This is a genomic window from Streptomyces sp. NPDC007084 (assembly GCF_040703595.1).
In the GTDB taxonomy this organism is placed as follows: domain Bacteria; phylum Actinomycetota; class Actinomycetes; order Streptomycetales; family Streptomycetaceae; genus Streptomyces.
Map to the genome: position 1 here is coordinate 1 of NZ_JBEYFY010000006.1, position 45,799 is coordinate 45,799.

The following is a 45,799-nucleotide window of genomic DNA, read 5'->3' on the forward strand; positions in this document are numbered from 1 at the left end:
GCCCGACGGTCGGCGCCCGGCGCCCGGCGGCTGACGCCCGACGCCCGACGGCTGACGGTCGGCGAGCGGCGGCCGACGGGCGGGCCCGCGCGAGACTGGGACGAGGACGCGACGGGACGCGACAGGACAGGACGGGTGATGGGGAACGTGCGGGACGTGCGGGACGTGCGAGAGGTGCGGGACGTGCGAGAGGTGCGGGACGGGGGCGGGGTGACGGTGGTGACCGGCGGCAGCCGGGGGATCGGCGCGGCGGTGTGCCGGCGGCTGGCGCGGGACGGGCACGACGTCGTCGTCGGCTACCGGTCCGGCGCGGCGGCGGCCGAGGAGGTGGCCGAGGCGGTCCGGGCGGCGGGGCGCCGCTGTCTGACGGTGGCGGTCGACACGTCGGACGCCGCCGCGGTCGACCGGCTCTTCGACGCGGCGGCGGCCGAACTCGGCCCGGTCACCGGCCTGGTGAACAACGCGGGGATCAGCGGCCCCAACGGCCGCCTCGCGGACGCGGACCCCGCCGGCATGCGGCAGGCCCTGGAGGTGAACGTCCTCGGCTATCTGCTCTGCGCCCGCCGCGCGGTACGGGAGATGACCGGGGCGGGCGGGGGAGCGATCGTCAACATCTCCTCGGCGGCGGCGACGCTGGGGAGCCCGGGCCAGTACGTCCATTACGCCGCCGCGAAGGCCGCGGTGGACGCGCTGACGGTCGGCCTGTCCAAGGAGGTCGCGGCCGACGGCATCCGCGTGAACTGCGTGGCCCCCGGCACGATCTGGACCGACTTCCACGAGAACCCCGACCGCCCGGCCCACGTCGCCCCGACCATCCCTCTCGGCCGCGCGGGCCACCCGGAGGAGATCGCCGGCGCGGTGTCCTGGCTCCTGTCACCGGACGCGTCGTATGCGACGGGGGCGGTGCTGAGGGTGGCGGGCGGGTTGTAGTCGGGGGTCGGGCCGAACGGAGGCTGAAGGTGGTGGTCAGGAGCTGGGAAGCAGCGCCAGTACGGTGGATTGGACGAGTTGGGCGGCGGTGAGGAGATTGGGGATGCCGCCGCAGCGTTCGACGAGGTTCTGGAGCATGTAGCGCAAGGTGCCGGGCTCGCGTTCGGGTTCATCGAGGCGCGGCGTGATCATGTCGAGATCGCGCAGAGCGGCGGCCGCGTCGGGGTACTGGCCGCGCAACCCTTCCAGGTGTCGTCGGAGGTCCTCGATACTCTCGCGGGCTTTGTCGACGGCTTCGTTGGTGATGTTGTTGGTCTGCGTGGCGTTCTGAGAAAACGCCGCGGCCTGGGCCGGCCCGGTCATGTGACCGGTGTTGATGATGCCCAAGTTGGGACCGTTGGGGACGGGGTCGGACGGGCGGCGGATGGGCATGGGCGCTCCTCGGGAGACTGGTAGATCAGTTCGTCATGGAGGGGTTGGCGGAGAACGGAGTGGCCGGCCCAACTTGCCGCCACCCTCAAGGCCCACATGAAGGAGTTCCCGCCCGTCGCCGTCACGCTGCCCTGGGCCAAGCCGGACGGCGAACCGAAGACCTTCCGCCTGCTCTTCGTCGATGAGAAGAGTCGGGCGTACAACCGCAGCGTCTTCAACATGGGTGTCTGGAAGCTCGCCCTGGCTGCCGCCGGCGTGATCCCTCCACGCGAGCGCGGCGCGCGCTACCTCCACGCGGCCCCGGAAGACGGCATGCACGCCCTCCGGCACGCCTGCGCCTCCGTACTCCTGGACGCGGGGGAGAGCATCAAGGCGCTCTCCGAATACCTCGGTCACTCGGACCCGGGCTTCACGCTGCGGACGTATACGCATCTGCTGCCGTCCAGCGAGACCCGCACTCGCAAGGCGATCGATGACGCCTTCACCGAGGCCAACGCTGAAGATCGAGGCAGCGCTTCCGATGGCCAGGACACATCCGTGCCTACGCCGAAACCAACGTGCCCGCGTTGCGCACTGGCCGCCTGACGGCCTCTTCCGGCACATTACGAGGGCGGGGCGGTGAGTGGGACGGCACGCATCGACTGGCCGCGTTCACCGCTCAGACTGCTGCCAGCACGCTCCCCCCTAGGGCAATCGTTCCGAGGAGGAAGCAGACCAGTCCTGTCCTGATCCACCGGTGCTTGGCTGCCACGATGTCGCTCGTGTTGCGGAGTGCGATCACCAGACCGGACATCTGCTCCTCGTCGGTGGTGCGCAGAGCGTCGGTGAGTACCCCGGAACCTGCGGCTCGACGGATGTCGAGGAAATACGTCAGGGGACTGCCGGTCTGCCACTGGCTTGCCCGGTAGCGGGGAGCTGTCGCGAACAGTAGAAAGCCCAGCGCAAGAGCCCAGGTCAGGCCACTGGCTACGCCCAAGGGCCGGCTGAAGCCCGTGGCCGGCATCCTGCTCCAGTACGTGCTCAGGACGACTCCGGCACACACTCCCAGCGCGCCGATGAGAACTGATGCTTTGGCGTCGGCACGACCGATTTCGGCTCGCACTTCGGCCAACAGGCGTTCCGCTGCGTGCACCCCCGACGAATCGGAAATGAGCCGTGGTGCGGGCTCGTGAGAGGAGGACGTCGTGCTCGTGACACCCGTCATCTTCGGTACTCCTGACATTGGTTCCGGAAGAAGACAGCCCTGCTGCCGTCAGATCACGGCAAGCTGGACCACAGCAGCGCACCGGCCCCCAACAGGCCGCCCCACAGCGCGCCGCGGTGACCGAGCCGGCCTACTGCCTCGCGAAGCGCCGACAGCACCGTGCTCACGCAGCGGTGCCCGGCGCTCGCGACGGCGCACACCGCGTCTCCGTAGATGTAGGCGAAGGGTGCGGCATGGCCGGAAACACGGCGCTGCGCCCGGGTCCAGCAGTATTCGGGCAACAGGAGTCCGACGACCATGACGTTCACCGCATACTCCATGCCAGTCTCCAGGTGAGTCAGTAGCGGCACGGCAGCCCACCGGAGCAGCACGTAGCAGGCGACGCCGACGATGAGAGCAGGCACGAGGGCCCGCTCGACGTCCGCAGGCGTGGTCACCCTCCGTCTCCGGACGTGTCCGGTCGCTCGTCCTGGTGGCTGGGCCCCGGCTCCAGCTGTTCCCGGTAGAGGGGGTGTTTGCGAGTCCGTCCTCGGCCAGCGTCGTTGAGTCGCTCCTTCACAGCCGCCAGAGCCGCCCGCGAGGCATCCTCCAACATGTGATCCTCAACTGCTCCGGAGTCGAGGACCCGCTCGATGACGCGAATCTGGTTGGCGCTGGCCTCGCGCTCGTCCTCGCGAATCGACTCGATCGCGAGCGGGATGTCCCCCGGGTTCTGTGCCAGGTGCGCGCCCCAGCGCTCGAACTCGCCCTGGGACAGCAGCCGGGCGTAGAAGGAACTGCTCTCCTCCATGACTTCCTGTTCGTTGTGGGTGCGCAGCCGGGTCAGTTCGTGCTCGCTCCGTGTCCGCTGTTTTGTGTAGTCGAGGGAACGCAGCGAGGACAGTTGGCCGATCGCCTCTTCGTCGAGGCTGAGCCGCACTTCGCATTGGATGTCTAGCCCCTTGTCGGCGGCCAAGGGTGCGGCAGCCAGCGCCTCCATCACCGCGATCTCGGCCGCGGCACTCTCCTCGATGGCGTAACGGCGACTTTCCCGGCGCATTTGGGTCAGCAGGCGGGGCTCCAGCACCGCGCGAACGTCACGGATCTGCTGCTCTACGATTTTGGCGGGGTCGACGACCCGCCAGGTCAGATCAGTCTCTGCGGAGAAGAATGCGGCATCGCCGTCGCTCGGGAGCCGGTGTTCCAGAGACATGTGCTGAATGCCCATGTCCACTTCGTACAACGTGCGGAAGTTGCTGGTCACCAGCTCTCCGCGGGTGGGCTGTTGGTGCGGGAGATACGTCTGGGGTCGTCCTCCGGACGTCAGGAATACCAGTGCGCGTTCCGCGTAGGTCGGTGGCCGGTTGCGTACGTATTCGAATCGGCCCAGGCTTCGTACTTGGCGTACGGGGTCATTGATGAGTGCCATGCGTTCTCCTGCTGTCTGGGCGCCGTACACGGGGCAGCGATTTGCGCGAGGGGCGGTGCGTTGGTTCCGGCCGGAATCGGGTGTGGCGGACGTGCCGTCACAGGGGACGGGGCAGTGCCGCAGGGCTGTCGGCGAGACCGGCACGAAGCCGGGCGGCGGTGGAGCCCCGGGCTCCGTTCGAGGTGTCGAGCCGACGCAGTAGGAAGTCCAACCGCTCCCAGTCGTTCTGGGTCTCGACCAGCAGAGGAAGCAGTCCGCCCAGCGCCGACTCGACGTCCGACGCAGTGTCGTATCGCTCCGTCTCCTCGAATTGCGCCGCGTTCGTGAACGCGCGGTGCTCTGACGCTTTTGCGGACGCACGCTCTGCGACCTGGACCCAGCGAGCCAGTTCGTCACGTGCCGCGTCGCGATGGGAACGGTTGGCCAGCAAGGCCCGCCACATCACGACGACGTACCGCCGGGCACGGGCATCGTGGTCTGCCAGCCACAGCAGCCTGGGCCATGCAGTTGCCGCAGTACTCGTAGCCGAGTGGCGCTTGCGTGCCCCCCGGAGAAATCCTGCTGCGGCCAGGTCGCGCAGGGGACCTCGGCTTCCGTGCCACTGCACGAGCCGCTCCAGGACGGCGACCGCTGCAGGTCCCTGAAGCAATGCCTCCAGGGCCTGCTCGAGCGCTGATTGGAGCGCGCTGTCCGGCGCCGGTCCGGTCGCGGCCATCCGTCCAATGTCCCGGAGCGCACTTGTCGCAGTGGCACCGCCCAGCAGGGCATAGGAGCGGGTTGCCGTCCATCTCCGTGCCAAGTTATGCCGCCTGCTCCAGTTGGAGAGCAGGCGCCTGACCGCAGTGTCCATACCATGTTCGGCGGCGGTGTACAGCGCCCATGCGGCGAGCTGCCGCTGCATTGGCCGCGACGAAGAACCCCACTGGCTGAGGAAGTTATCGAAGGCGTAACCGAAGTCCGCAGCCGCCAGCACCCCCGAGGCCACTGCGGCTCGCAGCCGTACGAAGACCCGTCGGTCCGTCACGAGAGTGTCAAGCCACGCCAGCAGAGGCTTTCTGACGGCTGGGTGGCTGGTCCAGACGTGACTCAGGACACTGCTCCAGAGGGATTCGTTCTGGAATGCGACGACCCGTTCGGGCAGGCGTCCCCATGCGGTGTCGGTCTCATCGTCGTATTCCCGGGCCCTGGCCAACGCCAATCGGTCCGCCGGGGATGAACCGAAGACGGGATATCCGGCGGCGCGATCGGGTTCCTCGACGGTGCGTAGCTGTATATAGAGGAGGTCTCCGAGTTCGGCCACCAACGGATATGGCAAGCCGTCGAATACAGCGAGCGAGATCAGAAACGCCTTGTCGCGCAGCGTTGCTCCGCGTAATTGGTCGCCTTCGCCGAACCACCTGCTGGTGATCTCCTCGGCCGATGTACGGCCGTACCCGGACAGCTCCTCGTCGTCGCAGCGGCCCGCTGCGTACTTCACGAGAAGCCGGGCGAAGCCTGCAGCCTCTGCGGGCGACGGGCCGACGCTCAAGTACCGTACGGTCGGCTCCAGTTCGAGCAGAAGCCGAGCCTTGTCGGCTGCCACGGCACCACCGGATGGCCCGTCTGCCGCCGAGTGCCGGATCGCGTGTAGCAGGTGCGCCCGCGCGATGTCAGCGGCCGGAGGGGGTTCCCAACCATCCGCCGTCACGTCCTCCATGGCGGTGCCGTGCGCTGCGACGACGACGAAGAGTCCGTCGTCCCCAAGCCGGCGACGGACGGCGTTCAGATGGACGTCCCGCAACGGACTGTCCTGGCTGGTGATCGGATCCACCACCACATGGGCCCCGCCGGGTTGGATGTGGTCGGCGAATTCGGCCGCCTCCGTACCTGGATCCAGCTCGATCACCTCACCGGCCTTCGGGCCGGCCTGCATGAGCATGCGCAGGGCCGCGGTCCTGCGGCCGGTGCCGGGCCGCCCGCGCAGAACGAGGACGCGCCGGACGGTGAGTTCCGAACACAGCTCGTCATACCGCCGATTCGGTGCGAACGTCTCGGCCAGGTAGTCGAGTTCGGCCGTCGGCAGGGGACCGACAGTGTGCAACCGGGGCATCGAATTCTCGCGCAGGTACACATCGACGCGCTTGTCGCCCGCGACGACATCGCCGGACACTCGGGTGTCTCCCATGACGTTGGCTCGCCCCGACCTCAGATGCGGCGCGAGAGCGAAGAGCTGCTCGATGGCCTCCCATGCCTCAGGGGCGGGGTCCTCGTCCGGTGGCGGTGCGCCCACGTCCGCGGTATCGGCGGGCCGCCCAGGATCTTTCTCCGCCTCGGGTCCGGTGCCGACGTCCTCGGGGTCTATTGGGGTTTCCACGTGCTGGTTCACTGTCCGGTTCCTTCCACGCCACGCTGTTGGGCCGACTTGGCGAGGCCGGTACCAACGTGCTTGTCACCCGCAATGGCGTCCCCGGCGATACTCGCGGTCCCGAAGAAGAAATTGCCGGTGCGCGTGTGCAGAGCCGGAACCCGAGCCGCGTCGGCCGAGCGCTCGGACTCGGATACCGTCGCGGTCGCCTCAGCGGGGACGGTCGACGCGATCGACTCAGCAGCGGGCTGTTCCGACCGGACGGTGCCCGTGTGCGGTCGCGAGCTGTCGTGGTACCAGCCCGTCAGAGTGGCGCCTTCTTTACTGTCGACGGTCAGTGGGTGGAAGTGCTCGGGCCGGACACCGGGATGCGCGTGACGCACCACGCCCTGATACACGGCGTCGGACACGCACAGGACACTCGGCTCTGACGTCGTGGCCAACTCCTTTCGCAGCCCTGGTGCGTCCAAGAGCCGGAAGGCGTGGACGAGGTCCGCGCCGACCGCACCGAACTCGTCCAGTGCCACCTCACCGGTGTGGACGACGATCCGCAGTCTGATCCGAGCGTCCTCGGCGGCCAGCCGGTTGGTGCTGACGAGTTGCTCAGGTGTCGCCGTCAGCAAGGCCCTGAGCAGCGCGGGCTTCGGCACGGCCGGATGGATGAGGACGAAGACGCCGTCGCCGCGGTCCTCGCTCCGATACTCGGTCGGCTCGATGGCAGCAGCCGACAGGGTCTCGTGGAGGACTGTGTACAACATGCGGTGAATGACGGCTTGTTCGCTGTCGCGTCGCCGTCCTGATCCCTCCATGTCCATGAGCAGGATCGTCTTGTTGCTGGGTTCCGCCATGCGTGTCTCCTCGGGTGTGCGCGACCGTCGCGTCAGGTCAAAAGCGAAAACGGGAGTGGGGAATCAACTACCGGCCCAACCGCTCTGCCTGGTCCGAACCGCTCCATGCCCAGACTTCAGCAGCGCGTCGTGTGCCGCGAGGACTGATGCCGCACGGTTGATGTGACGGATTACGCAGAACCGCCGATCCGGCGCAGCATTTCCGGCCTGACCACCACCAGGGCCTGACGGTGCGTGGTGATATATCCGCGCTCTCGTAGTTCGCGCAGAAGGCGGGTGACCGACTCGCGGGACGAACCCACGGCCCCGGCGAGCTCCTGCTGAGTGAGCGGCACCCTGACGAGAACCCCCTCCGGTACCGGTTCACCGTGGTGCCGGGCCAGCTCCAGCAGTAGGCGCGCCAGTCTCTCCTTGACACCGCAGGCTGCGAGTTCCAAGCGCTTGCGATCCGCGGCACGCATCCGGTCGGTGACCAGGGCCATGAGCTGACGCGTTGCGATCGGATGCTCGTCCAGGAATGCCCTGAAGCGGTCCGAGGAGATGACCACGGCTCTGATGGGCTCCAGCGTGGTCACCGAAGCGGACCGTGATGTGTCCTGCAACGCGGCGCTTTCGCCGATGACGTCCCCCGGTCCACGCAGAGCCAACAGCGCCTCGTGTCCGCCGGGGGAGCCGTCGGTCACCTTCAGCCAGCCCTCCAGGATCAGTAGGACGTGGGAGGACGGCTCTCCCTTCATGAGCACGACCGTACGGGCTGGATAGCGCAGTTCGGCTCCGGCTGCGATCAACGCCGCCGACTCCGCCTCCGGGAGCCGGGCGAGGTAAGGGACGCGGTCGTCGGTCAGAAGGGGTATGGCGGCCTCAGCCGAAGCGCGTAAGGCCCCCGGCTTCGCGCTTCTAGCGGCGCTGTCCACAGCAGTGTCCTTCCCACAATGGAACTCATTCGCCGCCAACGCCGCCCGTCGAGCGGGCACCCATGCAGTTCGCGGGAGCCTGCGGGATCGTCTGCGGCACGAGGTCCTCTCAAATGCCCGACGATTCTGGCGCATGCCTCTGACAATGGGCAATGTTGTATGAACAACGCGTCACTGGCAGCCCATAGAGGCACGCGCGGCACTGGCACGGGCGGAGCGCTAGCTGTGGGGGAACGGTCCGCGCAAGTCAGTGCCCTGGTCGCAACCCATGTGCGCTCAATGTGCCCTGGCCGCCTGACGGCCCCTCTGGGGACATGAAAAAGGCGAGGCCCGAAGACCCCGCCCGACTCTCACGAAACCCCAGCTCAAGGCCAGACCAGGCAATAAGCCTGATGCCCCGCCTCATGCAGCCGATGGCTGAAGTCCTGCCACTCGTGGAGCAGCTGGTACACGTTGAACGCGTCGCGTGGGCCGCCGCGGTCGGGGACCGTGGACCAGATGAAGGCCGCCGCGCCGACCGCCTCCTCGCCGATGCCGCGCAGCGGGTCCACCACCGTCATGGGGAGCTTGACCACGGCGTAGTCGGGGTGGAGCACGACCAGCTCCAGGGGCGGGACCTTGTGCAGCGGGACGCCCTCGATGCCGGTGAGGACCATCGCGGCCATCGTCTCCGGCTTGATCTTGGTGAACATGCCGTTCATGCCCAGCTCGTCGCCGCCGAGTTCCTCGGGGCGCATCGAGATCGGGACCCGGGCCGCCGTCGCGCCGTCCGGGGCGCCGAAGTATTTGTACGTCACCCCCACCCGGCCACCATTCCCGCTTCCCGCCCGCGACCGCTCCACCGAGCCGTCAGCCCGCTCGGCGTCGCCCTGCGGTCCCTGTGCCTGTCCTGCCCGTGTGCCGGCCGCTTCCTCCGCCTCGCGTCGGTGCCTTCCCCGCCGGGCACGCCGAGGACCGAGGTCATCGGTCCCCTCGCCCAGTCCGCCACCGCGATGCATATCTCCACCCGACTGCTTTTCTAAGGCGCGCGACCCCCGCCACGCAACCCGATCATCGTGACAGTGACCTCCCCCACGGCCGCACGCCGAAACGTACGCTGAAACACCTGTCCGCGGGATCTTCGCGGCCCCTGAACACCATGGTTCATGTGAGCTGTCCGTCCGTAGCCCCAGTTTCGCAGATGGCCGGGGCAAGGAGGCCGGTTGTCGTACCGGGCTCCGCGCCGCCCGTCCGCGATGGCCGGGATCACTCCTCTCCGGAGGCGTACGTCGGCCCGCCCCCCAGCGTTCACGCTCCGCCGTTCTTCCCCTCCCGGGCCCCGGGAGCCGCTGGCCTACCCTGAGGTAGTCACTAGCCCCCCGGAGTCGGAGACGTCGCAGGTCATGACCGAACTGCCTTATCCCTACGAAGCCCCAGCCTCGCAGTCGCTGTTCGACCGTGCGGCCGCCGTCACCCCAGGTGGCGTGAACTCGCCGGTGCGCGCCTTCCGGGCCGTGGGCGGTACGCCCCGGTTCATGGTGTCCGGCACCGGTCCGTACCTCACGGACGCCGATGGCCGTGAATACGTCGACCTGGTCTGCTCCTGGGGTCCGATGATCCTCGGACACTCCCACCCCGAGGTCATCGCCGCCGTCCAGGAGGCCGTCTCGCGCGGTACGTCCTTCGGCACGCCCGGTGAGGGAGAGGTCGCCCTCGCCGAGGAGATCGTCGCCCGCGTCGAGCCCGTCGAGCAGGTCCGGCTGGTCTCCAGCGGCACCGAGGCGACGATGTCGGCCATCCGGCTCGCGCGCGGGTTCACCCGGCGCGCCAAGGTGATCAAGTTCGCCGGCTGCTACCACGGCCACGTCGACTCGCTGCTGGCCGCCGCCGGCAGCGGTCTCGCCACCTTCGCCCTGCCGGACACCCCCGGGGTCACCGGCGCGCAGGCCGGCGACACCATCGTCCTGCCGTACAACGACCTCGAAGCCGTGCACGCCGCCTTCCACGCGCACCCCGGTGAGATCGCCTGTGTGATCACCGAGGCCTCGCCCGGCAACATGGGCGTCGTGCCGCCCGCGCCCGGCTTCAACCAGGGCCTGAAGGACGCCTGCGCGAAGAACGGCGCCCTGTACATCTCCGACGAGGTGATGACCGGCTTCCGCACCAGCAAGGCCGGCTGGTACGGGATCGACGGGGTGCGTCCCGACCTGATGACCTTCGGCAAGGTGATGGGCGGGGGCTTCCCGGCCGCCGCGTTCGGTGGCCGCGAGGACGTCATGGCGCACCTCGCGCCGGCCGGCCCGGTGTACCAGGCGGGCACCCTCTCCGGTAACCCCGTCGCCACCGCCGCCGGTCTCGCGCAGCTCCGGCTGCTCGACGACGCGGCGTACGCGAAGGTCGACGCTGTCTCGGAGCAAATCCGGACGCTGGTGACCGAGGCGCTCGCCAAGGAGGGCGTCACCCACCGGCTGCAGAGCGCCTCCAACATGTTCTCCGTGTTCTTCACGGGCCGTGAGGTGCGCGACTACGAGGGCGCGAAGGCGCAGGAGTCCTTCCGCTACACCGCGTTCTTCCACTCGATGCTGGCGCAGGGCGTGTACCTGCCGCCGTCGTCGTTCGAGTCGTGGTTCGTGTCGACGGCCCACGACGACCAGGCGGTTCAGCGGATCGCCGACGCCCTTCCGGCGGCGGCACGGGCAGCGGCGGAGGCCACGGCATGAGCGAGAGCGGGAGCATGAGCGAGAGCGGCGCCGACGACATCACCGTCGTCCACCTGATGCGGCACGGCGAGGTCGCCAACCCGGACGGCGTCCTCTACGGGCGGCTGGCCGGCTACCACCTGTCCGACCTGGGCCGGCGGATGGCCGACCGGGTCGCCGAGCACCTCGCCCCGCGCGATGTGACGTACGTCGTGGCCTCGCCGCTGGAGCGGGCGCAGGAGACCGCCACGCCGATCGCGAAGGCGCACGGTCTCGACCTGGCGACCGACGGGCGGCTCATCGAGGCGGAGAACGTCTTCCAGGGCAAGACCTTCGGGGTCGGCGACGGCGCGCTGCGGCGGCCGGAGAACTGGAAGCACCTGGTCAATCCGTTCAAGCCGTCCTGGGGCGAGCCGTACGTCGACCAGGTGGTGCGGATGATGGGCGCGCTGGACGCGGCCAAGGACGCCGCGCGCGGGCACGAGGCGGTGCTGGTGAGCCATCAGCTCCCGATCTGGATCGTGCGCAGCTACGTGGAGAAGCGGCGGCTGTGGCACGACCCGCGCAAGCGGCAGTGCACGCTGGCGTCCCTGACGACCTTCACCTACCGCGGCGACAAGATCGTGTCCGTGGGCTACAGCGAGCCCGCGCGCGATCTGGTGCCGGCGCATCTCCTCGCGGGCGCCAAGCCGGTGAAGGGCAAGGACAAGGCGTTCGGGGCCTGACGGACGTACACCCCCCGGACGCACCGCCCAACGGGCCCGCACCCCGCGGACGGTAACCCTCACGGACGTACACCGTCAGCCGTGTCATGAACCCGGCCTGTCCGGCCAAATGAGCGCATATTCGTAAAATCATATAAATCTGCGCGAGTTAAACGGAACCCACGACTTCATCGTGCCCTCTCATGGGGTGCCAGCTGAGAGCCAGCTGAGAGGGCGCGATGAAATGAGGACCGTATGCGGGACGTCAGCCGGAGGGGAATGATCGGTCTGGGGGCAGGTGCCGCGGCCGCGATGGGACTTGCCGCGTGCGGCACCACCCAGAAGGACACCGTGGGCCGGCCCGGCGGTTCCCCCACCGCCGGCAGTGCCCGGCCGGGCACTCCGAAGCGGACCGTGCGCCCCATCGGTGACGGTTCCACCGCCTACACGGGCAAGCAGCCGCACCAGCCCGCCCAGCCCGTGCCGCTGGAGCCCGGCCAGACCCCGCCGCAGTTCGTGGTCTTCTCCTGGGACGGCGCCGGCGAGGTCGGCACCGGTCTCTTCGAGCGCTTCCTGCGGCTCGCCAAGGAGAACGAGGCGCACATGACCTTCTTCCTCTCCGGGCTGTATCTGCTGCCCGAGTCGAAGAAGCGGCTGTACGACCCGCCGAACAACCCGCGGGGCGCCTCCGACATCGGCTACCTCAACGATGACCACGTCCGCTCCACCCTGAACCTGGTGCGGCAGGCCTGGCTCGACGGGCACGAGATCGGCACCCACTTCAACGGGCACTTCTGCTCCGGCTCCGGCTCGGTCGCCAACTGGACGCCCCAGCAGTGGCGCAGCGAGATCGCGCAGGCGAAGTCCTTCGTCACCGAGTGGCGCACCAACACGGGCTGGACCGATCTGCCCCCGCTGCCCTTCGACTACGAGAAGGAGCTGATCGGCGCCCGCACCCCGTGTCTGCTCGGCCAGAGCAACCTGCTGCCCACCGCCCGCGAGCTGGGCTGGCGCTACGACGCCTCCTCGCCCGGCGGTGTCCAGCGCTGGCCGCAGAAGAAGGAGGGGCTGTGGGACCTGCCGCTCCAGGCGATCCCGTTCCCCGGGCACCGCTTCGAGGTCCTGTCGATGGACTACAACATCCTCGCCAACCAGTCGATCGCCACCACCCGGGCGCCCTCGTACAACTACCCGGGCTGGCGCACCCAGGCGACCAACTCGTACATCGCGGGATTCAAGCGGGCATACGAGACGAACCGGGCGCCGTTCTTCGTCGGCAACCACTTCGAGGACTGGAACGGCGGCATCTACATGGACGCCGTCGAGAAGGCGTTCACGTACATCGCCCACGAGAAGAGCAAGGGCGCGGACGTACGGCTCGTCTCCTTCCGGCAGTTCGTGGACTGGCTGGACGTGCAGCGGCCCGAGGTGCTGGCCAAGCTCCAGTCGATGGACGTGGGCGAGCAGCCGGCCGGTGGCTGGAACTCCTACCTCCAGGGCAAGGCCGCCTGACAGGCCCTTCGGGGAACGCCGCCTGACACGCCCCTTCGGGGAACGCCGCCGGACACGCCCTTCGGGGAACGCCGCCTGATATGCGGATTTCCGCCCGCAAGGGGGGTGCGGAAGATCCCCGAAACGGGCATGCGAAACTTTTCACATGAGTGCCGCCTGCCGCGCAGACCAGCGCCCGATCCGCACCCGTGGCCGTGCCGCCCTGCTGACCGCCGGGGCCGCCGTCGCCGCGCTCCTTCTGACCGCGTGCGGGTCGGGCGGCACCAAGGGCGGCGCCGGCGGCAGCGGCTTCGTCGCCGGCAAGGACGGCATCTCCACGGTGGCCAAGGCCGACCGGGTCGCCATCCCCGACCTCTCCGGCCCGACCGTCGACGGCAAGCACCTCGACGTCGCGGACTTCAAGGGCAAGGTCGTCGTCCTGAACGTGTGGGGCTCCTGGTGCCCGCCGTGCCGCGCCGAGGCGCCCAACTTCGTCAAGGTCGCCAAGGAGACCGCGAGCCAGGGCGTGCAGTTCGTCGGCATCAACACCCGTGACCCCGGCACCGCCAAGGCGAGGGCCTTCGAGAAGGACAAGGGCGTCACCTACCCGAGCCTGTACGACCCGACCGGCAAGCTGATGCTCCGCTTCGAGAAGGGCACGCTCAACCCGCAGACCATCCCGTCGACGCTCGTCATCGACCGGGACGGGAAGATCGCCGCCCGGACGCTCCAGGCGCTCAGCGCGGACAAGCTGCACGAGATGCTCGACCCCGTCGTCGCGGAGAAGTGACGGCGTGTCCCTTCTCCACTCCTCCACGCAGCTCGCCGCCTCGACCGACATGAACACCACGGTCTACAGCGGCGCCCTGCTGCTCGCCCTGCCGATCGCGGTCCTCGGCGGGCTCATCTCCTTCTTCTCCCCGTGCGTCCTGCCGCTCGTGCCCGGCTATCTGGCCTACGTCACCGGCGTCAGCGGCACGGACCTCGCGGACGCCCGGCGGGGGCGGATGGTCGGCGGCGCGAGCCTGTTCGTCCTCGGCTTCACCGTCGTGTTCGTGTCGGGCGGGGCGCTGTTCGGCTTCTTCGGGTCGACGCTGTTCGAGTACCAGGACACGCTCTCCAAGGTGCTCGGCGTACTCATGATCCTCATGGGCGTCTTCTTCATGGGGATGATGCCCTGGCTGACGCAGCGCGAGTTCCGCTTCCACAAGCGGCCGGTGACGGGCCTGATCGGGGCACCGGTACTGGGCGCGCTGTTCGGCATCGGCTGGACGCCCTGCATCGGCCCGACCCTCGCCTCCGTGCTGGTCCTCTCCTCGAACGAGGCGAGCGCCGGCCGAGGGGCCATACTGACCGTCGCGTACTGCCTCGGTCTCGGCGTGCCCTTCGTCCTCGCCGCCGTCGCCTTCCGCAAGGCGCTCGGCGCGTTCGGCTGGGTCAAGCGCCACTACGTCTGGGTCATGCGGATCGGCGGCACGATGATGATCGTGACCGGCGTGCTCCTGCTCACAGGAGCCTGGGACAGCCTGGTGCAGCAGATGCAGACGTGGTCCAGCGGCTTCACGGTAGGGATCTGATCCATGAGCACGACCGACACCGGCAACACGTCCGAGTCCGCCGCCACCCCGGAGGACGACCACGCGCCGGACCCGGTGACCCCCAAGCGGCACATCGGGGTGAGCGCCGACGGCGAACTCGGCGAGGCGGGCTCCCAGCTCTCCACCGCGCCCGTCGAGACGGCGATGCCCGGCTCATTCGGCGGCGCCCGGAAGCCCGGCGTCGCGGGCTGGATCGGCTGGACCGGCCGTGAGGTGACCGGCTGGGTCCGCTGGTTCTGGCGGCAGCTCACCTCGATGCGGGTCGCGCTGATCCTGCTCTTCCTGCTGTCGCTCGGCGCCATCCCCGGCTCGCTGATCCCGCAGTCCGGCACCGACGCGGCGAAGGTCGAGGCGTTCAAGGACGCGCACAGCGTGCTCGGCTCGGTCTACGAGCGGCTCGGCCTGTTCCACGTGTACAGCTCGGTGTGGTTCTCCGCGATCTACATCCTGCTGTTCGTCTCGCTCATCGGCTGCATCGTGCCCCGCACCTGGCAGTTCGTCGGCCAGCTCCGCGGCCGTCCGCCGGGCGCCCCCAAGCGGCTGACCCGGCTGCCCGCCTACGCGACCTGGCGCACCGACGCCGCCCCCGAGGAGGTCCGCGAGGCCGCGCTCGCGGTGCTCAGGCGCAAGCGGTTCCGGGCGCACGTCGAGAAGGACGCCGTCGCCGCGGAGAAGGGCTATCTGCGCGAGACCGGCAACCTGCTCTTCCACATCGCGCTGATCGTGATGCTCGTCGCCTTCGCCTGGGGCCAGCTCTTCAAGTCCGAGGGCAACAAGCTGATCGTCGAGGGCGACGGCTTCTCCAACACGCTGCTGTCCTACGACGACTTCAAGTCCGGCAACCTCTTCAGCACCGACGACCTGACCCCGTTCAGCTTCGACCTGAAGAAGTTCACCGGCACCTACGAGCGGACCGGGCCCAACAAGGGCACCCCTCGTACGTACCAGGCGGCCGTGGACTACAGCGTCGGCGCGTACGGCAAGGAGAAGCACACCGTCGTCAAGGTCAACGAGCCGCTGGTGATCGGCGACTCGAAGGTCTACCTCACCGCTCACGGCTACGCGCCCACTGTCACCGTCCGGGACGGAAAGGGCAAGGTCGTCCTGCACGACTCCGTGCCGCTGCTGCCGCTCGACTCGAACGTCACCTCGCAGGGCGCCATCAAGGTCATGGACGGCTACAGGAACGCGAAGGGCGAGCGCGAGCAGCTCGGCTTCTCCGCCTTCTTCGTGCCGACCTTCGCCGGTGCGGGCAAGGGCGACATGTTCTCCCAGTTCCCGGCACTGGACTACCCGGTGCTCGCGCTGAGCGGCTACCACGGCAGCCTGGGCGTCGACGCGGGTCTGCCGCAGAACGTGTACCAGCTCGACACCGCCAACATGAAGCAGTTCAAGGACGCCAAGGGCGACATCCTCAAGAAGCGGCTGCGGCCCGGCGAGACGATGACCCTGCCGAACGGCGCCGGGTCGATCACCTTCGACAAGGACATCAAGGAGTGGGCGAACTTCCAGGTCACCCAGCAGCCCGGCAGTGACTGGGCGCTGGCCGGGGCGTTCGCCGCGATCCTGGGCCTGGCCGGCTCCCTGTTCATCCAGCGCCGCCGCGTCTGGGTGCGGGCCACCACCGGCGCCGACGGGGCCACCGTCGTCGAGATGGCCGGGCTCGGCCGCAGCGAGTCCGCGAAGCTTCCCGAGGAACTCGGCGACCTGGCCGCGCTCGTCCACGCGCAGGCGCCCACCAAGTCCGACGATGACGCGGCACCCGCCGACGCCGACACCCCCGTATCCGCCGCCGAAGGGGCAAAGAAGCTGTGACGCTCGCCACCGTCCACGACCTCGCCACCGTCCACGACCTGGGCGCCGTGACCGACCTGGCCACCGCGACCAACGAACACCTCGCCAACGTCAGCAACACGCTGATCTACTCCGCGATGGCCGTCTACACGCTGGCGTTCTTCGCGTACATCGCCGAGTGGCTCTTCGGCAGCCGCAGCAAGGTCGCCCGCACCGCGAACGCGCTCACCGCGAGCGGCGAGCGGGCGGCCGGCCCCGCGGTCACCGCGCGGACGGCGGGCGGCACCGCCGTCCTGGACCGGCCCAAGGTCGTCACCCGCTCCGCGGCCGGCGCGCGGGACGTGCCCGACGGTCCCGGCGCGCACGGCGGCGACGAGCAGGGCGACCTCTACGGCCGGATCGCCGTCTCCCTCACCGTCCTCGCCTGGGCCGTCGAGGCGGCCGGGGTGGTCGCCCGCGCCCTGTCGGTGCGGCGGGCGCCGTGGGGCAACATGTACGAGTTCAACATCACCTTCTCCACCGTGGCCGTCGCGGTGTTCCTGGTGCTGCTCGCGCTGCGCAAGAACGTGCGCTGGCTCGGCCTCCCGCTGGTCACCACGGTCCTGCTCGACCTCGGTCTCGCGGTCACCGTCCTGTACACGGCGAGCGACCAGCTCGTGCCCGCGCTGCACTCGTACTGGCTGTACATCCACGTGTCGACCGCGATCCTGTGCGGCGCCGTCTTCTACGTGGGCGCCGTCGGCACGCTGCTCTACCTGTTCAAGGACAGCTACGAGAACAAGCTCGCGAGCGGCGGACAGCCCGGCCGGTTCGCCACCTCCGTCATGGAGCGGCTGCCCGCCTCGTCCTCGCTGGACAAGTTCTCCTACCGGGTGAACGCGGCCGTCTTCCCGCTGTGGACGTTCACTATCATCGCGGGCGCGATCTGGGCGGGCGACGCCTGGGGCCGCTACTGGGGCTGGGACCCCAAGGAGACCTGGGCGTTCATCACCTGGGTCGCGTACGCCTGCTATCTGCACGCGCGGGCCACGGCCGGCTGGAAGGGCCGCAAGGCCGCCTACATCGCCCTGATCGCCTTCGGCTGCTGGCTGTTCAACTACTACGGCGTCAACATCTTCGTCAGCGGCAAGCACTCCTACGCGGGCGTCTGACCCGCCCGTCTGACCCGCCCCGGCGTCCACGGAACGGCCCCGGTGACCCAGGTCACCGGGGCCGTTCGGCCGTTCGGTTGTTGGGTCGTTGGGTCGCTCGGCCGTTGGGTCGTTCGGCCGTTCACGTGGCCGGGTCCTGCGGCGGCAGTGCGACGAGCAGGGCCCGCGAGGACGGTGAGACGCCGGGCCGCCAGACCGTCTCGCGCGCGGTGTCGGGGAGGGCGAGGCGGCCCGCGTTGCGCAGCGCGGGGTGGGCGTGGCCGCGGAGCGCGGCGAAGAACACGGCCTGGTCGGCGATGCCGTCGGCGCGGTCGCGCAGCACCGGTTCGAGCAGGCCGAGCCCGGCCGGTTCCTGGACGTTGTCGATGAGCAGCAGCGGGCGGCCCCGCCGGTGCGAGCGCTGCACGACCCCGGCGTAGGCGTCGTCGAGGTCGGCGAGCAGGGCCCGGACGAGATGGCGCTCGGCGTGCCGGCGCGAGTCGCCGCCCGCGCGGAAGTGGCGGGAGAGCAAGGTCAGCGCGCGTTTGGGGCTGCCGCCCGCGTCCGGGTAGTCCCGGTACCAGGTGGCGGCCCGGCGCAGCCGGCGGTGGGCCGGGCCGACGCCCTCCGCGAACGCCTCGAGGGTGGCCTCGATGATCGGTTCGACCACGGGTCCCGTGCGGCTCATCGAGGCGACGAGCTTGGCGACCACCCGGCCCATCGCCCGTCCGGCGAACCCCGACAGCCACGAGTCGGTCTCGTTCAGCAGCAGGATCCTTTCCGCCTCCTGCCGGATGCGCGGTACGTCCCGGTCGCTCCAGCCGCCCGCCGCCACCGCGAGGAGCCCGGAGGACAGGCGCGGGAACGCGATCCGGCCGGCGCCCTTCACCGGCTCGGCGAGCTGTTCGGCGGCCGTGGTGAGCGCCTGCCCGACCGGGGACCAGGAATCCGCGGGCCGTTCGGCGGGCGGGGCCGCGAACTGCCCGTCCTCGCCGTCGACCAGGGCGACCGGGGTGTGCCACCGGTAGGCCTCGCGCAGTTCGCGCAGCACGGCGGACTTGCCGAGTCCCCGGCCGCCGGTGAACACCACGAAGGGCGGTACGCCGGCGTGTTCGTACGGTGTGGCGTACGCCTCGTGGGGGCGCAGCCCGATCAGCCGTGGCGCGAGTCCGGGCGGATCGGTGTCGAACAGCGCCCCCGTGCCGTGCAGCCCTGTGTGCACCGCATCTCCCCCTGGTCCGCGGTCCGGTCCGATGTGCTGCTGTGAGGTGTATCAACAACCGGCCACACAGGGGGTGTTGCTTCGGGATAGGGCACTTGGTGAGCGTTCGGTTCCGGAAACGGCCGGACTGTCAGCGGACAGTGATCGAATCGAGCTTCTCCCGCAGATAGACGTGCGAGTCGACGGGCTCGTACGCGACCCGGCCCACCGGCGCGGGCACCGACTCGACCAGCGTGCCCGGCGTGCACTCGCCGAAGTAGACCAGCGAGATCAGCTCCTCGGCGGGCGCGTCGGCGGGCGGCGGCAGCACCCGGTGCCGCCCCGAACGCCACCGGTCGCCGGTCCAACGGGCCATCAGATCACCGATGTTGACGGTGAACGCCGCCGGGTCGAAGGGCGCGTCCTCCCAGCCGCCCTCGTCGGTGAACACCTGGAGCCCGCCCTTGCCGGCCTGCCGGTCCAGGATGGTGACCGTGCCGAAGTCGGTGTGCGGGCCGATCCGGAACTGGCCCGGCTCCGGCACGCCGACCACATCCGTCCCCGGATACCAGTTGATGTTGAAGCCGTACGTCGGGTGGTCCATGTGCCGGGTGAAGAAGTCCGGTTCCAGGCCGAGCGCCGCGCCGAGCAGTTCCAGCAGGTGGTTCTCCAGCTCGCCCATCCGCGCGAGGTACTCCTCGCACAGCGCCCGCAGTCCGGGGACCTCGGCGGGCCAGACGTTCGGCGCGTACCACTCGGCGTTCGTCTCCGGGTCCGCGAACGGCTCCGGCGTCGCGAAGGTCAGCGACTCCTTGAGGTCCGGCGGGGTCGCGGTGCCCTCCGCGTACCCGTTGGCCTCGGCACCGGGACCGAGCCAGCCGCGCCCGCCGACCGCGGTGGCGTAGGGCCGCTTCGCCGCGGCGGGCAGCGTGAAGAAGGCGCGGGCCGCCGCCCTGATCCGGGCCCGCAGGGCGGGGTCCACCCCGTGCCCGGTGACGAGCAGGAACCCGGCGGTACGCAGCGCCCGGTCGACGGTCCGGGCGACCTCGGCCCGGGCCTGCGGGTCACCGCCGAGCCAGGGGCGCAGGTCGACGGTCGGGATGCGGGGGGTGGTCGGGGCGGGACCTGGGGTGGGTCCCGGGGTCGGACGCGGACGCGGACGGGGGCCGGGACCCGGGGTCGGTCCTGCGGCTGAACGCGGACGGGGGCCGGCACCCGAGGCCGGTCCCGGGGTCGCACTTGGGGCCGGACTCGGGGCCGGTCCCGGAGTGGGGGCGGTGTCCGGGTCGGGGGTGGTGTCCCTGTCGTGAGCCGCGCTCGGTACGGGCGCCGTGTCCGGGGGCGGGGGCGGGGGTGTGGGGTCACTCACCGATGTCCTCGTTCCACAGGTCGGGGTGGTTCTTGACGAAGTCGCGCATCAGGGCGGTGCATTCGGGGTCGTCGAGCAGCACGACCCGCACACCGTGCTCGGCGAGCCAGTCGTGGCCGCCGTGGAAGGTGGCCGCCTCCCCGATGACGACCCGGGAGATCCCGAACTGCCGGACCAGACCGCTGCAGTACCAGCACGGCGAGAGGGTCGTCACCATGGTCGTCCCGCGATACGTCCGCTGCCGCCCGGCATCGCGGAACGCGGCCGTCTCGGCATGCGTCGAGGGGTCACCGTCCTGGACCCTGCGGTTGCGTCCCCGCCCGAGCAGCGTGCCGTCCGCCCCGTACAACGCCGCCCCGATCGGAATCCCACCCTCCGCAAGCCCACCCCGAGCCTCCGCCACGGCAACCGCGAGCCACGCCCGGGCCTGCACCTGATCGATACGCTCCATGGGTCCACTGTGGGGCGGACGGGGGGCGGGGGCAACGGGCGCGGGCCCCGTCTGGCGTAAGCCGCCGGCCTTCGGCCGGTGGTTACCGGCGTGAGCTGGCCGATGCCGAAGCTCCCCCAGTAGGTCAGCCCTGGTTCAGGGCACGGCGGGCCGCGTTGATGACATTGTGGGCGGCGGCCCCGTACACGGCCGACTCGTTGAGAGTGCGCCAGACCTTCGCGTACAAGGCGACGTTGTCCGCGTCGTCCAGCCACAGTTCGGCGTGCCAGTCCTCGGCGACCACCAGGCGGTCGTCGAGGACCCAGAAGCCGTTGGCGGGCACGATCTTGACGGAGGCCGTGAACGGTATGACGCCGAGCTCCACGGTGTCCATACCGAGCACCCCTTCAAGGCGGTCGAGCTGGGCGGCCAGCACCGAGGGCGGAGAAATCAGCGACCGCAACGCGGCTTCCCACATCAGCACGTGCACCTTGCGGCCGGGCCGGTACAGCCACTCCTGCCGCCGCACCCGGGAGCGTACGGCGGTCTCGATGTCGCTGGTGACACCCAGCAGTTCGGCGTATCGGCCGATGACGTGGCGCGCGTACTCGGAGGTCTGCAACAGGCCAGGGATCACCGACTCTTCCCAGATCCAGATGTCCGAGGTGCGGTCGATCTCCGCTGTCAGGCTCTCGTGCAGCGGCTTGAAGCCGTTCGCAAGCGCTCGACGCCATGATCTGATGTGCGATTCGAACCCCGCCAGCCGGCCGGCGAGTTCGGGGTACACGTCCGGCTGGTCGGTCGCGTCGGCCCACGCCCTCAGGTCCTCGGGCGTCGCCGTCTGCCTGCCGTTCTCCAGCTTGCTGACCTTGGAGCCTGGCCAGCCAAGCCGCTGGGCAAGCTGCCGACCGGTGAGCCGACCACCTGGGCAGGTGAACCGGAGTTCGCGTAGTCGCGCCCCCAGGGCCACCCTGGCTTGCTGGTAGTCGGTGCTCACCGGTCACGCGTCATTCAGCCGGGGCGAACTGGTCGAACGGCACGGCGTGGTGCATCGCCGCGTCACGCACCGTGGCGTACCGCAGGACCGCGGCCGGTTCGGTGATCAACTCGACGCCCGTGATGTCGTCGGCGTCATCGAAGTGCAGCAGGGCGATCAGGCGCGAGTCGAAGATCCAGAAATCCTCGGCGGGCAGGCCGTCCGCGTCCTCGCGCCACAGATAGCGGATGTCCTCGCCGACCGCCGCGTTGTGCCGGGCGTAGTCGAGCAGGAACCGCTGCTCGTCGGTCATCGGGCGGTCGGCGACCCGCACCCGGCCCACGCGCTTGCCGGCCTCGGTCTGAGCCTTGATGTTCACGAACCACGACTCGTTGGGGTCGCAGGGCGCGGAGCCGGTGGCCAAGAACTCCTGAAAGTCGGGGTCCTCACGGTCTGACGCGTAACCGCGTCGCGTCTCCAGTCGCCAGGCGGTGTGCTGGAAGGTCTCGAACAGACGGCGGAGGGCGGCCCGGTCGACGATCTCGGGCACTCGCTCCAACTCCTTCGGTCCCCAGTTCACGAGCAGTTCGCGGGGCACGGCCACCGCTGCCTCGCCCGCCCCGAAGTGCCGTAGCTGCGCGAGGTCTTCCGGGTCGGTGACAGGTGCGCCTTGAACGATGATCTCTCCGGTGTCCTCGTCCGTGTGCAGGGCGGGGCAGCCGTCGACCTTGCTGTCCGTGCCGGTGAAGCGGAGCTGACGAGCCATGGACGCTCTCCCTTCCGGGGGTCTTGATCCCTCAGCATGGCCGGGCTCCCGCCCCGGTTCCACGGGGTCGAGCGGGGCCTGTGAGAAAACGTCAGCAATCGCGGGCGGTCGGCGAGCAAATACGAGAAAACAGCGTACCGTCAGTCAACTCCCGGCTTCTAGCGTCCCGTTCATGGCGACGAAAGAACGCGATTCGGCGAGAGGCGGTACGCGATGAACGAGTCGGAGGGCACGCTGGTCGTCGATACCGAGACGAACAAACTCGGCTACGTCATGGGCCACGTCGGTCCGGGCGTGCAGCTCAGGCCGGTGACGGGCGGACGCGAGTGGGACGCCGACCCCGCTCACATCCGCCGGGCGACCGATGAGGAACGCCGGAAAGCCATGCGGGACCGTACCCGCGCGCTGAACTCGGCCAGCAGTGGCCGGGTGTTGTGATGCCCGCTCCGGACACGTCGACCATGTCGGCCGAATGCGCGCTCGCGCAGCATCCGGAATACCGGGACCTCCACGGAGAGTGCCGTCAGACCAAGGACGTGCCCCTTCCTCACGGGGGCGGGATTCTGCTGGTGCGTCGCTGCACCTGCTCCCACCACTACTGCAACCCCGCGTAGGCCGTCGTGGCGGAAGGGCCCTCCGCCGGGGTGTGACGGGGGAGCGGGACGGAGGAGGCGGCCCGTTGGTTGTGGTGGTGGCGGGCGTACTGGCGGGACAGGGCGTGGAAGGCATCCTTCGGCTCCCAGTGGACGCCGGCGGCCGGGTCGCCGGGGTGTTTCTCGATCGTCTTCACGATGCTGTAGCTCGCCATGTCCAGGTCGTGGCGCGGGTCGTGGCGGCGGTGCGGGGCGTCCCGGGTGACGAAGGTGTACGCCATTGCCGCGTACAGTCCCGCCGCCTCGAACGCGGCCAGCACGTCCGTCAGATACGCGGCCTGCGCGCGCTCGCTGCGGACGAGGCCGGCCTTGATCTCCGGCGGGTCCTTCGTGTAGTCGACGACGTCCCAGCCCATGCCGCCCTGCTCCGGAGCACCCCGGAACGTGCAGCAGCCGAACTCCATGACGGCGACCGGCTTCCCGAACCGCCGGTACTGGGCGAGGTCGCGGAGATAGTCCGAGGGGCGCCGGAAGTACGCGTAGTAGTCGATGCCCACGAGGTCGAAGAGGTCCCAGTCGACGTCCTCGTCCTGCGCGGCGGCGTACGTCAGCGGCCCCCGGAACACGGAGCGGGCCGTCCGCGCCGCCTTCGCGGTGAACCGGCGCAGCCGGCGCGCCATGACGACGGGGTCGAAGTTCCCCTTGAGCAGGTTCTCCACCCGCTCCTGGATGTTCGCGCCGGGCACGATGCCGGGGACGTACAGCACGAACTCGCAGCCGACGCTCAGATGTACCCCGGCGCCCTGCCGGCGCAGCCGCTCGGCGGCACGGCCGGTCTCCGCGAGATGGCCCAGGATGTCCCGTTCCGGCACGTCACCGAGGGTCGGTTCGAGCCAGACGTTCAGCCCGCGCTCCGCCGCCTCCGTCGCGGTCGCGGTGAGCCGTTCGACGCCGTCACCGGTCACCTTGACGGAGTCGGCGTGCAGGTCGCGGGCGACGGCGCGCAGGTCCGTCCGCATGGCCCGCCGGTTCCACCCCGTCGCCGGGGTTTCCCCGTCCCCGACCTCGTACACCACCCCGCGGTGCGTGAGCCCACCCCGGCCGGGCCGCCCCGGAGCCCGCTCGGTGGGTGCCGCTGCGGGTGCCCGGTCCGCCGGCGCGGCCCCGGCCCGTCCCGCCGCCCCGAGGGGCAGCGCCGCCGCGCCCCCGACGGCCCCGGCCAGCCCCAGAAACCGTGCCCGGCTGATCCCCGGTGTTCCCCGCATCTCCGGTGTCCCCTGCATCCCGTGCCTCCCGGCTCCGCGCCCGTCTGCTTCGTCCTCCCTCAGTCTGGAAACCGGCGGCCCGCCCCCGCGTCGGCCGATGGTCTACGGGGGCGCGCCGAAGGGATGAGGATGCCCGGCTCACGGCTCCTCCGGACGCCGGGCCAGGATGAAGCCCTGCGCTGTCCGTTCCAGGCCGTACGGCGTCATCTCGGCCTCGCGGACCAGGCGTACCGCCTCGATGAGCCCCGCCTCCGTGAGGAGTTCCGCGACGCGGTCGGGCCGGAAGCTGTACACGTCCATGTCCACCTCGTGGCCGTACGCGTGCTCCAGCCGCCGGACCGGTTCGTCGCCCGCCTTGAAGCCGATGAGCAGATGTCCGCCGGGCGCGAGGACGCGGCGGAACTCCGCGAACAGCGGGGCCAGTTCGTCGGCCGGGGTGTGCACGGTGGAATACCAGACGAGGGCGCCCGCGAGCCGTCCGTCGGCGAGGTCGAGGTCCGCCATGGTGCCCACCGAGAACCCCAGTTGGGGGTACGCGGCCCGGGCGACCTCGATCATCCCGGGCGACAGGTCGATCCCGAACGCGTCGAGCCCGAGCTTCTTCAGATGGATGGTCATCCGCCCGGGGCCGCACCCGAGATCCCCGACCGGGCCGCCCCCGCCGGCCCGCACCCGCTGGGCGAACTCGGCGAGCAGCGCGGTCTCCAGCGGCTGGGCGACATCCCCGCTGAACAACGCGGCGTAGTCGGCGGCGACGGTGTCGTACGAGGCACGGGTGGCGGGCAGTCGTGTGGTCATGGCCGCGGAGCGTAGACCGCACCACTGACATCCCGGCCGGAACCGGATCACCGGTACTCGCCCGACCCCCGGTCCCCGGCGCCCGTATCCGCCCCCCGGCCCCCGGCCCCCCGGTCCCCGGCGCCCGTATCGGCGCCCGACCCCCGACCCCCGCCCCCCGCCCCCTGGCCCCCGTATCGGCCCCGCCGATACCCCCATCGGCAGAACGCCCCAGCAGCCCGTGGCCCCGCCCCGCCCCCGCTCCTACCGTCGGGGCATGACCTCCACCACCTCCGTCGGCGCCGCCGAGAACAAGGGTGCCGCGCAGCTCACCGCCGCCATGGCGCTCTCCGGCACCCTCGGTGTCTTCGTCGTCGAGTCCGGGGCCTCGCCGCTGAACGTCGTGTTCTTCCGGGTCGTGTTCGGCGCCCTCGCCCTCGGCGGCTACATCCTGGCCCGCGGCTACTTCCGCGGCCACGGCCTCACCCCGCGCACCCTCGGACTCGCCGCGCTCGGCGGGGTGTTCATCGTCCTCAACTGGGTGCTGCTCTTCCAGTCGTACGAGAACACCTCGATCTCCGTGGCGACCGTCGTCTACCACACGCAGCCCTTCTACGTGGTGCTGCTGGGCGCCCTGCTCTTCCGGGAGCGGGTCACCGCCGCCAAGGCCGGCTGGATCGGCCTCGCCTTCGCCGGTCTGGTCCTCGTCTCGGGCATCTCCCCGGCCGACCTCGCGCACGGCGGCGCCTACCTCACCGGCGTCGGCCAGGCGCTCCTCGCCGCGCTGCTCTACGGGCTCGCCACCCTGGTCACCAAGCGGATCACCGGCGTACGGCCGCACCTGATCGCGCTCGTCCAGGTCCTCGTCGGCATCCCGCTGCTGCTGCCGTTCGCCGACCTCGGCGCGATGCGCGGGACCGGCGCGGACTGGCTCTGGCCGGCCGGGCTCGGGGTGATCCACACCGGGCTGATGTACGTCCTCATGTACGCGGCGTACGCCAAGCTCCCCACCGCGAAGATCGCCGTGCTCGCCTTCGTCTACCCGGCCGTCGCGATGCTCATGGACTGGGCGGTCTACGGCCACCACATCGGGCTCGTCCAGGCCCTCGGCGTCCCGCTGATCGTGACGGCAAGCCTGAAGGTCACGCTGCCCCGGACCGGCCGGACTCCTCGGACACCAGCTGCCGCGCCCGCTCCACGAACAGCCGCGCATGCGCCGGAAGCCGCTTCCCGGCCCGCCACGCCAACTGCGTGCGAAGCGTGAACGGCGGCTCCCAGCCCAGTCGTTGGAGGGAGCCCCGCTTCAGCTCGGCCGCGACCGTCACCTCGGGAAGCAGCGCGATCCCGAGGCCGGCCGCCGCGGCCTGCTTGGTCGCCTCGATCGTGCCGAACTCGGTGAAGACGATGGAACCGCTTTGCGGCAGGCAGGAGTTGAGGGCGCGTTCGAACAAGTCCCGGTAGGCGCAGCCCGGTTCGGTGGCGAGCAGCGACTCGGCGGCCAGGTCGGCCGTGGTGAGGTCCGCGCCGGTGAGCCGATGGCCGGGGGCGGCGACCAGGGCCAGCGGCTCCACCGCGAGCACCGCGACCTCGAGACCGGGGTGCTCGGTCTCCTCCTCCATCAGGAAGCCGACGTCGTACAAGCCCTCCCGCAGCGCCCGGCGGGTCTCGTCGCCGATGGTCGTGCGCAGCGAGAGCCGGACCCCGGGGTGGCGGTGGTGGAAGAGTTCGAGGAGCGGCAGCAGCCGGTAGGAGGTGAGCGACTCCATCGTGCCGACGGTGAGCGTGCCGGACGGCTCCCCGGCGCCGACGACGGCGGCCCGCGCCTCCTCGGTCAGCTCGATGATCTGCCGGGCGTAGGGCAGCAGCCGCTCGCCCGCCTCGGTCAGCCGGATCCGCGAGCCCAGCCGGTCGAACAGCTCGGTGCCGAGCGAGGACTCAAGGGCGCGGATCTGGCTGGTCACACTGGACTGCGCGTATGCCAGCTCGGCCGCGGCCCGGGTGAAACTCAGTACGGTCGCGACCTTCTCGAAGGTCACCAGCAGACGCAGTTCCATGACCCAACTCTCACGCCTCTTCGCCGGCCCCGCCCGGGTCGACGGCTCCCCGCCCGGGTCGACGGCTCCCCGCCCGGCTCCACGGCTCCCCGCCCGGCTCCAGGACTCCCCTCCGGATCTACGACTCCTCGTCGGACCCGCTCCGCTCCTCGCGCCTCTTCAGTTCCTCCTCGCGGCGGCGCAGGTCGGCCTCCCAGTCCTTCAGGAGCGTCTCGTCCGTACGGCCCCCGGCCTCGCCCTTCTCGCCCTTCTCGGCCTTCTCCGCCTTGAGGGACTTCAGGAACTCGGGATTGTCGTCCGGCGCGACGAACCGCGCCCGCTGCCCTCCGGCCGGAGCGGCGCCCTGCGCGATCCGGCGGTTGCGGCCCGCGACCAGCCAGGCGACCGGGCCGACCAGCACCTCGCCGAAGAGCAGGATGATGATCACCCACACCACCTTGGGGAGGCCCTTGACCTCCTCCTCCGGGGTGTTCAGGCAGTCGATGAAGGCGTAGATCCACAGCGCCAGCACCAGCAGAAACGGCAGATACCTGAGCATGGCGGAACGGTCCCCCAGTGTGCGGTGGCGGGGCGGCACGGGGCCCCGGTGACGGGCACAGGTTAGCGGGTGGCCGATACTGGGACCCATGGCTTACGACGATCTTCGCTCCCTGCTCAGGGCGCTGGAGCGCGAGGGAGACCTCAAGCGCATCAAGGCCGAGGTGGATCCGTACCTGGAGGTCGGGGAGATCGTCGACCGGGTGCAGAAGGCGGGCGGGCCCGCGCTCCTCTTCGAGAACGTGCGCGGCTCGGCGATGCCGCTCGCGATGAACGTCTTCGGCACCGACCGCCGCCTGCTCAAGGCCCTCGGCCTGAAGTCGTACGCCGACATCTCCGACAAGATCGGCGGACTGCTGCGGCCCGAGCTGCCGCAGGGCTTCATCGGGATGCGGGAGGCCTTCGGCAAGCTCGGCGCGATGGCGCACGTACCGCCGAAGAAGGTCAAGGACGCGCCGGTGCAGGAGGTCGTGCTGCGCGGTGACGACGTCGACCTCGACACGCTGCCCGCGCTGTTCACCTGGCCCGACGACGGCGGCTCCTTCTTCAACCTGGGCCTCACCCACACCAAGGACCCCGAGTCCGGTATCCGCAACCTCGGTCTGTACCGGCTCCAGCGGCACGACAAGCGCACCATCGGCATGCACTGGCAGATCCACAAGGACAGCCGCAACCACTACCAGGTGGCGGCCAGGCGCGGCGAGAAGCTGCCCGTCGCGATCGCCTTCGGCTGCCCGCCCGCCGTGACCTACGCCTCCACCGCGCCGCTGCCCGGCGACATCGACGAGTACCTGTTCGCCGGGTTCGTCCAGGGCAAGCGGATCGAGATGGTCGACTGCAAGACCGTGCCGCTCCAGGTCCCGGCGAACGCCGAGGTGGTCCTCGAAGGCTGGCTGGAGCCGGGCGAGATGCTGCCCGAGGGCCCCTTCGGCGACCACACCGGGTTCTACACCCCGCAGGAGCCGTTCCCGGCGCTGACCATCGACTGCGTGACGACGCGCAGGCGCCCGCTGCTCCAGTCGATCGTGGTGGGCCGGCCCCCGACGGAGGACGGTCCGCTCGGCCGGGCGACGGAGCGTTTCTTCCTGCCGCTGCTCAAGATCATCGTGCCGGACATCGTGGACTACCACCTGCCGGAGGCGGGCGGTTTCCACAACTGCGCGATCGTCTCGATCGACAAGAAGTACCCGAAGCACGCCCAGAAGGTGATGCACGCCGTCTGGGGGGCACACATGATGTCCCTGACGAAACTCATCGTGGTCGTCGACGCCGACTGTGACGTCCACGACCTGCACGAGGTCGCCTGGCGCGCGCTCGGCAACACGGACTACGGGCGCGACCTCACCGTCGTGGAGGGGCCGGTCGACCACCTAGACCACGCCTCCTACCAGCAGTTCTGGGGCGGCAAGGCGGGTATCGACGCGACGAGGAAGTGGCCCGAGGAGGGCTACACCCGGGACGGCGGCTGGCCCGAGATGGTGCTGTCCGACCCGGAAACGGCGGAACGGGTGACCAAGCGGTGGAAGGAATACGGACTGTGACAGGCACCTTCATGATGGTGTGCGGCGGCGCGGAGGCGGACTTCCCCCGCCACCGCGGGGGCGAACCGGAGTACGGGCTGTGAGTTCGGCTTCCGCGGCGATCCCGCAGCCGGGACGCACCAAGGCGTTCCTGCGGCTCGTCATGATCGAGCACTCGGTGTTCGCCCTGCCCTTCGCCTACATCGCCGCGCTGACCGCGATGTTCGAGTGGGACGAGAACATCCACTGGGGGCGGCTGCTCCTGGTCACCGTGGCGATGGTCGGCCTGCGCACCTTCGCGATGGCCGCGAACCGGATCATCGACCGCGAGATCGACGCCCGCAACCCGCGCACGGCCCACCGTGAACTGGTCACCGGCGCGATGAGCGTCAAACACGCCTGGACGGGCGCGTTCGTCGCCCTCGTCTTCTTCCTCGGCGCCGCCGCCCTGCTCAACCCGCTCTGCCTGGCGCTCGCACCCATCGCGGTCATCCCGATGGTCGTCTACCCCTACGGCAAGCGGTTCACGAACTTCCCGCAGGTCATCCTCGGTCTCGCCCAGGCCATGGGCCCGATCGGCGCCTGGATCGCCGTCACCGGAAGCTGGTCCTGGGACGCCGTGATCCTCGGCCTCGCGGTCGGCGTGTGGATCGGCGGCTTCGACCTGATCTACGCCTGCCAGGACGTCGAGACCGACCGGGAGATCGGCGTGATGTCGGTGCCGGCGCGGTTCGGCATCCCGGCCGCGATCCGCGGCGCGCGCGTCTGCCACGCGGTGACGACGGGCCTGTTCGTCTGGTACGCGCTGGCCACCGGAGCGGGCGCGTTCTTCTGGCTGGGCCTGGTCATCGTCGCGGCGGCGTTTCTCTACGAGCACTCCATCGTGAAGCCGCACGACCTGTCCCGGCTGAACCGGGCCTTCTTCCAGGTCAACGGATTCATCGGCATCGCCCTGTTCGTGTGTGCCCTGCTGGATCTGCTGGTGCGCGGCCTCACGGTCTGAATCCGGGCAGTGGCCGGATAGGCTCGACATCATGAAGCCAGGACAGACGCAGCGCCGGCCTTGGATCGTGGGGGTGTCCGGGGCGTCCGGCACGCCGTACGCGGCGGCGGTGCTGCGTTCGCTGCTGGAAGCGGGGGAGAGCGTCGACCTGGTCGTCAGCCGGGCCTCGCGGCTCACGCTGCTGGACGAGACGGGTCTGCCGTTCCGTGACGCGCACTGGCGGGACGACCTCGGGGCGTGGCTGGCGCGGGGCGCGGACGGCAAGCCCGGCACCTTCACCGCCTTCGAGCAGCACCTCGACGCGGTACGGCACTGGAGCGCCGGCGACCTCGCGGCCGGGCCCTCGTCGGGCTCGTACCCGGTCAAGGGCATGCTGATCGTGCCGGCGTCCACGGCCTGTGTGGCCGGGGTGGCCCTCGGCCTCTCCAAGGACCTGCTCCAGCGGGCCGCGAGCGTCACGCTCAAGGAGCGGCGCCCGCTGGTGGTCGCCGTGCGGGAGACCCCGCTGAACGGGCAGACCCTGCGGCACCTGGTCGCCCTCGACGACGCGGGCGCCAGTGTGGTGCCGGCCTCCCCGGCGTTCTACGCGGGCGCCACGCACATCCAGGACCTGGTGGACTTCGTCGCCGGGCGGGTCCTCGACGCGGCGGGCGTCGACCACGGCCTGTACCGCCGGTGGGAGGGCGAACTCGGCGGCGGCTCGCGGGGCGACACGACCTGACGCCCGGGACCTGACGCCCGGGACCGGACCCCTCGCCGGAACCGTTCCGAGGAACCTCGGAACTTCGAATCCTCGACCTCGAATCTCGGCCTCGAATCCTCGGATTCTCGGAACCCCTTCAGAACCCTTCAGAACCCTTCGGAACCTCTCAGACCTCCTCATTTCCTCAGACCTTTTCAGTGGAAGGCTTCGATCGCATGGACGCGGTGGACAGGCAGCTCATCCAGGCCCTGAGAGAGAACGGCCGGGCCTCCTACGCGGAGCTGGGGCGTCTCGTCGGCCTGTCGGGACCCAGCGTCACCGACCGCATCAACCGGCTGGAGGCGGCCGGCGTCATCACCGGGTACCGCGCGACGGTCGACTCGGCCTCGCTCGGCCTCGGCGTCACCGCGCTGATCGGCATCTCGCTCTCCGACGCGGCCGACCACGAGGACGTCGCCCACCGGCTGCGCGACCTCGGGGAGATCGAGGACTGCTGGTTCATCGCGGGCGACGACTCGTTCATGCTCAAGGTGCGCTCCAGCGACGTCGACGGGCTGGAGAAGACCATCCGGCGGCTGTCGGGCACCAAGGGCGTCTCCCGGACCCGTACCACGATCGTGCTGTCCACGAAGTGGGAGAACCGGGTCGGGGAGCTTCCCGAGGAGGAGTGACGCGGGTCGGTCCGCGAAGCCCCCGGCGGGGCCGGGCCCGCGGGAGGCGGGGGAGTACGGTTGGCAGCGTTCGTCACAGGGAGAGGTACACGCATGGATGTCGGGCTCAAGCGCGAGCTGGAGGACAAGGTCCGGGCCGGTGAGCGGCTGACCCGTGAGGACGGCATCGCGCTCTACGAGTCGGACGACCTGGCCTGGCTCGGCGGCCTCGCGCACGAGGTGCGCACCAGGAAGAACGGCGACGTCGTCCACTTCAACGTCAACCGTCACCTGAACATGACGAACGTGTGCACCGCGTCCTGCGCGTACTGCTCGTTCCAGCGCAAGCCGGGCGAGAAGGACGCGTACACGATGCGCATCGAGGAGGCCGTGAAGCTCGCCACCGCGATGCGCGGCGAGAACCTCACCGAGCTGCACATCGTCAACGGCCTGCACCCGAACCTGCCGTGGCGCTACTACCCGCGCTCCCTGAGCGAGCTGAAGAAGGCCCTCCCGGAGGTCTCCCTGAAGGCCTTCACGGCCACGGAGATCCACCACTTCGAGACGATCTCGGGGCTGTCCGCCTCGGAGATCCTCGACGAGCTGATCGACGCCGGTCTGGAGTCGCTGACCGGCGGCGGCGCGGAGATCTTCGACTGGGAGGTCCGTCAGCACATCGTGGACCACCGCACCCACTGGGAGGACTGGTCGCGCATCCACCGGCTCGCGCACGAGAAGGGTCTCAAGACCCCGTGCACGATGCTGTACGGGCACATCGAGGAGCCCCGGCACCGGGTCGACCACGTGCTGCGGCTGCGGGAACTCCAGGACGAGACCGGCGGTTTCCAGGTCTTCATCCCGCTGCGCTACCAGCACGACTTCGTGGACATGAAGGACGGCAAGGTCCGCAACCGGCTCCAGGCGCGCACCCAGATGGCGACCGGCGCCGAGGCCCTGAAGACCTTCGCGGTCTCCCGGCTGCTGTTCGACAACGTCCCGCACGTGAAGGTCTTCTGGGTCATGCACGGCGTGCAGACCGCCCAGCTCGCCCTTCAGCACGGCGCGGACGACATGGACGGCTCGGTCGTCGAGTACAAGATCACGCATGACGCGGACAACTACGGGACGCCGAACAAGCTGACCCGCGAGGACCTTCTCGACCTGATCCGCGACGCCGGTTTCCGGCCCGTCGAGCGGAACACCCGCTACGAGATCATCCGTGAGTACGACGGCCCGGACCCGGAGCGCCGCGAGTCGCCGCAGCCCATGCGGGTCTGACGTGACGCTGCGCTTCGAACTGGACCCGGCGGTCACCCCCGCCCTGCGGGACGGGGTGGTCGCCCTCTGGGCGGACGTCTCGAACGCGGGCGGCTCCGTCGGCTTCGTGCCGCCGGTGACCGCCGGGGACGTCCGCCCGGAACTCGTGAAGCACCTCGTCGCCATGGCCGAGGGCCGCACCCGGCTGCTGGTCGGCCGGGACGCGGCCGACGAGGTCGCAGCGACCGCCTTCCTCACCCACAACACCCACCGGCTGATGAGGCACTGGGTGTGGCTCTACACCGTGATGGTCCACCCCCGGTACCAGGGCAGGGGCTACGGCCGTGACCTGCTCGCCGCCGCTGAGGAGGCCGCAGGTTCGCTCGACGGCGTCGAGGCGATCCGGCTCACCTGCCGGGGCGGCGAGGGCCTGGAGCGGTTCTACGCCTCCTGCGGCTACAAGGAGGTCGGCCGGGTGCCCGGCGCGATCCGGGTGGCGCCCGGCGAGGACCGCGACGACATCACCATGCTGCTCTCCCTCGGCCTGCGCGACTGAGCCCGGCCGGGGCGCGTGGGCGGCGGCCCCGGCCGTGCGCCGGGGCCCGGACCGAGGCCCCCCTGCAAGATCGACGTCCTGGCGTGCTTCACTGGACGGTGTTCTTTGGGAACGTTCGGAACGGAAGAGTGGATTGAGATGTTCCGCTACACACTGATGCGCCTCGGTATCTTCGCGGGCTGCCTCGTGGTCGTCTGGGGCCTCGTCTACTCGGGCATCGCCCCGCGCGGCCTCGGCGACTCCAACTACATGTGGGTCGTTCTGCTCGCCCTGGTGATCTCCGCGCCGATCAGTTTCGTCGTCCTGCGCGGCGAGCGCGACCGTGCCTCGGCCCAGGTCGTCGCCCGCGTGGACCGAGCCCGCGCCAACCTGGAGCGCAACCGCAGCCAGGAGGACGCGGCCGTGGACGAGTCCTCCCACGGGGCCGGCACCCAGACTTCCTGACCCCCGCCCCGCCGCCCGCCCGGCATCGCCGCGTGCCCGGCCGGGTGCGCGGCGGATCGTACGCTTGCCCGCATGGGTGCTGTGAAGAGCAAGCGGATGCCGCGCGCGGTACGCGAACAGCAGATGCTGGACGCGGCCGTACGGACCTTCGGGCAGCGCGGCTACCGGGCCGCCTCGATGGACGAGATCGCCGAACTGGCGGGCGTGTCCAAGCCGTTGGTGTATCTGTACCTGAACTCCAAGGAAGACCTGTTCACCGCGTGCATCCGGCGTGAGGCCAAGGCGCTCGCCGCCGCCGTGCGCGCCGGGGTCCGGCAGGGGCTGCCCGCCGACCGGCAACTCTGGGAAGGCCTCGGGGCGTTCTTCACGCACACCGCCGAGAACCCGGACGGCTGGGCGGTGCTGCACCTCCAGGCCCGTACGCACGGCGAGCCCTTCGCCGCCGAGGTGGCGGCGCTGCGCGAGGAACTGGTCCGGTTCGTCACGGAGTTGATCGCCGACGCGGCCCGGGAGGCGCACCGCGACCCGTCGCTGCCCGAGCGGGAGGTCGCCGGGCTGGCGGAGGCGCTGGTCGGCGCGGCGGAGTCGCTCGCGGCATGGGCGAACGTCACCCCGGGCGTCTCGGCGCGGGAGGCCGCCACCACGCTGATGAACTTCGCGTGGGCGGGCCTCGGCGACCTGATGACCGACCGGCCGTGGGTGCCGCCGCGGACGGTCGGGTAGTCCTGGCGGAGCCGGTCGTGGGGGAGGAGGTCCGGGAGGTGCCGGCCGTGGGGGTGCTGGTTGTGGAGGAGCAGGTCCGGGAGGTGCCGGTCCGGGAGGTGCTGGTCCGGGAGGTGCTGGTCCTGGGGGAGCCGGCCGTGGGGGTGCCGGTCGTGGAACTGCCGGCCCGGGATGTGCCGGTCCTGGGGAGGGCGTGGGCCGGTGCCGGATGCCGGTTCTCCTGGGTCCGCTCAGGCCGGGGTGTGGTGGCCGCCGATGGTCAGCTCGACCTCGTCACCGGCGGGGGTGAACTCCTTGATCCGCCAGGCGCGGGCGTCGATGAGCGTGCCGGCGCCGGTCGTGTAGGCCGGGACGGCGAGGACCGGGCCCGCCGGACCGGCGGTGCGCAGCTCGGCCTCGGTGACCACGTCGTCGGAGAAGCGCAGCGCCAGGTCGGCCGGCGCCGGGCCGGCGGCGAAGGCTCCGGGGTCGGGAAGCCCCTGGATGCGGCAGCGGGCGCCGGGGAACAGGTGGGTGTGGCCGCACACGGCCGGGTAGGCGGCGGCGTCGGCCGGTCCGTTCGAGGGCTGGGGCATGACGGGCTCCGGGGTCGGCGAGGGGTCGCGTCGGGCGCCCGGGCAGTCTGACGGCCGCGCGTGCTGGCCGGGGAGTGTCACCGCCGTACGGCCCGCCCTGTCACCCGGTCGGCGCCGCCGGGTCCGGCTCACCGCTCGCGTCCCTGGTGTCCTGCGGCGCGCGGGGCAGCGGGCGTACGTCGCCGGAGACGTGGACGCGGTCGCCGGTGCGCAGCTCGAAGTCGAGGCCCCGGGCGGCGTACGTCACCGTCCCCGGCAGCAGCACCGGCGCCCGGAAATCGGCCCGCACCGCCACCGCGCGCTGCGGGCCGTACTCGGCGAGGCAGCGGGCGACGGTCCACATGCCGTGGGCGATGGCGCGCGGGAAGCCGAACAGGCGGGCCGTCAGCGGGTGCAGATGGATCGGGTTGCGGTCGCCGGAGACGGCCCCGTAGCGGCGGCCGACGTCCCCGGCGAGCCGCCAGTCGGCGAGCGCGGGCAGGCCGGCGGGCCCCCGGTCCGGCACGGCTCCCGCCCCCTCCTCCCGCGAGCCGGCCGCCGCCCCCGGGCTTCCCGGAGTCCCCGTGCGCGCCCGGTGCCGGGCCAGATAGGTGCTCCGCGACTCCCATACGAGCCCGCCGTCGGCCCGCGCCTCGGTCAGTACCGTCGCCTCGGTGCCCCGCCGGTGCGGTGCAAGTCCCTCGACCCGTACCGCGAGTTCGTACTCGGCGGTCGCGGCCGGTTCCCCGTACTGGGTGATCCCGATCGAGGTGTGCACCAGCCCGAGCAGCGGCAGCGGGAAGTCCCGCCCGGCCATGAGACGCATCGCGAGCGGGAAGCCGAGCACGTGCGGATAGGTGACCGGCAGGACGTCCGGCCCGGTCGCGAACCCGCACACCCGCTCGTAGGCGGCGAGCCGGCCGAGGTCGACGCGCACACCGGACAGCACGAGCCGGGTGCCCGGGACGGGGGCGTCGGGTCGGGCCCGCTTGAACGGGGAGAGCAGCGCGCCGCGCAGCAGCAGCGGGGTGAGAGCGGGCGGCGCGGCAAGGGTCCGGGTCGCGGCGGACTCGGGCTCGGGCTGGGGCTGGGGCTGGGGCTGGGGCTGGGGCTCGGGACGGTCGGAGGGCTGCGTGCGCATCGGAGTCTCCGGGGAGGTGGGAGGTGAGGTGCGGCTGCTGGGCGGGGGAGGGGGTGCTACGGGGGTTGGGCGGACGGCGATGGGCGTCGCGGGCGGGCGGGGGAGGGGGTTCTCCGGGGCGGGGCGGGTGGTGCCGGCGCTTGCGGGGCGGATGGGGAGGGGGTTCTCCGGGGCGGGGCGGGTGGTGCCGGCGCTTGCGGGGCGGATGGGGAGGGGGTTCTTCGGAGCGGGTCCGGCGGCGCGGGTCCTCGCGGGGGCGGGACGGCGGGGCCTCGTGCGGCCTACGTGACGACGGCACCTCGTGCGGCGGCTCACGGGACGACGGCACCTCGTGCGGCGGCTCACGGGACGACGGCACCTCGTGCGGCGGCTCACGGGACGACGAGGCCTCGTGGGACCAACCGGACGACGGGGCCTCGCGGGGCTCACGGGGCGACGAGCCCTCGTGGAGCCCACGGGACGACGAGGACTCGCGCGCGACCGGGGCCGTGGACCCGTACACCCGTACACCCCCTAGGCCCCCAACAGGCTCTGGCCGCAGACCCGGACGACCTGGCCGTTGACGGCTCCGGAGGCGGGGTGGGCGAGCCAGGCGGTCGTCTCGGCGACGTCGGCGGGCAGGCCGCCCTGGCCGAGGGAGTTCATCCGGCGGCCCGCCTCCCGGATGAACAGCGGCACGGCGGCCGTCATCTTCGTCTCGATGAATCCGGGAGCCACGGCGTTCACGGTGACCCCGTGCCCGGACGCGGCGCGCGGGGCCAGCGCGCGGACCAGTCCGGCGACGCCCGCCTTGCTCGCGGCGTAGTTCGTCTGGCCCGCGTTCCCCGCGATCCCGGCGATGGACGCGGTCGCCACGATCCGGCCGCCGGTGCGCAGACCGCCCGCCGCGAGCAGGGCGTCGGTGGTGCGCAGCACGCTGGCGAGGTTCACGTCCAGCACCGAACTCCAGCGCTGTGCGGCCATGTTGGCGAGCCGGCGGTCGCGGGTGATCCCGGCGTTGTGGACGAGGATGTCCAGCCCGTCGGACGGGAGGGCTTCGAGGATCCGCGCTCCCGCGTCGGGGGAGGTGATGTCGAGGGCGAGCGCCGTACCACCCAACCGGCCTGCCACGGCGTCGAGTTCGGCCGCCGCGCCCGGCACGTCCAGGCACAGCACCCGGGCGCCGTCCCGTGCGAGCGTGGCGGCCACCGCCTCGCCGATACCGCGCGCCGCGCCGGTGACGAGCGCGGTGCGCCCGGCGAGGGGGAGCGCCCAGTCGGCGGGCGCGGTCACCTCGGCGCCGCCGCCGATCTCGATGACCTGGCCGCTCACATAGGCGGACTTGGGGGAGAGGAGGAAGCGCAGCGTCGACTCGGCGGCGCCCGCGTCGGCCAGCCGCAGCAGGGTCACTGTGCGCCCGCGCCCGATCTCCTTGCCGAGCGAGCGCGTGAAGCCCTCCAACGCCTGCTGGGCGGCGGCCTGGTGGTGGTCGGCGGGGTCGAGCGGCGCGCCGAGCACGATCACCCGGCCGCTGTCGGCGACCGACCGTACGACAGGGTGCAGGGCGGCGTGCACCTCGGCGAGGGTGTCGACGCCGGTGACACCGGTCGCGTCGAGGACGACGGCGACCGGCCGCTCGCTGTCCACCCCGACCGTGAGCCCCGCCCCGCCGAGCACCTCGGCGAGCCCGCCGGGCCCCTCCAGCGCGGACTTCCCGGCCGTGAGGTGCAGCAACTCCCCGTCGAGCGAAGGCTGTTCGGCCGACCAGCGGCGCAGCGCCACCGGCTGAGGCAGCCCGAGCCGGCGCGTGAGAAACCGGCCGGGACCGGTAGCGGCGAAGCCCACATAGCGATCGGCCATTGTCCAACTCCCCCTACGGACGTAAATTTACTCCCGAGTAAGGTTACCCGGGGTAAGCCTATGCCAGAGCGAGGGGACAGGTCGAGATGAGCCGTCAGGAACTCGGGAAGGCGGGAGCCGCGCACGGCCTCGGGCTCGCGCGGACGCGCCCCGTCGCCGTCGTCGGCGGAACCCGCATCCCCTTCGCGCGGTCCGACGGGCCCTACGCCACCGCCTCCAACCAGGAGATGCTGACCGCCGCCGTGGACGGGCTGGCCGAGCGGTACGGGCTCGAAGAGCCGGGTGCGGTGGGCGAGTTGGTGGCCGGGGCGGTCCTCAAGCACAGCCGGGACTTCAACCTCGCCCGCGAGACCGTCCTCGGCTCGAAGCTCGACGCCCGCACTCCCGCCTACGACATCCAGCAGGCCTGCGGTACCGGCCTCCAGGCCGTCATCGCCGCCGCCAACAAGATCACCCTCGGGCAGACCGAGTCGGCGGTCGCGGGCGGCGCCGACACGGCCAGCGACGCCCCCCTCGGCGTGAACGACACCCTGCGCCGCATCCTCCTCGAAGCCCGCCGTGCGAAGTCGCCCGGCGCCCGCCTCAAGGCCCTCGCCCGGGTCCGCCCCGCGCACCTCGTGCCGGACATCCCGCGCAACGCCGAGCCCCGCACCGGCCTGTCGATGGGCGAGCACGCGGCCGTGACCGCCCGCGCCTGGGGTGTGTCCCGCGAGGAACAGGACCACCTCGCCGCCACCAGCCATCAGCGGCTCGCGGCGGCCTACGAGCGCGGGCTGCTGGACGACCTCGTCGTCCCCTTCCGCGGCCTCGACCGGGACCAGAACCTCCGCCCCGGCTCGACGGCCGCTCAACTCGCCGCACTCAAGCCGGTGTTCGGCCTCGACTCCCCCGAACCGACGATGACGGCGGGCAATTCGACCCCGCTGACGGACGGTGCCGCCGTGGTGCTGCTCGCGAGCGACGCGTGGGCCGAGGCGCGCGGGCTGCCGGTCCTGGCCCACCTCACGGCGTACGAGACATCCGCCGTCGACTTCGTCCAGGGCGATGTGGCCGGCGGCGAGGACGGACTCCTGATGGCGCCCGCGTACGCCGTCCCGCGCATGCTGGAGCGGACCGGACTCGCCCTGTCCGACTTCGACTTCGTGGAGATCCACGAGGCGTTCGCCTCCCAGGTGCTCGCCACCCTCGCCGCCTGGGAGAAGCGCGGCCTGGGCACGGTGGACCGCGCCCGGCTGAACGCGGCGGGCTCCTCGCTGGCCACCGGCCACCCCTTCGCCGCGACCGGCGCCCGCATCGTGGCGACCCTGGCGAAGCTCCTCGCGGAGCGGGGCACCCCGGGCCGCGGGCTGATCTCCGTCTGCGCCGCCGGCGGCCAGGGCGTGACGGCGATCCTGGAGCGCGGGTGAACGCCCGGCCCCCGCGCCGCCCCACACCCTCACCGCTACCGCCGGTAACCCGCACTCCGCCCGCCGTGGAACCCCACAAGCCCCACACGCGGGCGTCGTAGGCTCCCCGGTCTCGCCGGATTCGCCCGGCCTGAACTCGCCCCGCCCCAGGCCCGTATGAGGTCGCGCGGCCCGCGTTCCACGAGGCCGCGCGGCCCGCGTCCACGAGGTCGCGCGCCCGCGTTCCTCCGAGCCGGTCCGCACCCGCACCCGCGTACGCCCTCGAACCCGCGCCGTCCCCGTACCCGCCCTGAACCCGCGTCGTCCCCGCATACGTCCTCGAACCCGCGCCCGTCCCCGTACAACCCCTCGCACCCGCCCCCCCGTACAACCGCCCCCCGTACAACCCCTCCGCACCCGTCCCCGTGCCTGCCCCGTACCCGCCCCGGCCGCCCGGCCGACAAGGAGCCGCCTTGTGACCAGCACGTACGCCCACGATGCCGCGCCCCCGCCGCGCGAGCCCGAGATCAGGCGGCTGGACGGGGTGGTGCGCGAGGTCGCGATGGAGCCGCTCGTGGGGCGGGTGACGCACGGCTCCCTCGCCGACATCCCCTTCGACAACGCGGCGGCGGCACCGGACGAACCGGTCCTCAGCCGCAAGGCGCCCGGCGGCGACCGCTGGAGCGACGTGACCGCCGCCGAGTACGCCGGGCAGGTCCTCGCCGTCGCCAAGGGCCTGATCGCCGAGGGCCTGATGCCGGGCGACCGGATCGCCATCATGGCCCGCACCACCTACGAGTGGACGCTCCTCGACTTCGCCGCCTGGGCCGCCGGGCTCGTCACCGTCCCCGTCTACCCGACCTCGTCCGTCTTCCAGACCCGCTGGATCCTCCAGGACTCCGGGGCCGTCGCCATCGCCGTCGAGTCCGTGGCGCAGGCCGCCTCCCTCGGCCCCGAGCGCGAGCGCATCCCGGACCTGCGGCACATGTGGGTCTTCGAGAAGGGCCACGTGGAGCGGCTCGCGGAACTCGGCCGAGGCGTCCCCGACCAGGAAGTCGCCGTCAGGAGAGGGGTGTTGGGTCCCGACACGCTCGCCACCCTCATCTACACCTCGGGCACCACCGGCCGCCCCAAGGGCTGCGCCCTGACCCACGGCAACTTCTTCGCCGAGGTCGACAACGCGATCGAACTGCTCTACCCGATCTTCAAGGCCCGCACCCAGGACCCCGCCTCCACGCTCCTCTTCCTCCCCCTCTCGCACGTCTTCGGCCGCATGGTCGCCGTCGCCTGTCTGCGCGCCCGGGTGAAACTCGGACACGCCCCGAGCCTCCAGACCGACGAACTCCTCGCCGATCTCGCCTCGTTCAGGCCGACCTTCCTGCTGGCCATCCCGTACGTCCTGGAGAAGGTCTTCAACACCGGCCGCGCCACCGCCGAACGGATGGGCCGCGCCTCGTCCTTCGACCGCGCGGCGCGCATCGCCCGCGCGTACGGCGAGGCGGTCGAGGCCCGGCAGCACGGCACCGGACCCGGCCCGGGCCGGGGACTGCGCACCGCCCGCGCCCTGTACGACCCCCTCGTCTACCGCCGCATCCGCAACGCGCTGGGCGGCAGGGTCCGTTACGCCATCTGCGGCGGCTCCCCGCTCGGCCGCCGGCTCGCCGCCTTCTACGCGGGCGCCGGCATCGAGATCTTCGAGGGGTACGGCCTGACCGAGACGACCGCCGCCGCCACGGTCACGCCCCCGGTCAAACCCCGGCTGGGCACGGTCGGTTGGCCGCTGCCCGGCACGCGGGTGCGGATAGCCGCCGATGGCGAGGTGCTGCTGAGCGGCGAACAGGTCTTCCGCGGCTACTGGGACCCGCACGCGGGCACCGTCGTCGACGCGGCCCCGGACGGCTGGTTCGCGACCGGCGACCTCGGCGAACTGGACGACGGCGGCTACCTCAGCATCACCGGCCGCAAGAAGGAGATCCTGATCACCGCGGGCGGCAAGAACGTGGCCCCGGCGCCGCTGGAGGACTGGCTCCGCTCGCACCCGCTGATCGCCCAGTGCATGGTGGTCGGCGACCGGCGCCCCTTCGTCTCCGCGCTGATCACCCTCGACCCCGAGGGCATCACGCACTGGCGCCAGATGAACGGCAAGCACGGGGTTCCGCCGGAGCTGATCATGGACGACCCGGAGCTGCTCGCGATCCTCCAGCGCGCGGTGGACGAGGCGAACAAGCTGGTCTCCCGCCCCGAGTCCATCCGCCGCTTCCGGGTCCTCCCCGGCGACTTCACCGAGGCGGCCGGCCACCTCACCCCGTCGATGAAACTGCGGCGCGCGGCGATCGCCCGCGACTACGCCCGGGAGATCGAGGAGCTGTACGCCGGGTAGCGGTGACGGCGGCGGCAGCGGCGGCGGCAGTGGTGGTCGCGGTGGTGGCGGTGGCGGTGGCGGTCGCGGTGTCTGAGGCCGGACGGGGGGGGGAGGGGGGCGGCAGGACGGCGCGGCCGGAGACAGGCAGGAGCCCCGTGCCGGGTGGCACGGGGCTCCTTGGGTGCTGCTATCCGTTCCGGATCAAAGCTTTGGCTCATGGAGCCGCAGGCTTAGAGCGGAGTGACGTTCTCCGCCTGCGGGCCCTTCGGACCCTGCGTGACGTCGAAGGAAACCGACTGGTTCTCTTCGAGCGAACGGAAGCCGTTCGCGTTGATCGCGGAGTAGTGGACGAAGACGTCCGGGCCGCCGCCTTCCTGGGCGATGAAACCAAAGCCCTTTTCGGCGTTGAACCACTTCACGGTTCCGGTAGCCATAAGCCCTCCTTGGGCCCAAAGGGTTGCCCTGCTCCAGAACCTGCGATTGTGTAAACAACTGCATACGTCTGAAAACGACGAGAGCCCGCGGTCACATGCTCCGCAGGCTCTGTACTGCAAGGGAAACCAAACTGCAACTTGCGGGCGAGCCTAGCACGCGGGCAGCCGAAAGCAATAGAGGCAAAGATCACGCCACCGAGAAGTTTCGCCCGGACGGGCGAGCGGTCTGACGTGCGTTGACTTCGGGGTGTCACAAGGGTTGACGCCAGGGAGCCGGAGGGTTTCCGCCATCCGCGGCCCACCCTGGAGCCTGCACCGTATCCCATGGGGGCTAGCCTCGCGATGTGGACAATTCTCGCACCCGGCCGCGCGTCGGCCACATCCAGTTCCTGAACTGCCTGCCCCTCTACTGGGGGCTCGCGAGAACGGGCACGCTCCTCGACTTCGAGCTGACCAAGGACACCCCGGAGAAGCTCAGCGAGCAGCTGGTGCGGGGTGATCTCGACATCGGGCCCATCACGCTCGTCGAGTTCCTCAAGCACGCCGACGAGCTGGTGGCCTTCCCGGACATCGCGGTCGGCTGCGACGGCCCCGTGATGTCCTGCGTGATCGTCTCGCAGGTCCCGCTCGAACAGCTGGACGGCTCCCGCGTCGCCCTCGGCTCGACCTCTCGTACGTCCGTTCGGCTTGCGCAGTTGCTGCTCGCCGAGAAGGTCGGCGTCCGGCCCTCGTACTACACCTGCCCGCCCGATCTGAGCCTGATGATGCAGGAGGCCGACGCCGCCGTCCTCATCGGGGACGCGGCGCTGCGGGCCAACCTGCTCGACGGGCCGAAGTACGGGCTCCAGGTGCACGACCTCGGCACCCTGTGGAAGGAGTGGACGGGCCTGCCGTTCGTCTTCGCCGTCTGGGCCGCCCGGCGCGACTACCTGGAGCGCGAACCGCTCGTCACCCGCAAGGTGCACGAGGCGTTCCTCGCCTCCCGGGACCTCTCGCTGGACGAGGTCGCCAAGGTCGCCGAGCAGGCGGCCCGCTGGGAGGCCTTCGACGAGACGGTCCTGGAGCAGTACTTCACGACGCTCGACTTCCGTTTCGGCGGCCCCCAGCTCGCCGCCGTCCAGGAGTTCGCCCGCCGCGTCGGCCCGACCACGGGCTTTCCGGCGGACGTGAACGTGCGGCTTCTCCAGCCCTGAGACACCCCCGCCCGGGGGGTTCCGGGGCCGCACGGCACTACGCTGCTGGGCAAGGTGTACGGGGGAGGGGTGATCCGTGGGTGCCATGCAGCCACTCGGCGTCGACGAACCCACTGTCGTGGGGCCCTACCGGCTGCTCGGCCGGCTGGGTTCCGGCGGCATGGGCCGTGTGTACCTGGGCCGCAGCGCGGGCGGGCGGACGGTCGCGGTCAAGATCGTGCACCCGCACTTCGCGCTGGACGAGGAGTTCCGGGCCCGTTTCCGCCGCGAGGTCGAGGCGGCCCGGCGGGTGGGCGGCGCGTGGACGGCGCCCGTTCTCGACGCGGACCCCGAGGCGCCGGTGCCCTGGGTCGCCACCGGCTACGCGGCCGGCCCCTCGCTGACGGCGGCCGTCGCCGACGGCGGCCCGCTCCCGGCCCACTCCGTACGCGCCCTCGGCGCCGGACTCGCCGAGGCCCTCACGGCCGTGCACTCCCTGGGCCTCGTCCACCGCGACGTGAAGCCGTCCAACGTGCTGCTGACCCTCGACGGCCCCCTGCTGATCGACTTCGGGATCGCCCGGGCCACCGACGGCACCGCCTCTCTGACCTCGACCGGCGTCTCGGTCGGCTCGCCCGGCTACATGTCCCCCGAGCAGATCCTCGGCAAGGGCGTCACCGGCGCCGCCGACATCTTCTCCCTGGGCGCCGTCCTCGCCTACGCGGCCACCGGACAACCGCCCTTCCCCGGCGACTCCTCCGCCTCCCTCCTCTACATGGTCGTCCACGAGGAGCCCCGACTCGACGCCGTGGACGCCGAGTTGCGCGACCTGGTGGCCGCCTGCCTCGCCAAGTCGCCCACGGACCGGCCCACTCCGGCCGAGATCGCCGCCCGCCTGGCACCGGAGGGCGCGGCCCGGCTGGTCACGGCCGGCTGGCTGCCGGGCGCGCTGGTCGAGCAGGTGAGCCGAAGTGCCGTACAACTGCTGAACCTTGAGGCATCCGGCGCCGGGGACGCGCCGCCGTCCGGGCTGGTGGGGTTCAGCAGCCCGGCGGTGGAGGCGGGGGGCGGGACGAGCGGGGCCGGGGGTGGTGCGGGGAGCGGGACCGTGGGTGGCTTCGGGCCGCCCGGGTCCGGGGGCGGAGGGCCTTCGTACGGGGCCGGGGGCGGAGGGGCTTCGTACGGGGCCGGGGCCGGGGGGTCTCTTGCCGGTTCCGGGGGCGGGGCCGAGGGGGCGGGTGGGATCGGTGCCGGGACAGGGGGCGGGTTCGGGCCGCCTCCGGCCGGGTTCGGGCCGCCGCCCACCATGCCTCCGTACCTTCCCGGGCAGCGCGAGACCGGGGCCGCCGGGCCGCAGGACGCCGTGCACCGCGAAGGGGCGCCGGGCGGGCAGACGCGGGAGCGGCCGGGCAAGGTGTCGGTCAGCGTCGCCGCGGCCAGCGCGCCCGGCACGGACGGCCGGGGCCGGCGGATGAGCTGCACGGTCGCGCTCGCCGTCGCGGGCGCGCTGGCGGCGGTGACCCTCGGCTCCGCGTTCCTCTTCGACCTGCTGCCGGGCGGTGGACCGGACGGCCACGACAGTGCGTCGGGCGCGGCCCCGACCGCCAGGGAGACACCGAGCGCGCCCTCCGAGACCCGCCCGTCCCCGGGCGCGACCGGCGCCGAGCCCGCTCCGACGCGCAGCACGCCCGGCCCGACCGGGCAGGGTTCCGCGATCCCCGCCTCCTATCTCGGCACCTGGCAGGGCGACGCGCTCGCGCTGGGCGGCACCCTGCCGATGGGGACCTTCCGCGTCACCGTCCACCAGGCAGCCGTGGGGCAGGAGTTGGGCACCTTCCGGCAGACCGACCAGATCGGCGGCATCTGCGACGACACCCTTTACCTGAAGAAGGTCACCGCGAAACAGCTCGTCGCCACCAGCGTGGCCGACAAGTCCAACCGCGACGTCTGCACCACGGGCCGCCACGAAGTACGCCTCACCCCGGGCCCCGGCACCCTCACCTACGAGACGGACAACGCCGAGGCGGGCGACCCGGTGGCCAAGATGACGAAGGTCGGGTAGCAGCGCCTCCGGCTCCGGGAGAGGGGGCGGCCGTGATCAGGCGGCGGCCCGTTTCCTGTCGCGGGCGTTCCCGGTCCGGACCGCGACGGTGATCAGGGCCGCCGAGACCGGCACCGTCGACAGCAGCCCGACGGCCGACACCCACGGGTACTCGGCGTGCGCCCAGCACGCCTCGCCCCGGCTGTGGCAGGCGCCGCCCCAGTCGCGCCGGTGTTTCGGGCGGAAGCCCGTGAAGCCGGCCACCGCCCACAGCGGACAGGCGGCCACACCGGACAGGCGGCCACACCGGGGGCCACACCGGGCAGGCAGGCGGCGGCCCGGCCCAGTGAACGGAGGCTGTCCGTAAGCGACTTCGTCCGGGCATCGTCAACGCCAGGACGGCGAGGCCGGCCGGCGGGAGGGCGCCGGCGACGGCCGCGAAGCCGTACCCGCCAACGGGTACGGCGGGGGCGACTTGGCCCCCGAACACGGGCCCCCGAACACGGGCCCCCGAACACGGGCCCCCGAACACGGGCCCCCGAACACGGGCCCCCGAACACGGGCCCCCGAAC

At 71.3% G+C, this 45,799-nt stretch carries 43 protein-coding genes and 2 pseudogenes; 23 read left to right on the plus strand and 22 right to left on the minus strand.

Annotated features, from left to right (window positions below; translation table 11 throughout):
* Window positions 1-216: 216 nt before the first annotated feature.
* The gene (locus AB0912_RS07615; RefSeq protein ID WP_366697208.1) at window positions 217-930 is read left to right on the plus strand and encodes an SDR family oxidoreductase; all 714 of its coding nucleotides are present in this window, start codon (window positions 217-219) and stop codon (window positions 928-930) included.
* A 36-nt stretch (window positions 931-966) separates the two neighbouring features.
* On the opposite strand, the gene AB0912_RS07620 is transcribed toward AB0912_RS07615, so the two are convergent.
* Window positions 967-1,317 (minus strand): hypothetical protein, encoded by a 351-nt coding sequence (locus AB0912_RS07620; RefSeq protein ID WP_366697045.1) that lies wholly within the window; start codon window positions 1,315-1,317, stop codon window positions 967-969.
* A gap of 111 nt (window positions 1,318-1,428) precedes the next feature.
* On the opposite strand from AB0912_RS07620, the pseudogene AB0912_RS07625 reads away from it, so the two are divergent.
* Window positions 1,429-1,947 (plus strand): annotated as a pseudogene (locus tag AB0912_RS07625) (tyrosine-type recombinase/integrase); the annotation flags it as partial.
* A gap of 73 nt (window positions 1,948-2,020) precedes the next feature.
* Here the strand turns inward: AB0912_RS07625 and AB0912_RS07630 are convergent.
* From AB0912_RS07630 to AB0912_RS07660, 7 genes are all read right to left on the minus strand, one after another.
* Window positions 2,021-2,566 (minus strand): Pycsar system effector family protein, encoded by a 546-nt coding sequence (locus AB0912_RS07630; RefSeq protein WP_366697046.1) that lies wholly within the window; start codon window positions 2,564-2,566, stop codon window positions 2,021-2,023.
* 53 nt (window positions 2,567-2,619) lie between these two features.
* Window positions 2,620-3,003 carry a hypothetical protein gene (locus tag AB0912_RS07635; RefSeq protein ID WP_366697047.1) on the minus strand — a complete coding sequence of 128 codons (384 nt, stop codon included), beginning with the start codon at window positions 3,001-3,003 and terminating at the stop codon, window positions 2,620-2,622.
* On the minus strand, window positions 3,000-3,809 hold the full coding sequence (locus tag AB0912_RS07640) for a hypothetical protein (RefSeq protein WP_366697048.1): 810 nt from the start codon (window positions 3,807-3,809) through the stop codon (window positions 3,000-3,002). Before AB0912_RS07640 ends, AB0912_RS07635 begins: the two co-directional genes overlap by 4 nt.
* Window positions 3,810-4,071: 262 nt before the next feature.
* Window positions 4,072-6,339, minus strand: a complete 2,268-nt coding sequence (locus tag AB0912_RS07645) for a hypothetical protein (protein ID WP_366697049.1) — start codon at window positions 6,337-6,339, stop codon at window positions 4,072-4,074.
* Window positions 6,336-7,166, minus strand: coding sequence for a hypothetical protein (locus tag AB0912_RS07650; RefSeq protein ID WP_366697050.1), 831 nt, complete (start codon window positions 7,164-7,166; stop codon window positions 6,336-6,338). The genes AB0912_RS07645 and AB0912_RS07650 overlap by 4 nt, the downstream gene beginning before the upstream one ends.
* Before the next feature lie 170 nt (window positions 7,167-7,336).
* Entirely contained in the window at window positions 7,337-8,020 is a 684-nt protein-coding gene (locus tag AB0912_RS07655) for a Crp/Fnr family transcriptional regulator (protein WP_366697209.1), read from the minus strand.
* A 425-nt stretch (window positions 8,021-8,445) separates the two neighbouring features.
* Window positions 8,446-9,078 (minus strand): hypothetical protein, encoded by a 633-nt coding sequence (locus AB0912_RS07660; RefSeq protein WP_366697051.1) that lies wholly within the window; start codon window positions 9,076-9,078, stop codon window positions 8,446-8,448.
* Window positions 9,079-9,462: 384 nt separating this feature from the next.
* On the opposite strand from AB0912_RS07660, the gene hemL reads away from it, so the two are divergent.
* The 7 genes from hemL to ccsB all read left to right on the plus strand — a co-directional run bounded on the left by hemL (window position 9,463) and on the right by ccsB (window position 17,496).
* Window positions 9,463-10,779 carry a glutamate-1-semialdehyde 2,1-aminomutase gene (gene hemL / locus AB0912_RS07665; RefSeq protein ID WP_366697052.1) on the plus strand — a complete coding sequence of 439 codons (1,317 nt, stop codon included), beginning with the start codon at window positions 9,463-9,465 and terminating at the stop codon, window positions 10,777-10,779.
* 14 nt (window positions 10,780-10,793) lie between these two features.
* The gene (locus AB0912_RS07670) at window positions 10,794-11,483 is read left to right on the plus strand and encodes a histidine phosphatase family protein (protein ID WP_366697210.1); all 690 of its coding nucleotides are present in this window, start codon (window positions 10,794-10,796) and stop codon (window positions 11,481-11,483) included.
* 234 nt (window positions 11,484-11,717) lie between these two features.
* Complete coding sequence (locus tag AB0912_RS07675; protein WP_366697053.1) at window positions 11,718-12,974, plus strand: hypothetical protein; 1,257 nt, start codon at window positions 11,718-11,720, stop codon at window positions 12,972-12,974.
* Between the two features lie 145 nt (window positions 12,975-13,119).
* On the plus strand, window positions 13,120-13,743 hold the full coding sequence (locus tag AB0912_RS07680; protein ID WP_366697054.1) for a TlpA disulfide reductase family protein: 624 nt from the start codon (window positions 13,120-13,122) through the stop codon (window positions 13,741-13,743).
* Window positions 13,744-13,792: 49 nt separating this feature from the next.
* Window positions 13,793-14,530, plus strand: coding sequence for a cytochrome c biogenesis protein CcdA (locus AB0912_RS07685; protein ID WP_366697211.1), 738 nt, complete (start codon window positions 13,793-13,795; stop codon window positions 14,528-14,530).
* A 3-nt stretch (window positions 14,531-14,533) separates the two neighbouring features.
* On the plus strand, window positions 14,534-16,366 hold the full coding sequence (locus AB0912_RS07690) for a cytochrome c biogenesis protein ResB (RefSeq protein ID WP_366697055.1): 1,833 nt from the start codon (window positions 14,534-14,536) through the stop codon (window positions 16,364-16,366).
* A gap of 47 nt (window positions 16,367-16,413) precedes the next feature.
* Window positions 16,414-17,496: a c-type cytochrome biogenesis protein CcsB gene (gene ccsB / locus AB0912_RS07695; RefSeq protein ID WP_366697212.1), complete on the plus strand. Its 1,083-nt coding sequence runs from the start codon at window positions 16,414-16,416 to the stop codon at window positions 17,494-17,496.
* Window positions 17,497-17,617: 121 nt separating this feature from the next.
* Here the strand turns inward: ccsB and AB0912_RS07700 are convergent, their stop codons facing one another.
* The 5 genes from AB0912_RS07700 to AB0912_RS07720 form a co-directional block, all read right to left on the minus strand.
* Window positions 17,618-18,697: a hypothetical protein gene (locus AB0912_RS07700; RefSeq protein ID WP_366697056.1), complete on the minus strand. Its 1,080-nt coding sequence runs from the start codon at window positions 18,695-18,697 to the stop codon at window positions 17,618-17,620.
* A 130-nt stretch (window positions 18,698-18,827) separates the two neighbouring features.
* The gene (locus AB0912_RS07705; protein ID WP_366697213.1) at window positions 18,828-19,778 is read right to left on the minus strand and encodes a 2-oxoglutarate and iron-dependent oxygenase domain-containing protein; all 951 of its coding nucleotides are present in this window, start codon (window positions 19,776-19,778) and stop codon (window positions 18,828-18,830) included.
* A gap of 259 nt (window positions 19,779-20,037) precedes the next feature.
* Entirely contained in the window at window positions 20,038-20,496 is a 459-nt protein-coding gene (locus AB0912_RS07710; RefSeq protein ID WP_366697057.1) for a nucleoside deaminase, read from the minus strand.
* Window positions 20,497-20,620: 124 nt separating this feature from the next.
* Complete coding sequence (locus AB0912_RS07715) at window positions 20,621-21,472, minus strand: helix-turn-helix transcriptional regulator (RefSeq protein ID WP_366697058.1); 852 nt, start codon at window positions 21,470-21,472, stop codon at window positions 20,621-20,623.
* A 10-nt stretch (window positions 21,473-21,482) separates the two neighbouring features.
* On the minus strand, window positions 21,483-22,217 hold the full coding sequence (locus AB0912_RS07720; RefSeq protein ID WP_366697059.1) for a DUF6879 family protein: 735 nt from the start codon (window positions 22,215-22,217) through the stop codon (window positions 21,483-21,485).
* 213 nt (window positions 22,218-22,430) lie between these two features.
* Between AB0912_RS07720 and AB0912_RS07725 the strand changes: the two genes are divergently transcribed.
* Window positions 22,431-22,655, plus strand: coding sequence for a hypothetical protein (locus AB0912_RS07725; protein WP_366697060.1), 225 nt, complete (start codon window positions 22,431-22,433; stop codon window positions 22,653-22,655).
* A gap of 157 nt (window positions 22,656-22,812) precedes the next feature.
* Here the strand turns inward: AB0912_RS07725 and AB0912_RS07730 are convergent, their stop codons facing one another.
* Both AB0912_RS07730 and AB0912_RS07735 read right to left on the minus strand, forming a co-directional pair.
* Window positions 22,813-24,075 carry an abortive phage infection protein gene (locus AB0912_RS07730; protein ID WP_366697214.1) on the minus strand — a complete coding sequence of 421 codons (1,263 nt, stop codon included), beginning with the start codon at window positions 24,073-24,075 and terminating at the stop codon, window positions 22,813-22,815.
* A 138-nt stretch (window positions 24,076-24,213) separates the two neighbouring features.
* On the minus strand, window positions 24,214-24,873 hold the full coding sequence (locus tag AB0912_RS07735; RefSeq protein WP_366697061.1) for a class I SAM-dependent methyltransferase: 660 nt from the start codon (window positions 24,871-24,873) through the stop codon (window positions 24,214-24,216).
* Window positions 24,874-25,129: 256 nt separating this feature from the next.
* Here AB0912_RS07735 and AB0912_RS07740 point away from each other — a divergent pair, with 256 nt between their 5' ends.
* The gene (locus AB0912_RS07740) at window positions 25,130-26,116 is read left to right on the plus strand and encodes a DMT family transporter (protein ID WP_366697062.1); all 987 of its coding nucleotides are present in this window, start codon (window positions 25,130-25,132) and stop codon (window positions 26,114-26,116) included.
* Here AB0912_RS07740 and AB0912_RS07745 read toward each other — a convergent pair.
* Both AB0912_RS07745 and AB0912_RS07750 read right to left on the minus strand, forming a co-directional pair.
* Window positions 26,013-26,906, minus strand: a pseudogene (locus tag AB0912_RS07745) (LysR family transcriptional regulator); the annotation flags it as partial. The gene AB0912_RS07740 and the pseudogene AB0912_RS07745 sit on opposite strands and share 104 nt — an antisense overlap.
* Before the next feature lie 118 nt (window positions 26,907-27,024).
* On the minus strand, window positions 27,025-27,444 hold the full coding sequence (locus tag AB0912_RS07750; protein ID WP_366697063.1) for a PLD nuclease N-terminal domain-containing protein: 420 nt from the start codon (window positions 27,442-27,444) through the stop codon (window positions 27,025-27,027).
* An 88-nt stretch (window positions 27,445-27,532) separates the two neighbouring features.
* Between AB0912_RS07750 and AB0912_RS07755 the strand changes: the two genes are divergently transcribed.
* The 8 genes from AB0912_RS07755 (at window position 27,533) to AB0912_RS07790 (ending at window position 34,299) form a co-directional block, all read left to right on the plus strand.
* Window positions 27,533-28,984, plus strand: a complete 1,452-nt coding sequence (locus AB0912_RS07755) for a menaquinone biosynthesis decarboxylase (protein ID WP_366697064.1) — start codon at window positions 27,533-27,535, stop codon at window positions 28,982-28,984.
* 79 nt (window positions 28,985-29,063) lie between these two features.
* Entirely contained in the window at window positions 29,064-29,966 is a 903-nt protein-coding gene (gene mqnP / locus AB0912_RS07760; RefSeq protein ID WP_366697065.1) for a menaquinone biosynthesis prenyltransferase MqnP, read from the plus strand.
* A gap of 31 nt (window positions 29,967-29,997) precedes the next feature.
* On the plus strand, window positions 29,998-30,687 hold the full coding sequence (locus tag AB0912_RS07765) for a UbiX family flavin prenyltransferase (protein ID WP_366697066.1): 690 nt from the start codon (window positions 29,998-30,000) through the stop codon (window positions 30,685-30,687).
* A 197-nt stretch (window positions 30,688-30,884) separates the two neighbouring features.
* On the plus strand, window positions 30,885-31,340 hold the full coding sequence (locus tag AB0912_RS07770; RefSeq protein ID WP_081218727.1) for an Lrp/AsnC family transcriptional regulator: 456 nt from the start codon (window positions 30,885-30,887) through the stop codon (window positions 31,338-31,340).
* A gap of 93 nt (window positions 31,341-31,433) precedes the next feature.
* Window positions 31,434-32,597, plus strand: a complete 1,164-nt coding sequence (gene mqnE, locus AB0912_RS07775; RefSeq protein WP_366697067.1) for an aminofutalosine synthase MqnE — start codon at window positions 31,434-31,436, stop codon at window positions 32,595-32,597.
* A 1-nt stretch (window position 32,598) separates the two neighbouring features.
* Window positions 32,599-33,132 (plus strand): GNAT family N-acetyltransferase, encoded by a 534-nt coding sequence (locus AB0912_RS07780; protein ID WP_366697068.1) that lies wholly within the window; start codon window positions 32,599-32,601, stop codon window positions 33,130-33,132.
* Between the two features lie 138 nt (window positions 33,133-33,270).
* Window positions 33,271-33,576 carry a DUF4229 domain-containing protein gene (locus AB0912_RS07785; protein ID WP_366697069.1) on the plus strand — a complete coding sequence of 102 codons (306 nt, stop codon included), beginning with the start codon at window positions 33,271-33,273 and terminating at the stop codon, window positions 33,574-33,576.
* A 72-nt stretch (window positions 33,577-33,648) separates the two neighbouring features.
* Complete coding sequence (locus AB0912_RS07790; protein WP_366697070.1) at window positions 33,649-34,299, plus strand: TetR/AcrR family transcriptional regulator; 651 nt, start codon at window positions 33,649-33,651, stop codon at window positions 34,297-34,299.
* A gap of 230 nt (window positions 34,300-34,529) precedes the next feature.
* On the opposite strand, the gene AB0912_RS07795 is transcribed toward AB0912_RS07790, so the two are convergent.
* The 3 genes from AB0912_RS07795 to AB0912_RS07805 form a co-directional block, all read right to left on the minus strand.
* Window positions 34,530-34,874, minus strand: coding sequence for a hypothetical protein (locus tag AB0912_RS07795; RefSeq protein WP_366697071.1), 345 nt, complete (start codon window positions 34,872-34,874; stop codon window positions 34,530-34,532).
* A gap of 100 nt (window positions 34,875-34,974) precedes the next feature.
* Window positions 34,975-35,994, minus strand: a complete 1,020-nt coding sequence (locus AB0912_RS07800) for a MaoC/PaaZ C-terminal domain-containing protein (protein ID WP_366697072.1) — start codon at window positions 35,992-35,994, stop codon at window positions 34,975-34,977.
* Between the two features lie 513 nt (window positions 35,995-36,507).
* Window positions 36,508-37,833, minus strand: coding sequence for a 3-oxoacyl-ACP reductase (locus tag AB0912_RS07805; protein WP_366697073.1), 1,326 nt, complete (start codon window positions 37,831-37,833; stop codon window positions 36,508-36,510).
* 86 nt (window positions 37,834-37,919) lie between these two features.
* Here AB0912_RS07805 and AB0912_RS07810 point away from each other — a divergent pair, with 86 nt between their 5' ends.
* The gene (locus AB0912_RS07810) at window positions 37,920-39,239 is read left to right on the plus strand and encodes an acetyl-CoA C-acetyltransferase (protein WP_366697074.1); all 1,320 of its coding nucleotides are present in this window, start codon (window positions 37,920-37,922) and stop codon (window positions 39,237-39,239) included.
* A gap of 454 nt (window positions 39,240-39,693) precedes the next feature.
* A complete protein-coding gene (locus tag AB0912_RS07815) occupies window positions 39,694-41,598 on the plus strand; it encodes an AMP-binding protein (protein WP_366697075.1) in 1,905 nt (634 codons plus the stop codon).
* 212 nt (window positions 41,599-41,810) lie between these two features.
* Here the strand turns inward: AB0912_RS07815 and AB0912_RS07820 are convergent, their stop codons facing one another.
* Complete coding sequence (locus tag AB0912_RS07820) at window positions 41,811-42,014, minus strand: cold-shock protein (RefSeq protein ID WP_037627265.1); 204 nt, start codon at window positions 42,012-42,014, stop codon at window positions 41,811-41,813.
* A gap of 344 nt (window positions 42,015-42,358) precedes the next feature.
* Between AB0912_RS07820 and AB0912_RS07825 the strand changes: the two genes are divergently transcribed.
* Both AB0912_RS07825 and AB0912_RS07830 read left to right on the plus strand, forming a co-directional pair.
* A complete protein-coding gene (locus AB0912_RS07825) occupies window positions 42,359-43,207 on the plus strand; it encodes a menaquinone biosynthesis protein (RefSeq protein WP_366697076.1) in 849 nt (282 codons plus the stop codon).
* A gap of 85 nt (window positions 43,208-43,292) precedes the next feature.
* Entirely contained in the window at window positions 43,293-45,248 is a 1,956-nt protein-coding gene (locus tag AB0912_RS07830; RefSeq protein WP_366697215.1) for a serine/threonine-protein kinase, read from the plus strand.
* A 36-nt stretch (window positions 45,249-45,284) separates the two neighbouring features.
* Here AB0912_RS07830 and AB0912_RS07835 read toward each other — a convergent pair whose 3' ends face one another.
* Window positions 45,285-45,491 carry a hypothetical protein gene (locus tag AB0912_RS07835; RefSeq protein ID WP_366697077.1) on the minus strand — a complete coding sequence of 69 codons (207 nt, stop codon included), beginning with the start codon at window positions 45,489-45,491 and terminating at the stop codon, window positions 45,285-45,287.
* Window positions 45,492-45,799: the final 308 nt, after the last annotated feature.

Coding starts and splice junctions, on each gene's coding strand:
- AB0912_RS07630 (WP_366697046.1), bottom strand. CDS start 2,566: ATGACGGGTGTCACGAGCACGACGTCCTCCTCTCACGAGCCCGCACCA.
- AB0912_RS07650 (WP_366697050.1), bottom strand. CDS start 7,166: ATGGCGGAACCCAGCAACAAGACGATCCTGCTCATGGACATGGAGGGA.
- AB0912_RS07660 (WP_366697051.1), bottom strand. CDS start 9,078: ATGCATCGCGGTGGCGGACTGGGCGAGGGGACCGATGACCTCGGTCCT.
- hemL (WP_366697052.1), top strand. CDS start 9,463: ATGACCGAACTGCCTTATCCCTACGAAGCCCCAGCCTCGCAGTCGCTG.
- AB0912_RS07670 (WP_366697210.1), top strand. CDS start 10,794: ATGAGCGAGAGCGGCGCCGACGACATCACCGTCGTCCACCTGATGCGG.
- AB0912_RS07675 (WP_366697053.1), top strand. CDS start 11,718: ATGCGGGACGTCAGCCGGAGGGGAATGATCGGTCTGGGGGCAGGTGCC.
- AB0912_RS07680 (WP_366697054.1), top strand. CDS start 13,120: ATGAGTGCCGCCTGCCGCGCAGACCAGCGCCCGATCCGCACCCGTGGC.
- AB0912_RS07685 (WP_366697211.1), top strand. CDS start 13,793: ATGAACACCACGGTCTACAGCGGCGCCCTGCTGCTCGCCCTGCCGATC.
- AB0912_RS07690 (WP_366697055.1), top strand. CDS start 14,534: ATGAGCACGACCGACACCGGCAACACGTCCGAGTCCGCCGCCACCCCG.
- AB0912_RS07710 (WP_366697057.1), bottom strand. CDS start 20,496: ATGGAGCGTATCGATCAGGTGCAGGCCCGGGCGTGGCTCGCGGTTGCC.
- AB0912_RS07720 (WP_366697059.1), bottom strand. CDS start 22,217: ATGGCTCGTCAGCTCCGCTTCACCGGCACGGACAGCAAGGTCGACGGC.
- AB0912_RS07725 (WP_366697060.1), top strand. CDS start 22,431: ATGAACGAGTCGGAGGGCACGCTGGTCGTCGATACCGAGACGAACAAA.
- AB0912_RS07730 (WP_366697214.1), bottom strand. CDS start 24,075: ATGCGGGGAACACCGGGGATCAGCCGGGCACGGTTTCTGGGGCTGGCC.
- AB0912_RS07735 (WP_366697061.1), bottom strand. CDS start 24,873: ATGACCACACGACTGCCCGCCACCCGTGCCTCGTACGACACCGTCGCC.
- AB0912_RS07740 (WP_366697062.1), top strand. CDS start 25,130: ATGACCTCCACCACCTCCGTCGGCGCCGCCGAGAACAAGGGTGCCGCG.
- AB0912_RS07750 (WP_366697063.1), bottom strand. CDS start 27,444: ATGCTCAGGTATCTGCCGTTTCTGCTGGTGCTGGCGCTGTGGATCTAC.
- AB0912_RS07755 (WP_366697064.1), top strand. CDS start 27,533: ATGGCTTACGACGATCTTCGCTCCCTGCTCAGGGCGCTGGAGCGCGAG.
- AB0912_RS07765 (WP_366697066.1), top strand. CDS start 29,998: ATGAAGCCAGGACAGACGCAGCGCCGGCCTTGGATCGTGGGGGTGTCC.
- AB0912_RS07770 (WP_081218727.1), top strand. CDS start 30,885: ATGGACGCGGTGGACAGGCAGCTCATCCAGGCCCTGAGAGAGAACGGC.
- mqnE (WP_366697067.1), top strand. CDS start 31,434: ATGGATGTCGGGCTCAAGCGCGAGCTGGAGGACAAGGTCCGGGCCGGT.
- AB0912_RS07785 (WP_366697069.1), top strand. CDS start 33,271: ATGTTCCGCTACACACTGATGCGCCTCGGTATCTTCGCGGGCTGCCTC.
- AB0912_RS07790 (WP_366697070.1), top strand. CDS start 33,649: ATGGGTGCTGTGAAGAGCAAGCGGATGCCGCGCGCGGTACGCGAACAG.
- AB0912_RS07795 (WP_366697071.1), bottom strand. CDS start 34,874: ATGCCCCAGCCCTCGAACGGACCGGCCGACGCCGCCGCCTACCCGGCC.
- AB0912_RS07800 (WP_366697072.1), bottom strand. CDS start 35,994: ATGCGCACGCAGCCCTCCGACCGTCCCGAGCCCCAGCCCCAGCCCCAG.
- AB0912_RS07805 (WP_366697073.1), bottom strand. CDS start 37,833: ATGGCCGATCGCTATGTGGGCTTCGCCGCTACCGGTCCCGGCCGGTTT.
- AB0912_RS07810 (WP_366697074.1), top strand. CDS start 37,920: ATGAGCCGTCAGGAACTCGGGAAGGCGGGAGCCGCGCACGGCCTCGGG.
- AB0912_RS07820 (WP_037627265.1), bottom strand. CDS start 42,014: ATGGCTACCGGAACCGTGAAGTGGTTCAACGCCGAAAAGGGCTTTGGT.
- AB0912_RS07830 (WP_366697215.1), top strand. CDS start 43,293: ATGCAGCCACTCGGCGTCGACGAACCCACTGTCGTGGGGCCCTACCGG.